Below are 57,671 nucleotides of genomic sequence, written 5' to 3' on the forward strand. Positions count from 1 at the left end.
GTCATTAATACAGAAAAGAACTAAAAGGACTGACAATAGAATTATGGTATTAGTTGGAGCAAGTCACACTGCAATATTGGAAACATTTATCGATGGAAATAAAAATTGGACTGTGAAGGAATTTAAAAGTGTTATGGAAGAATAACTATGGCTAACAAAGTGCGAAAATAATAAAGGTTTTGTGTTTAAATCAGAGTGAAGTGTGCTTTACAAAGTCCGCAAAATTTACAATTTCACGTATCTATTAAATAAAGAAAAAAATGTAAATTTGGCTAAGTGCTTAATCGAAAGTTCAGTCCTTCGAAATCTCTTACTATTCTTACACAAATCGTTGGCAGTAATTAAAAAAAACGAGAAATATGAAAACAATATTTAAAATCGAAAATTTAAAGAGAATTTTATTATCCACATTTTTAGGATATTTAATTGGATTGATTATTTCTTACATCAATCTATTTGGAAGTAGTCAAGATGCACCGTTAATGTGTGCTTTTGGTGCAACTGCAGTTGCTGTTGTGAGTTTGAAAAACAAGAAATTAGATTTACTTTATAAAGGAAAGATAAAATAATGAAAAAAACATTTCTTTTCATAACCCTCTTTCTTATTGGAAACTTTGCTTATTCACAAACAGAAAAGACAGAAAGCAAAACTATTGCTAAGAATTTTGAGGATAATTATAACAAAAACTATTATGAAGCAATATTCATAATGTTTTCATCTGAAATGCAACAAGCACTTCCTATTGATAAAACAATTGAATTTTTAACAGGTTTAAAATCACAAGCAGGAAAAATAACTAACCGAACATTTGTAAAATATGAAAACGGAACTTATGCTTCTTATAAAACAATATTTGAACGTGCCGTTTTTACTCTAAACATATCAATTAATAAGAATTCTAAAATTAATGGTCTATTTGCAAAGCCTTTTAAAAACAGTAATCTTCCTCAAAGTGAACGAAACATAACTGAACTTAAACTTCCATTCAAAAACGAATGGACTGTTGTTTGGGGTGGAGACACAAAAGAATTGAATTATCACATAGAAAGTGAGGCTCAAAAAAATGCTTTTGATATTATTATTAAAGACAAAAAAGGAAAATCTTACAAAACAGACGGAAAAGCAAATGATGATTATTATGCTTTTGGAAAAGAACTGATTGCACCTTGTGATGGAGAAATTGTTTTAGTTGTTAACGGAATAAAAGACAACAAACCAGGAGAATTAAATCCTGTATATATTCCAGGTAATACTGTTATTATTAAAACAGAAAATAATGAATATTTGTTTTTTGCCCATTTCAAGCAAAATTCAATTAAAGTAAAACAAGGGCAAATAATTAAACAAGGAGAACTTTTAGGACTTTGTGGAAATTCTGGAAATTCTTCTGAACCTCATTTACATTTTCATATACAAAATGTAGAAAATATGAATGTTGCAACAGGAGTAAAATGTTACTTTAAAGAAATTTATGTGAATGGAGAACTAAAAAAGGATTATTCACCAATACAAAATGAAAAAATAAAGAACAAATAACTACTGCCAACAAAGTGTATAAATCATTGGGCAATAAGTTATTAATTTAAAGTTAGAGCGTGTAAATAAAGGTAGTAATAAACCGAAAGTGAAGTGCTTTTAAACGCCCAACGCTTCATACACAAACCGTTAGCGAATCTAAAAAATTACCCCAACACAAAACTAATTTTATCAACAAATTCAACTGCAGTAAAAGGTTTAGAAATTACTTCGAGAAAACCTATCTTTTTATATCGTAGTATATCATCTGGAGCTGTATTTGCTGTTAAAGCTAAAAAAGGAATCTCTTTATTCTCTTCCTTAAAGTCACTTTTAAGTTGCACCAATTCTTCTCCAGTAATATTTGGCATGTGAATATCTAGTAAAACAATATCAAAATTTTTTGTTTTAAGCATATTTAAAGCTTCCAAACCATCTTTTACTTGCGTAATAATTACTTCTTCTTTATTTAAGATATGTGCCACAATGGTTTGATTCAGAAAATCATCATCTGCCACTAATATTCTTTTACCAACAAGGCTTTCATTTCTGGGTTTTTCTTCTTTTTTAATTTCATTTTTTTCCTGAAGACTTGCTTTTTGAAAAGGAATTTCAACCGTAAAAATGGTTCCTTTATCTAATTCGCTTTCAACAAAAACAACTCCATTCATAGCATTTAAAAGCCTCTTTACAATAGACAAACCTAAACCTGCACCGCCAAAAACTCTGTTATCACTTTTTTTGTTTTGTTGATATTCATCAAAAATTTTGGAAGCTTGCTCATTTGTCATTCCTATTCCAGAATCGGAAATTATAAAAGCTAGTTTTATTGAATTTTCATCTTCTTGAATCGTTTTTACTTCTAATAAAATCTCTCCTTTTTCTGTAAATTTAAGAGCGTTTGATATTAAATTAGAAAGTATTTGATTGATTCTTACATCATCTCCTAAAATAGTTTTAGGAACATTTTCTGAAACTTTAAAAAGTAATTTTACTTCCTTATTTTTATTTTGAAAACGGTAATTTGCAATACAATTTTTTGCAATTTCCTTAATCTCTATTGGTGAATTTACCAATTCTAATTTACCTGCTTCAATTCTAGATAAATCTAAAATATCATCCACAATTACTTTTAAATTTTTATTAGAAAGCATTAATGATTTTAAATATTCTTTTACAGTATCATTAATTTCTTCTTCAGAAATCATTTCTGAATATCCTAAAATAGAATTTAATGGATTTCTAATTTCATGACTCATCATTGCTAAAAACCGCGACTTTTCTTCGTTTGCTTTGTCAGCAATCTTGCGTAATTCTTCTAATTCTATATTTTTTTCTGCGAGTTCTCTTTTAATGAAGAAAATATCATTTCTATTTTGATTCAATTGATTTACAAACTTGTAAACATTTGTACGGTTATGAATAAGCACAACAACTGCTTCATTTTCTTTGAACAACTCAATATCAACATTATACTCTTTAGAATTTGAAACAATTAACATTCCTTCTAAAAGAAATGATTCTTTTATAGACAATGCTTCTAATGTTCCTTCTAAAAAAGGGCAAGTGTTATAAATAGATTCTTTAAGTGTAAATTCAATTTTAGCAAACCCACCAGCATCTATACTTTTAATATCGCCTAAATAATTAGTCGTTATTTGTATAAAAACATTTTGAATTTTTGCTGGTATCAATAAATTTTATTTTAAAGTTTTTGCGGTTAACTGTAGAAAAGCATCTTCTACATTGTTATTTTCTTTTGCACTAGTAATTAAATCAATATCTACAGAAACTGTTTCTATTACTTGTTTTAATTCACTTTCAGAAAGTAAATCTTTTTTATTACCAACTACAGTAATATTCTGTAAACCAGACAACTCCTTAACCATTTTCAAGTTTTCCTCTATAGTTAAATAAGTTTCTTCTCTACTAACATCAAACACAAACATAGCTGCATTAGCTCCTAAAAAATAGGCTTTTGGAATTTTTTCATTTCCGCTAGTACCGGCAACATCCCAAATCATTAGTTTTATTTGTTGATTATTATAATCAACAACTTTTTTACTAACTCTAACACCAATAGTGCTTATGTAATCTTCAGAAAATTCATTTAAAACAAACCTTCTAATAAGTGAAGTTTTTCCAACTCCGAAATTACCTACTAGCAGTACTTTTTTTGCAATCATACATTATGATTTACGCCTCTATTAATTGTTGTAATATTAATTTATTAAGACGTTCTTCATCAGATAAATAAGAACGATCTCTTAAAATAATTTCGGCTAAATTGTTTATTTTTTCTGATAACTCTTCCTTAAATGTAATATTTAAAACACCAGAACAAGCAATGGCAATATAGATACTTTTAAAATTTTGAATGGAAAGTTGAAAAGTTTCAAACTTAATATCTTCTAAATCTTGTCCTTCTTTAGAAAAGGCATCTTCTACAAAAGACTTTATAGCTGTTAACATACCAGAAACCATATCTTTATCAGCAATATTTCCTCTTGAATAACTACCCGTTAACAAACCAGAATCTTTTTCAATAACAAAAATTTCCTCTATAATTGGTTCAAAAACTTCTTGCAAAACTACATCAGCATCACTTTTTTTACCTTTAAAAAAACGTTTTATTATTTGTTGAATAGAAAATTTTTCTGAAACTGTTTTATTTATACTTTCAGTTAATTTTGTTATTTCACTAAAAATAGCCTTCTTCACCAACTTACCCATAATTGGATATAAGGCTTCTACAACTTCATCTTGAGAATCTCTAATTTGAACTTTAATAGTTTCTGTTATAGTATCTCCAAAATATTCTGGAAAATTTTTACGAAGATCTTTTATTTTTTCATCTACAAGAGGTTCTACTCTTCCAGAGAATTTTTCTTTAAGAATAATCTCATCGCTTAATGCTTTAAACTTATCCCTATCATCTTCTAACAGAAGTTCTCTAAGCAGCTCAAAACGATTGTCTTTTTTGTTATCTGCTGTTGGTTTTTTCATCTATTCTTGCAACATCTGCGCAATTTTTTCTAAAGCTTTTCCTAATTTTCTTCTATCTGTTTTTTCATCATCTAAATCAGCCAATTTCTTATCTAAATCATCATTTAAATCTTGAAATTTATGCTCCATTAAACTTTCTAAATCTGCTAATTTATTTTCTAAATTAGCTACTGATTCGGATAAATTCTTTTCATTTAGTTCCTTAAGGGATTTAATTTTGCTATAAACATCATCAAATTCAGTATTGTATTGTTGAATATTTTCACCAAAGATTAAGTCTCTAACCGCTGCAATTCTACTATCTACTTCTTGAATTACTTCTGGAGCTTTACTTTTTTCTGACTTTTTTTCCATGTATTCTTATTCTTATTTGATTTTTATAATGAGAAATATAGGTTAAACAATTTGGCCTAAAAACCAAATATACAAGGCTATATTAACAAATATACATTAAAAAACAGTTTCTAAAAATCTAAACTTCAATTTTTAAACCGTCATAAGCTAAATAGACATTTTTAGGAAGCATTTTTGAAACCTCTTCATGAAACCCTAGCTTATGACTTATATGTGTAAAATAAGTTTTTTTAGGTTTCAATTCTTCAACAAAATCCAATGCTTCTTGCAAATTAAAATGTGTAGGATGTTCTTCAACCCTTAAAGCATTTACAATTAAAATATCTAGATTTTTTAATTTCTCTTTCTCCTCTGTTTCAATACTTTTTACATCTGTTAAATAAGCTACATTTTTAATTCTATAACCAGTAACGGGTAAATTACCATGTAAAACTTCAATCGGTATTATTTTAACTTCATCTATTAAAAATGGAATTTTATCAATTAAATTAGGAATAACACTTGGTGCTCCTGGGTATCTATTTTCTTTTGAAAAAATATATTGAAAACGCTGTTCTAAACTATTTAATGTTTTTTTATTTAAATAAATAGGCATTTCTCCTATTTGGTAACAAAAAGGGCGTAAATCATCTAAACCAGCAGTATGATCTGAGTGTTCATGCGTAAATAAAACTCCATTTATGGCTTGCACATTCTCTCGTAACATTTGCTGTCTAAAGTCTGGGCCACAATCTATGACATAAGTAAAATCATTCCAAGAAATTAAAATAGAAGAACGTAAACGCTTATCTTTTAAATCTTTAGACAAACAAACGAGATCGTTACTAGCAATCATTGGAATACCTTGTGAAGTTCCTGTTCCTAAAAAAGTAATCTTTAACTGTTTCTTATGAATATTCATTGAAACAAAAATAAGATAAAAATTGACTGATAGCAGTCTATTTTAGTACATTTGTTAATATCTAACAAAAATAAATTATGGCAATTTCTTTAAGAGGAGATCAAGAAATAAGTAGTGTATCAACTACAAAAAGCAAAGCATTAAGGATTAATTTAAATTCAGACATCTACGGAACATTTGCAGAAATTGGTGCAGGGCAAGAAACTGCTCGTAATTTTTTTAGATCTGGAGCTGCTTCTGGTACAATTGCAAAAGCAATGAGTGCTTATGATAAAGATTTTTCTGATGCTATTTATGGTATTGAAAAAGACAAACGCTATGTAACACAACCACGTTTACAGAGAATGTTAGGGCATGAAATTGATTTAATGGAAGATCGTTTAAGTAGACAAAAACATCCTGATAAATTATTTTTTAGCTATGCGAATACAGTTACAACAATAGATTTTGCAAGAAAATTTAAAGGTCATGGTTGGGTAGGTATCCGTTTTCAATTAGATCCTTTAGAAGGTTATAATGAAATTATTTTGCATTTACGTTTTAAAGAAACAGATGCACGTTTACAACAAGAAACTTTAGGTGTTTTAGGTGTAAATTTAATTTACGGTGCATTTTATTTGAATGATAACCCTAAAGAATTGGTAAAATCTTTTTATGATAATTTGAATAATGACCAGTTAGAAGTTGATATGGTTAATTTCTCTGGACCACGTTTTATGTACGTAGACAATCGTTTAATGAGTCTACAGTTGCTTAAAAATGGAATGACAAATGCTGTTATGTTTGGACCTGATGGAAATAACTTATTACCAGCCCAAGTATTATATAAAAAGAACATATTAGCTTTAAGAGGTAGTTTTAGACCTGTTACAAAAGTAAATATGGATATGTATGAAAAGTCTAAAAGACTCTTTTTATCAGAAAATAAAGTTAAAGAAGAAAACACGCAAGTTATCTTCGAAATTACATTAAGCAACCTTACTGCCGAAGGAAAAATTAACGAAAGAGATTTTTTAGATAGAGCTGAATTGTTATGTTCTCTCGGACAAAACGTAATGATAACAAGCTTTCAACAATACTTTAAATTGGTTGAGTATTTTAGTGAATTTACCAAAGAAAGAATGGGTCTTGCAATGGGAGTTTACAATCTTATTCAGATTTTTGATGAAAAATACTACCGTAATTTAAGTGGTGGAGTTCTAGAAGCTTTTGGTAAATTATTCTACAGAGATTTAAAAGTCTATATGTATCCTTATCACGATCAAGCTTCAGATGAATATATTACAAGCGAAAATTTAAAAGTACATCCTAGAATGAAGGAATTGTACAAATATTTTAGAAACAACGGTAAACTGATAAATATTGATGATTTTGATAAAGAAATTTTAGATATTTTTTCAAGAAAAGTTCTAAAAATGATTATGGATGGCGAAGAAGGTTGGGAAGATATGTTGCCTGAAGGAATTGCAGATATCATTAAACAAAAAAGATTATTTGGGTATTCTAGATCTAGGGTGAAAAATAAATAACACTTAATTAAACCTTTGCAAAAAAATGTTGTCTTATTTAAAAATGTATAGTTGAAGGACGAAATCATTTTAATAGAACAACTAATAAATGTTCAAACCAGAGAAAAAGCGTTTAGAGAATTAATTTCTCTCTACAAAGAACGTTTGTATTGGCATGTTCGTAAAATTGTGATTTCTCATGATGACGCAGACGATGTACTTCAAAATACGTTTATAAAAATTTTTAAAAACATTGATAAATTCAACCAAAAAAGCAAGTTGTTTTCTTGGATGTATAGAATTGCGACTAATGAGTCTATTACATTTATAAATAAAAGAGCTAAAAAAAGGAATGTAGATATTTCTGATTATCAACAAGAAATAGCTTCTAAATTAACAAGCGATGATTTTTTTACAGGTGATGAAATTCAGTTTATTTTACAAAAAGCAATTGCAACTTTGCCACAGAAACAGCAGTTAGTTTTTAACATGAAATACTTTGATGAATTAAAATATAACGAGATTTCAGAAATACTTAAAATTTCTGTTGGAGCTTTAAAAGCCTCTTACTTTCATGCAGTTAAGAAAATAGAAAACTATATAAAAAAAGAAACAAATTAAACCTTTTTAATTAAAAGAGGTCTAAAGTAGATATGGAAACAAACATAAAAAATAGTGAGAATTATTTAAACTCGGTTTCAAAAAAGAAATCTGGTTTTAATGCACCAGAGAATTATTTTTCTGATGTAGAAGATCGTTTTTCTAGTTTTTTATATGAAGATAAAATTCCAAAAAATATCACTTTTAAAACTCCTGATGCATATTTTGATAATTTAGAAAACACTGTTTTAAATAAAGCTTTAACAACAGAAAAAGAAGTTAAGGTAATTTCTCTAAAACAAAGAATTCTTAAACTTACCCCTCTTGCAGCAGCAGCTTGTATAGTATTCTTTTTAGGTTTAAATTCTTATGTTTTTAATGACACTGAAGATATTACTTTTGAAAGTTTAGCAGATAATGAAATTGAAAACTGGATGAACAACAACATCAGTTTAATAAGTGAAAATGATCTTGCAATAACCTATTCTGAATTAGAATTTGACGAGTCTGATATGACCCCAAATTCAATTTCTAGTGATGAATTAGAAGATTATTTAAGTAATGATGGAAACATATCATTAATTTTAGAAAATAATTAAAATGAAAAAAATAACACTTTTATTCAGTTTTTTGTTTTTGACAAGCTTTTTTATGAGCTCACAAAAAATAGAAAAAAAACAGAGAAGAAACGAAAAAATTAAAATTTTAAAAATAGCGTTCTTAACAGAAGAATTAAACTTAACATCTAAAGAAGCTCAAGAATTTTGGCCTATTTATAATAAATATGATAAAAAGTTACATCTTCTAGAAAGGCTAGAAAAATACAAGCTAGTCTCAAAAATAAGAAAAGCAGGTGGTGTAGACTCAATTTCTGAACAAGAAGCAAAATCAATAATGCTAAAAATTAAAAAAATTGATGGAGAAGTTTATAAAACAAAGCTAGAACTTGATACAAAATTGACAAATATTCTTACCTATAAGAAGCTTTTAAAATTTAAAACTGCAGAAAAGAAATTTGTAAGAAACTTAATGAGAAAATATAAAAGAAAAAAAGGAAAATAATATTTTATATAAAAAAAAGGAAGCTAAATGCTTCCTTTTTTTTTCACTCAACTAATGCCATACAAGAATATAACTCTGGTTTGTTGGCAGTAAACTGCTTTAACCAAATCGTTAATTCTTTTATTTCATAAGGTAAGAGTCTACTTAAAGATTTTTCTAATTCTTTGCAAAACAACTCCGAATTAAAACTCACTTTTTGGAGCACAGTTTTAGTGTACTCAAACATTGCTCTAGCCATTTTTAAAAAATTTAACTTATTGATATAACGTAAACAATATTGTTTTATTATACAGAATCAAATTTAATAAAAAAACCATCATCTAAATAGATGATGGTCTTAAAGTTTTGTTTAAAAAATGTTAATTAAAGACTATTAATCTTTTCTACTAACGCTTTTGCTTTTGTTTCTAATTCTCCATTAAGAGATTTAAAGTGTGCTTTTTTATTTTCAACACCTTTTGCATTTACTTTTGCTACTAAAGTATCAAAAGTTTCAATAGCTTCATCTATGATTGCGTCTCCTTTTTTAGATTCGTTTTTTAAAATTGAAACATCTAATGCATATTCGATAACATCACCTAATACGTAATTGATATCTTTTTTTAAGTTTTTTATACTTGCCATAATCTTATTTGTTTAAAAGTGCAAATTTAGGGTATTTATTTAAAAGAGCGTTAAAACTTCTTTTATATTTAAAACAGTATTATAATTTGTTTTAGATTCTTCTTCTTTTGAAACTTCTTCATGTACCCAAGTTGTATGAAAAGGAACATGAATTGCGGAAGCACCTATTTTAATTAAGGGTAAAACGTCTGATTTTAAAGAATTACCAATCATTAATAATTCTGATGAATTTATATCTAAATGATTAATTAACTTTTTATAATCTTTCTCTTTTTTATCACTCATTACTTCTACATGGTGGAAGTATTTAAGCAAATTAGACCTTTCTAACTTTCTTTCTTGATCTAATAAATCGCCTTTTGTGGCAACTATCAATTTATATTTTCTTTGTAGATTTTGTAAGATTTCTTCTACTCCATCTACTAATTCAATTGGCTTTTCTAACATTTCTTTACCAATATTTAAAATAGCTTCAATCGTTTTTTGAGAAATTTGATAATTAGACAATTCTAACGCACATTCTATCATAGAAAGAATGAAGCCTTTAATTCCGTATCCGTAAAATTTTAAGTTCTCTATTTCTTTTTTTAAAAGTTCTTGATCTATTTTATTCTCGGTTTCATATTTAGAAAGTAGTTTTGCAAACTCATGTTCTGCTTCTCTAAAATAGGTTTCGTTTACCCACAAAGTATCATCAGCATCAAAAGCAATTACCTTTATGTTTTTATAATTTTTGATAATCTATAAATTTAAAAATTGTTTTGCTTTTTCTAAATCTTCAGGAGTATCTATACCAACAGCTTCAACATCTGTTTCTACCATTTTTATTTTTTTACCAATTTCTTGATATCTAATAGCTTCAATTTTTTCAGCGGCTTCTAAAGGTGTCATTGGTGTATTATAAAAGTCGATTAAAGCTTGTTTTCTAAAAGCGTAAACTCCTTTGTGCTTATAGTATTTTACTTCAATATCTTTATCTCTATGATATGGAATTACACTTCTAGAAAAGTAAATTGCTAAATTATCTATATCCGTAATAACCTTAACATTATTAAGGTTTTCAATATCCTCTTGGTTTGTTATTTGTACTTTTAAAGAAGCTAAATCAATTTCATTTTTAATATCATTTTTAAAAACGTCTATTAATTTAGAAAGTGAAACGGCATCTATAAATGGCTCATCACCTTGAACGTTTATAACAATATCTGCATCAATATTTTCTACTGCTTCAGCAATTCTATCGGAACCACATTCGTGTTCTTTTATACTCATTATCGCTTTTCCATCTGCATTTGTAATTGTACTAAATATTACATCAGAATCTGTAACAACATACACTTCATCAAACAAATTAGTCTGTAAAGCCGCTTGGTAAGTTCTTAAAATAACTGGCTTTCCTCCAAGATCTTTCATTAATTTCCCTGGAAAACGAGAAGCACTATAACGAGCGGGAATCATTGCAATTATTTTCATAAAATTACTTTATATAAATTTCTAATAATTCAGATTTTTTCTTCGGATGAATTGAAATCTCTTTAACGCAAGCAGGAACTAAAATTGTTTCTCCTTTTCGCAATTTTTCAGTTTGATTTTCAAATTGAACTTCTACATTCCCCTCAACACACATATAAACAACAAAACTATCTTTATTAGAATTATTTACTAAAATAGTTTCATTTATAGGTATAATATTTGTTGTAAAATAAGGGCAAGAAACAATTTCTGAAGAAGTATTTTCAATTGTATTATAAGATGTCTTATAAGACTCTTTTGCAGAATAATCTATAGCTTCAATTGCTTCTTTTGTATGTAAATCTCTAAAGGTTCCGTCTGGGTTTGGTCTGTCCCAATCATAAATTCTATATGTAATATCTGACGTTTGTTGAATTTCTGCCAGCAAAACTCCTGCCCCTATTGCATGTATAGTTCCTGTTGGAATAAAGTACGTATCTCCTTTTTTTATTTCTTCCGCATTTAGAATACTTAAAAGAGATTTGTTTTCTAAATGGTATAAATATTCTTCTTTGTTAGAGTTCTTTTTAAAACCTACTATTAAATTAGAAAACTTATCTGCTTGCATTATGTACCACATTTCTGTTTTACCAAAAGAGTTGTGGCGTTTTTTTGCTAAACTATCATCTGGGTGTAATTGAATACTCAATGCTTTTTTTGCATCAATAAACTTTATTAAAAGCGGGAAATTTTCTCCAAATTGATCGTAAACATTTTTTCCTACTAATTCAGATTTATATTTACTTATTAATTGTTTTAAATTCCTTCCTTTTAATTCTCCGTTAGAAACTACAGAAATAGATTCATTAACGTCAGAAATTTCCCAGCTTTCTCCAATATCTGTTTTATTAGAATCTTTATGAAGCAATGTCATTAATTTTTCACCGCCCCAGATTTTTTCTATAAGAATTGGTTTGAATTTTAATAATTGATTTATTTTCATAATATCTTTTACTCTCCTGAATAACGTACAAAATTCCTTCTTGTTTCATATAAAGTTACTTCTATTTCTAAATGAGCCGGAATATGAGGTCGCAATTTGTTGTATATAATTATTGAAATATTTTCTGCTGTAGGGTTTAAATTTTTAAATTCAACTACTTCAATATTTAAGTTTTTATGATCAAATGGTTCTTCAACCTCTTTTTTGATTAATTCTCTTAACAAGCCTAAATCATACACAAAACCAGTTGTAGCATCTACTTCACCAAATAAAGCTACAATCATTTCATAATTATGACCGTGATAATTAGGGTTACTGCATTTACCAAATACTTCTGCATTTTTTTCATCAGACCAATCTGAATTAAATAATCTGTGCGCCGCATTAAAATGAGCTCTTCTGTATACTTTTACTTTAGGCATTTGTTAATTTTTCAAAAGATTTATCAAAAATAATTTTAAACCATTCTGTGTAAGTTTCTGGTTGATTTTCAATATCAACCTTTACTTCTTCTAAAGACATCCATTTACAGGCTGCTACTTCGTCTTCATTAATACTTGGTAACTCATCAAATTCACCAATTAAAACATGATCTAATTCATGTTCCGTTAATCCGTTATCAAATGGTGCTTTATAAATAAAATGGAAAACTTCTTTTAGCTCTGTTGTAAACCCCATTTCCTCATGTAACCTTCTTTTACCAGCTTCAACATTACTTTCTCCGTCTCTTTGATGGGAACAACAAGTATTTGTCCACAATAAAGGCGAATGATATTTATGAGCAGCTCTTTGTTGCAGCATTAATTCTCCTTTTTCATTAAAAACAAACACAGAAAATGCTCTGTGTAAAACCGCTTTTTCATGCGCTTCCATTTTGGGCATTAAACCAATTTGGTTATCATTTTCATCAACTAAAACAACTTGTTCTTCCATATCCACAAATGTAAGAAAATCAATATTTAAAAAAATCATAAAATCATAAGACTTCTCTATTATTATATTTTGATGATTTATATTTACATTTTAAAATAATCATTATTGATGAAAATTTACTACAAGATATTACTGCTTTTAATTTTAACAACTTTATATCAATGTAAAGAAGAAAAAAAAGCAGCTAAAAATTCTTTAAATTTTGACAATAAAAAGGAATTAAAAAAAGTTGAAAAAGTAATTAGACCCTGGGACAGTTTACACAAAGATAATGTAGAAGTTTTTTTTACAGAATACGGAAAACAGCACAAGGAGAATAAAGTACTCATAAAAACAAAATTTGGGAATATTAAAATTCGTTTATATGATGATGTTCCTATTCACAGAGCAAACTTTATCTTTTTAACCAAAATAGAATACTTTAATACAACTGAAATCTATAGAGTTGCAAAAAACTTTGTAATACAAGGTGGTAATTCCGATGAAACCTACACTCGAAAACAAAGAAGATTGTATGGTAATTATCTTATAAAGCCTGAGTTCAAAAATAATAGGAAGCACAAATACGGTGCTTTAGCTGCTGCTAGACAGTGGGAAAAAAATCCTAATAAATTATCAAGTCCGTTTGAATTCTATATGGTTCATAATAGAAATGGAGCACATCATTTAAATAATGAACATACTGTTTTTGGTGAAGTAATTTCTGGATTTAATACTATGGATAAAATATCTAAAGTAAAAGTTGGTGTAGATGAATGGCCGGTTGAAGATATTACAATGACCATTGAAATTATAGATTAATCATTTTTTTTTAGAAAATTAGATATATTTTATTGGTTTTTTAGACATCAATTTTCAGTATAAAAATTAATGAATAAAACGTATCTTTGCACCTCAAAATTTGTAGATGAGTTTTTTAAAAGAAATAGCACGTAGAAGAACATTTGGTATCATATCGCATCCAGATGCAGGTAAAACTACATTAACAGAAAAATTACTACTTTTTGGTGGTGCAATTCAAGAAGCCGGTGCTGTAAAAAATAATAAAATAAAGAAAGGTGCAACTTCCGATTTTATGGAAATTGAGCGTCAGCGTGGAATTTCTGTTGCTACTTCAGTTTTAGCTTTTATTTACAAAGACAAGAAAATAAATATTTTAGATACGCCAGGTCACAAGGATTTTGCTGAAGATACTTTTAGAACTTTAACTGCTGTAGATAGTGTTATTGTTGTAATTGATGTTGCAAAAGGTGTAGAACCACAAACTGAAAAGTTAGTTGAAGTTTGTAGAATGAGAAGCATACCAATGTTGGTTTTTATCAATAAATTAGATAGAGAAGGAAAAGATGCTTTTGATTTATTAGATGAAGTTGAACAAAAATTAGGTTTACGCGTTACACCAATGAGTTTCCCTATTGGAATGGGTTATGATTTTAAAGGTATTTACAATATTTGGGAAAAGAAATTAAATCTTTTTTCTGGTGATAATAAGACCTCAATTTCTGAAGGAGTTCAGTTTGATGATTTATCTAATCCTGAATTAGATAAAATAATTGGTAATAAAGCCGCTGAAACTTTACGTGAAGAAATAGAATTAATTAGCGAAGTTTACCCAGATTTTAATAGAGACGAATATTTAGAAGGAAATCTGCAACCCGTATTTTTTGGTTCTGCATTAAATAATTTTGGAGTAAAAGAATTGTTAGATGCATTTATTGAAATTGCACCTTCTCCTCAACCAAAAAAAGCAGAAGAGCGTTTAGTAGATTCAAAAGAAGAAAAGTTAACAGGTTTTGTGTTTAAAATTCATGCAAATATGGACCCTAAACATAGAGATAGATTAGCATTTATAAAAATTGTATCAGGAACTTTTAAACGAAATGCTCCTTATTTACATGTTAGAAATGGCAAGAAAGTGAAATTTTCTAGTCCGAATGCATTTTTTGCGGAGAAAAAAGAAATCGTAGATATTTCATATCCAGGCGATATTGTAGGTATACATGATACAGGAAATTTTAAAATTGGAGATACTTTAACTGAAGGTGAACAATTGAATTTCAAAGGGATTCCGAGTTTTTCTCCAGAACATTTTAGATATGTAAACAATGCCGATCCAATGAAATCTAAACAACTGTATAAAGGTTTAGATCAATTAATGGATGAAGGAGTTGCACAACTATTTGTTTTAGAAATGAACGGAAGACGCGTTATTGGAACCGTTGGAGCGCTTCAATATGAAGTAATTCAATACCGTTTAGAACATGAATATGGTGCAAAATGTACGTACGAAAACTTAAGTGTTCATAAAGCTTGTTGGGTAGAACCAGAAAACCCAAAAAGCGAAGAATTTAAAGAGTTTAAACGTGTTAAACAACGTTATTTAGCAAAAGATAAACAAGGTCAATTAGTGTTTTTAGCAGATTCTTCTTTTACAATTCAAATGACACAAAGTAAATATCCTACCGTAAAATTACATTTTACGAGTGAATTCAAAAAATAAAACAAAAATAATACTATGAGAAAAATACTTTTTTTAGTTTTTACATTATCTTGTTTTCAAGCTTTTTCACAGTCTAAAAATTTATCAAATTTAAAAGGTAAAGAATTACATAATAGTATTAGAGTAAATTATATTTTGGTTCATCAACCAGATGAACAAGTAAGTTATAGTCTTAAACCAACAATGGGTTTTGTTGGAGTAAACTACAACATTCCAATAAATGATTGGCTCTATACTGGTGCTGGTTTTCATACAGCTGTAACAGGAGATCAAGGTGGTTTATTTACTTTAGGAGTCAATTTAGGTGTAAATACTCAAATCTATAAAAACTTATATTTTGATGCAAATATCCATTTTGGTGGTGGTGGTGGTTACAGAAGTTTAGTCAATGGTGGCGGAATTATTTACCCAAATGCAGGATTACAATACAAGAAAAATGGCTACTCTTTTGGTGTACAATATGGATATGTTAACTTTTTTACAGGAATTCAAAAAAACGATAATGTTTCCTTTTTTGTTGAAATACCGACAACTTTAAGAACCGTTTCTTATGCAGATGCACAAGAAAAATTTATTGTAGACAGTACTTCTAAAGATGAGTTTTGGCAGAAACCAGCTGTAAAAAGCGTACAACAAATGACTTTTGATTATTTCTTTCCTTTTGGTGATTCTAGAACAGATGCAAGTACAACACCAAAATACAAAGCTATAGATCACACCTTATCTGTTTTAGGTTTTGAATATCAACGTTACTTAACAAACAACACTTTTATTTATGCGCATGTAGATGCTATGTACGCTGGTTTAACTGCTGGTTTTATGGATTTATTTTTAGGAGTTGGTAAGAACTTTGTAGAAACTAGATATGTAAACTTATTTGGTAAATTTGGTCTTGGAGCTGCTGGTGGAAGAATCTATCCAGAAAATGGACTAACAATATACCCAAATATAGGAGCAGATGTTAAAATTACAAAGAAATTTGGAGTAAGCGCTCATGGTGGTTATCATAGATCTATTGGCGGTACTTTTGAAGCATATACTGCTGGTTTTAGTTTAAAGTATTATGGTTTAAGTGGCGGAACAAAAGACCCTTTTTCTGATGAAAAAATAACAGAAATTAAAACTCAAGGTGTACAAATAGTTGTGGAAAATCAATCATATTTTGATGTTGCTAAATTTGGAATTCCTGCTAGTGACTTGCAGTTAATTGCTCTAAAAGCTCAATATGATTTGAATCACAGGTTTTATGTAGCGGCTGAAGCTTCTTTTGCTTATCTAGGGAAATCTGGTGGTTATGCACATGGTATCTTTGGCTTGGGTATTAAATCTAATAAATTTTTAAATGATAATTTTTCTACATTTTTAGAATTATCTGGTGGTGTTGCTGGTGGTGGGCGTGTAGATTCTGGTGAAGGTGTGTTATTAAGACCAACAATTGGTATAAATTATCATGTAAACAATGATCTTTCGTTTCATATTGCTGGCGGACAAATGTGGTCCCCTTTTGGAAACGTAAATTCATCAAATATCAATATTGGACTTACCTATGCTTTTTCAATTTTAAATTCAAAAAAATAATTTATTCTGAATTTGTTTTCAGTAACAATAAATAATAAGAATGTCAGTTCGAGTGCAGTCGATAACTAATAAATAATTAAAACATCTCGACTGCGCTCGAGGAGACAATAAAGTAAAATTAAATAATATGAATAACGGAATCTATGCAAAATTCATTACCCCAAAAGGTGAGATTTTAGTAAAATTAGAAAATGAAAAAGCACCAGGAACAGTTGGTAACTTTATCGCTTTAGCGGAAGGAAATTTAGAGAACTCGGCAAAAGATCAAGGAACTCCTTATTATGATGGATTAAAATTCCACAGAGTAATTCCTGAATTTATGGTTCAAGGTGGTTGCCCACAAGGAACAGGAACAGGAAACCCTGGTTATAAGTTTGATGATGAATTTCACCCAGATTTAAAACATGATGCTCCAGGAAAATTAGCAATGGCCAATTCAGGTCCAGCAACTAACGGTAGTCAGTTTTATATTACCCACGTTCCTACTCCATGGTTAGATGGTAAACATACCGTATTTGGTACAGTTATCGATAGCCAAGATGTTGTTGATGCAGTTGCACAAGGAGATGATATGAAAGTGGAAATCATTAGAGTTGGTGCAGAAGCAGAAGCTTTTAATGCTATTGAAGCGTTTAGAACTTTTGAAGGATCTAGAGAAAAGCGTGAAGCTGATGAAATAGCAAAACAAAAAGAATTATTAGATTCTGTTGCCGCTGGTTATGATGAAACTAAAAGTGGTTTACGTTACCAAATTTTACAAAAAGGTGATGGAAAACAAGCAACTAAAGGCGCTGGTGTTTCTGTACATTATAAAGGGCAGTTATTAGACGGTACTGTTTTTGACTCTTCTTATAAAAGAAAACAACCAATCGATTTTAATGTTGGTGTTGGTCAAGTTATTGCTGGTTGGGATGAAGGAATTCAGTTATTACAAGTGGGTGATAAAGCTCGTTTTGTAATCCCTTCTAATTTAGGTTATGGTTCTGCGGGTGCTGGAGGTGTAATTCCACCAGATGCAACACTTATTTTTGATGTTGAATTAATGGATGTAAAATAATTTACATAAAATATTATTATTTTATAAAAAGCTCTTGAAATTCAAGAGCTTTTTTTTGTTCTTTATTTTAATAACAAATAATTTTAGTGTTTTACTTTATAGTTAAGGGTGATTTTCCTGATATAATTATTTCATATTAATAATACTTTTGAATTAAATTAAAAATAATAACTATGAAAACACTTTTACTAAAAAATCAGTTACTATTATTCTTTATTTTCATTTCATTAGCTTCTTTAAGTCAGAATGTAAATATTCCTGACCCTGAATTCAAACAAGCTTTAATTAGTTATTCTCCTAGAATAGACACTAATTTTGATGGACAAATTTCCGTCCAAGAAGCACAAGCTATAACAGTTTTAAACATTTCTAACCATCATAGAGATGAACAAATGATGCCAGACCCAAATGATCCATTTAATGGTGGAAGCATTTTTATTTTTGAAGGTATATATGACTTTACAGGAATAGAAGCATTTACAAACTTAACCTCATTAAATTGTTCAGATAACGATTTAACCAGTTTGGATGTATCAGCTCTTACCCAATTAACAAGTTTAAATTGTTCTAGTAACATAAATTACATGGGACATCCTGGAGGGTTAACATCTCTAATATTACCAAACGCAGGTACTTTAACACAAGTTAATTCATCTAACAATCACTTGACATCAATAAATTTATCTGCAAATACATCATTAACAGATATCAATTTTTCAGGCAATAATATTAATAATTTAATTCTTCCAAACACAAACAGTTTAACAACTTTAAATGTAGCTTATAACCAAATAAGTAATTTAAACACTTCAACTTACACTTCAATTTCAAGTATAATTTGTAATAATAACGGCTTAACAAGTTTAACATTACCAAACACAACCACTTTAACTACATTAAAATGTTATCAAAATCAACTAACCAATTTAGACCTAACTCAAAACTCTGGAATAACTTGGTTAGATTGTAGAAATAATTCTTTATCATATCTAATTTTAACACAAAATATTGCAATCACTACTCTAAATTGTAATAGTAATTTATTAACTAATTTAGATTTAAATTCAAACACAGCTTTAACAACAGTTTCATGTAGCAATAACCAAATTTCAACTTTAGATGTTAGTTTTCAAACTAATTTGAATAAATTATATTGTAACAATAACCAATTAACAAATTTGAATATAAAGAATGGAAATAATTCTTCGATTACATCAAATTGGTTTGATGCTAGAAATAATCCTAATTTAAATCTAATTTGTGTTGATGATATTGCTCAAGCAAATTCTACTTTTACAAGAAAAGATACTCAATCTTATTATTCAGATATTTGTTCATTTATTCCTACTAATTCAAACACAATTACAGGAACTGTATCATTTGATCTTGATGCAAATGGTTGTGATATTTTAGATAGAAAATCAATAAATACAAAACTCACCAATACAAGTACAAATACTTCTAATGTTACATTTACAGGTAATAATGGGCAGTATTTATTATATACTCAAGAGGCTAATAATACGTTAGATATCTTTTCAAACTTCCCTAGTTTCTTTACCGTTACACCAACAACTCAAAATGTAAACTTTACGGGTTCTGGTGCAACACAAGTTGTTGATTTCTGTATAACTGCAAATACACAGGTGGATGATGTTAAAGTTAGTATTTTACCTATTACAGAGTCTAGACCCGGATTTCAAACTACTGTTAGAATATTTTATGAAAATGTAGGTTCAACAATACTAAGTGGAGATATTAATCTATCTTTTGATGATTTAAAGGAAATTTTCATTGGTGCTTCAGAAACAGTGGTAACACAAACTATAAATTCATTAAGCTGGAATTACACCAACTTATATCCGTTCGAAAAGAATTTTATTGATGTTACTTTTGAAATCAACAGACCTACAGATCCAACAAACCCAGTAAACAACGGAGATGTATTAACTTATAACTGTACAATAAACCCAACAACTGGCGATGCAAATTCTACCGATAATACTGTTATTTATAATGATATAACTATTGGTTCTTATGACCCAAATGATATTATTGCACTAGAAGGAAATTTCATCAATGAAAATCAAGTTTCAGATTTTCTAAATTATAGAATACGTTTTCAAAATACAGGAACTGCATCTGCTATTAACATTGTTGTAAAAAATGAACTAGATGCAGATTTAGATTGGGATAGTTTTCAGCCAATTACAGCAAGCCATAATTATAGAATTTCTGTAACAGATGATAATAAAGTAGATTTTATTTTTGAAAACATTCATTTAGCAGATAGTACTTCTAATGAACTAGGAAGTCATGGTTGGATTTATTATAAAATTAAACCAAAAAGTACTTTTGCTATTGGTGATGTTATAGAAAACACAGCTAATATTTATTTTGATTACAATCCTCCTGTAATTACAAATACATATACCACTCAAATTGAAGAACCAATAATACCTGAAATTCCAGATTTAAGAGTAAAAGTATATCCAAATCCTACAAAACGATTTGCAAATATTAAAGTGAATCTAAAAGGTAAACTAGTTGTTTTAAATAAATACGGAGTACGAGTATTAAAACATCGATTAAAGAAAGGAGTAAATACTTTTGACTTTGGTTGGTTAAGAAAAGGAAGGTACTTCTTAAAAATAAAATCTAAAAAACAAGTTATTCATAAAAAACTAATTATAAAGAAAAGAGGAAAAGGACATGGTCATGGAAATGGACATCATGGAAACAAACACGGAAGACATTGTAATCACGATAATGATTAACAAAAAAAAGGAAGCTAAATAGCTTCCTTTTTTTTTATATTAAGAATACATTTTTTCTCGTAATTCTTTAATTTTCGGGTCAGACAAATAATCGTCAAAAGTAGAATGTCTATCAATAACTCCTTTTGGAGTTAATTCTATAATTCTATTGGCAACAGTATTTGCAAACTCATGATCATGAGTAGTAAACAAAATAGTTCCATTAAAGTTGATTAATGAATTATTTAAAGATTGAATTGATTCTAAATCCAAGTGATTTGTAGGTTCATCTAAAACTAAAACATTTCCTCTTTTCATCATCATTCTAGACAACATACAACGTACTTTTTCTCCTCCAGACAAAACATTACTTTTCTTTAAAGCTTCTTCACCAGAGAAAATCATTTTTCCTAAAAACCCTCTTAAGAAAACTTCTTCACGTTCTTCTTCTGTTTGTGCGTATTGTCTTAACCAATCTACTAAATTTAATTCTCCATCTTGGAAAAAACTTGAATTATCTAACGGCAAATATGATTGTGTTGTTGTAACTCCCCAATCGAATTCTCCAGTATCCGCTTTTTCATTTTCAGTAATAATTTGATAAAAAGCTGTTACTGCTCTAGAGTTTTTAGAAATTACAGCAACTTTATCACCTTTATTTAAGTTGATGTGTACTTTATCAAATAATTTCTCTCCTTCAAACTCTTTGCTTAATTTATCAATATTTAAAATCTGATCTCCTGCTTCTCTATCACTTTTATAAATAATTGCTGGATAACGTCTACTAGAGGGCTTAATCTCATCAACATTTAATTTCTCGATCATTTTTTTACGAGAAGTTGCTTGTTTAGATTTTGCCATGTTTGCAGAAAAACGACGAATAAATTCTTCCAATTCCTTCTTTTTCTCTTCTGCTTTTTTATTTTGTTGTGCTCTTTGTCTTGTTGCTAATTGGCTAGATTCATACCAAAAAGTATAATTACCAGAATAATGATTTATTTTACTATAATCAATATCAGAAATATGTGTACAAACTGCATCTAAAAAGTGTCTATCATGAGAAACTACAATAACACAATTATCAAAATTTGCAATAAAGTTTTCTAACCAAGCAATAGTTTCAAAATCTAAATCATTGGTAGGTTCATCCATTATTAAAACATCAGGGTTTCCAAAAAGTGCTTGTGCGATTAATACACGTACTTTTTGTTTACCATCTAAATCTTTCATTAATGTATAATGTATGTCTTCAGAAATCCCTAAATTAGATAACATAATAGCAGCATCAGAATCTGCATTCCAACCATTCATTTCTTCAAAAATTATTTGAAGCTCACCAATTTTCTCTGCGTTTTCATCAGTATAATCAGCATATAAATCATCTATTTGCTTTTTTATTTTAAACAGTTCTTTGTTACCCATTATAACTGTTTCTAATACAGGATATTCATCAAAAGCATAATGATCTTGTGTAAGAACAGACATTCTTTTCCCTTTCTCTAAATGAACTTGTCCAGAAGTTGGTTCTTGAACACCTGAAATGATTTTTAAAAATGTGGATTTCCCGGCACCATTGGCTCCAATAATTCCATAACAGTTTCCTGTTTGAAATTTGGTATTTACATCATCAAACAAAATTCGTTTTCCGAATTGCACAGATAAGTTAGAAACTGATAACATACTATAGTTTTTAAATTTTGTGCAAAAGTACGAATTTGATTTTTCTTTTTAATAGTGATTGCAAACCGTTTTAAAGAAAAAACATTAAAACTTTAAGCAATAATTTAGAACTTATTTAACAACGAATTAACAAGAGAAACTACATCTAATACTTAAATTTGTAAAAAAGCTACATTGAGTCCTTAAAACTATATGATAAAAAAATTACTCATTTACACACTATTTTTAACGTTAACTCTTTTTGTTGGCTGTACTTCAAATGAAGAAAATTCAACTTATTTTGGTGGTAAAATTATAAACCCAAAATCTAATTTTGTTACGTTACATTCTATGGAGAAAATAGTAGACACACTATTTTTAGATAAGAATAATAAATTTATAGGTAAGTTAGAGAATTTTAATGAAGGTTTGTATTATTTTATTCACGGTAATGAGAATCAATACATTTATTTAGAACCTTTAGATAGTTTAATGCTTCGTTTAAATACTTGGGATTTTGATGAATCTTTGGTTTTTGCAGGTAAAGGCTCCAAAAGAAATAATGTTTTAATTGATTGTTTTTTAGAAGAAGAAAAGGATTACAAAACAAATTATAAATTCAACAAGCTAGAACCTAAAGAATTTAAAAGGAAGACAGATTCTTTGATTCAATTAAAAATAGATTCCTATAATAATTATATTGAAAACAATCCAGAAGAAACTTTTGGTTTTAAAAGCTTGTTAAAAGTCGCACTTACATATCCTATTTATTCAAGAATAGAAAGGTACCCAATTGTATATACTAAATATTCGAAAACAAAAGAATTTCCTAAAACGGATACTGATTTCTATAATTATAGAAAAGAAATTACCATTAACAAAGATTCTTTAATGTATTACAGTGCATATTCTCAATATGTAAAAAACTATTTATATAACATCACTTATTCGCTAGGATACAAACCAATGACAAATGAGTATTCAACCAACTTTACAAATGATTTATTAAAAACAATAGATGCTACAGTTTGTACTCCAGAATCAAAAAATGCATTCTTAAAACAAACCGTTATTGGCCATTTTTATAGAAGATCTACATGTAATATAGATGAAAAAGTCTTTAATACATTTTTTGATTTAAGTGCTAATAAGAAGGATTTAAAACAAGTAAGATTATTACTTAATGATAGTAAGTACTTGAAAAAAGATACAAAAATTCCAAATTTTACTTTGATAGATTTTACAAATGGCAATCATTCTATAAGTAAAATTATAAAAAACAAAAAATCTTGTTTATTCTTTTGGAATCCAGAATATTTTTCTAAAAACTACATTTCATCAAGAGTTAAATATTTATCTGAAAAGTTTCCAGAAATTCAGTTTTTACAATTAAAATTTGGTTATGACTCTTTAGATAGAATAGATAATTTAGATATTAAAAATCAATTTTTTATTGACACAAAAAGTGAAGCAAATAATTTTTTAACAAGTAAAATGCCAAGAACTATTCTTGTTAGTAAAAAAGGGATCATAAAAAATAGTTTTGCTTCTATTTCTTCAAAGAATATTATTTTTCAACTTAAAGAATTAAGTGAAAAGTAATAGTCAACATTACTCTTTCCATTTATTTAATTTACTGTACCTTTGCACGGTTTTATTTTTGAGGTTACTCAATAAAAAATCAAGTCGAAATTTATAATTTGATTTGCAGGTGGGCGTTCTGTGAATCTACAAAAATCACAGTATGTCAACATTTTTAGAACTAGGTCTTAAAGAACCTATCAACAGAGCATTAACAGATTTAGGATATGAAAAACCAACTGTTATTCAAGAAAAAGCAATTCCACAAATTATTTCTTCAACAGACGATTTAAAAGCATTTGCACAAACAGGTACAGGTAAAACTGCTGCTTTTAGCTTACCAATATTAGAGCTTTTAGATGAGAATAATGGTAATGTACAAGCTATTATTTTATCTCCAACAAGAGAACTAGCAGTTCAAATTGGTAATAATATTAAAGACTTTTGTAAATATTTACCAAGTATTAAAGTAACTACAGTTTATGGTGGTTCTAGTATGGAAGATCAAATTAGATCTTTAAAAAGAGGTTCGCAAATTGTTGTTGGAACTCCTGGTAGAACAGTCGATTTAATAAAAAGAAGAGCTTTAAAATTAGGAAACGTTCAATGGTTAGTTTTAGATGAAGCTGATGAAATGTTGAACATGGGTTTTAAAGACGAATTAGATAAAGTTTTAGAAGCAACACCAGAAACAAAACAAACGTTATTGTTTTCTGCAACTTTTCCTAGAGAAGTTGAAGCAATTGCTAGAAACTATATGACTAAACCAGTAGAAATTACTTCTGGTGAAAAGAATGCAGGTTCAGAAAACGTAACGCATGAATATTATTCTGTTACTGAAAGAACGCGTTACCCAGCTTTAAAGAGAATAGCAGATTTAAATCCTGATATTTACGCAATTATCTTTTGTAGAACTCGTAGAGAGACACAAGAAGTTGCAGACAACTTAATTAGAGATGGTTATAATGCTGATTGTTTGCACGGAGATTTATCTCAAGGGCAAAGAGATTCTGTGATGGGTAAATTCAGAAAAAAAACAATTAAAATATTAGTTGCAACAGATGTTGCCGCTCGTGGATTAGACGTTACTGAATTAACGCACGTATTAAATCATAAATTACCGGATCAAATAGAAAACTATACACATAGAAGTGGTAGAACTGGTAGAGCTGGTAACAAGGGTATTTCTTGTGTTTTAGTAAACGGAAAAGAAAAAGGAAAGTTAAGACAGATAGAAAGAATTATTAAGAAGAAATTTATAGAAGGTAAAGTGCCTTCTGGTAAAGAAATTCTACAAAATCAATTAGTTAACTTAATCGATAAGGTTCAAAATACGGAAGTAAATGAATCTGAAATGGCAGAATTCTTACCTACTATTTTCGAGAAATTAGAATCTTTAGATAGAGAAGAATTAATTAAAAAGTTTGTTTCTTTAGAATTTAATACCATGTTAAAGTATTATGAAAACTCTAAAGATTTAAACGATCTATCTTCTAGAGAAAATTCTAGAGCTAGAGCTATTGATGAGAACATGACTCGTTTTTTTATTAATATTGGTAGAAAAGACAACTTAAATCCAGGAAAACTAATTGGGTTAATTAACGAACAAAATATTGGTGACAAAGTAGAAATAGGTTCTATAGATATTTTAGATACTTTTTCTTTCTTTGAAATTGATAAAAATTTCGAAGACAAAACATTAGAAGCATTTGCAGCTAATCAACCAGATTTTGATGGACGTTCTGTTAATATAGAAATTACAAAGAAAGAACGTTCTGGTGGCGGAAGAAGAGGTGGTGGTGGAAGAAAACCATTTGGAGGTAAGAAAGAAGGTGGTTTTGGAAGACGTAGAAGTTCTGAAGGTTCTTCTAGAGGTGGAGATTCTAGTAGAGGAAGATCAGACAGACGTTCTTCTGATAGACCAGACAGATCAAACAGAAGCTCTGGTGGAGATAGAAGGTCTTCTGGTGGATTCGGAAGAAAACGTAAAGAAAGTTAGATTTCTTTAAATATATAAAAAAAAGCTCAAACATTTATTTGAGCTTTTTTTTATGTTTTAAACTTCTGTTTTAAAACACGATTTATAAATATCTTCATAAACAGGTAAAATATTTTCTAAAGAAAAACGTTTTGTTTGCTCTTTTGCATTTTGTTTAAAACACGCTAAAGTTACATCGTCTTTTAAAATTGAAATTGCATTTTTTGCCATATCAGAAACATCTCCTAAATCACTTAAGTAACCAGTTTCTCCGTGAATATTCACTTCTGGTAAACCACCAGTATTTGTAGATATTACAGCAGTACCTGCTGCCATTGCTTCTAAAGCTGCTAAACCAAAACTTTCTGTTTGAGATGGTAATAAAAACAGATCTGTATAGCATAATATTTTTGCAACTTCTGTGCTATTTCCTAAAAAGAAAACATCTTCAGAGATTTTTAATTCTTTTACTAATTTTTCTGCTTTTGCTCTTTCTGGCCCTTCACCAATCATTAATAGTTTTGAAGGAATTTCTTTATTTACTTCATAAAAAACTTTAACCACATCTTCAACTCTTTTAACAGGTCTAAAATTACTTACGTGTGTTAAAATTTTTTCGTTTGGTTTTGCAATTGCAATTCTATTACATTCTTCATCACCAGCAGCTGCATATTTTTCTACATCGATAAAATTATAGACAACTTTAATATCTTTTCTAATATTAAAAAGTTTGTTTGTAGTTTCTTTTAAATTATTAGAAACCGCAGTAACAACATCAGAATTATTTATACTAAATTCTACAGCCGTTTTATACGTTGGATGACTACCAACTAAAGTTATATCTGTTCCATGAAGTGTAGTAACAACTCTTACGTCTAAACCTTTTTCTTTTAACATTTGTTTTGCCATATATGCTGCATAAGCATGCGGAATTGCATAATGAACATGTAAAACCTCCAACTCATGTTTTCTTACTACTTCTACCATTTTACTTGATAAAGCTAACTCATAAGGTTGATATTGAAATAAGGGATATTCCTCTAAAATTACTTGGTGAAAATGTAAATTATGGGAAATAAAATCTAATCTAACTGGTTGATTGTATGTAATAAAATGCACTTCATGACCTTTATCAGCCAAAGCCATTCCTAATTCTGTTGCTACTACTCCACTTCCACCAAACGTTGGATAACAAACAATTCCTATTTTCATATAATTATTGAAAGATTAAATGATTTTAAATTAAAAGATTAACAAATATGAATCTTTAGTTGTAAATATACCTTTATTCTTACACTTGAAATCTAAATAAAAACATAAAAAAAGCCTACAATTTAAATTGTAGGCTTGTATAATAAGGTACTAAAATAAGTTCAGTATTAATAATCTCCTAAAGTTACAGGATTTTGAGATAAAGCATTTTCTAACTGGGTATCACTTGGTGCTTTACCATGCCATGCATGTGTATGCATCATAAAATCTACACCATTCCCCATTTCTGTATGTAATAAAATACAAACTGGTTTTCCTTTTCCTGTTAATGATTTAGCTTCTGCTAGACCTGCTAAAATAGCTTCAACATCATTTCCTTTTTTAACATCTAAAACAGTCCAATCAAAAGCTTCAAATTTTGCTTTTAAACTTCCCATTGCTAAAACTTCATCAGTCGTACCGTCAATTTGTTTTTCATTCAAATCAATTGTACAAATAATGTTATCCACTTTTTTTGCAGATGCATACATAATTGCCTCCCAGTTTTGACCTTCTTGCAATTCTCCATCACCATGTAAAGTATATATGATTTTATCGTCTCCATTTAATTTTTTAGCTTGTGCAGCTCCTAAACCAACAGACATTCCTTGACCTAAAGAACCAGAAGCAATTCTTACTCCAGGTAAACCTTCGTGTGTTGTTGGGTGTCCTTGTAAACGAGAATCTAATAATCTAAAAGTATTTAATTCTTCTACTGGAAAAAACCCACTATGAGCCAAAACACTATAAAAAACAGGAGAAATATGTCCGTTTGATAAAAAGAATAAATCTTCATTTTTACCATCCATTGTAAAGTCTGTAGAATACTCCATTACCTCTTGATATAAACAAGTAATAAATTCAGCACAACCTAAAGACCCTCCTGGATGCCCAGAATTTACTTTGTGTACCATTCTTAATATATCTCTTCGAACTTGTTGTGTAAAATCTTGTAATTGCTGTGTTGTTGGCATTTTGTTATTTTAATTTGATAACAAAAGTAATTTTTTTAAAAGCAATTAACAAGATTATTTATGAGCAATAAACCGGGTTATTAACAATTAAAGATAGATTTCAATAAAAAGTATATTATTAAGCTTGAAAACTTATGTTTTTTGCTTCTTTTTCTTTGCTGCAGGAAATAGGACGTTATTCAAAATTAAACGATAACCTGGTGAAGTTGGATGTAAATCTAATTCCGTTTTTGGGTCACCAACTCTGTGTGTATAATCTTCTGGATCATGACCTCCATAAAAAGTAAACATTCCTTTTCCTTTGGTTCCATGAATATAACGCGCCTCTCTATTTGTTCTATTTTCACCTAAAACCAAAACATTTGTTTTTACGGTATTTCTATCAAAAGAAGTTGTTTGCCCCATAAAACCTTTCACTAAAGTTGTATGATTTTGTGTTAACATTGTTGGTACTGGATCCCATTTTGCAGAAAACTCTACCAAAGAAAAGTAATCTGACGTTTTGGGTATTTTACGTTTCCTTGTCATATCTATTGTAGAAAACTCATATGTAGTTGGACTTCTAACTAAATTGAAATTTTTAAAAGCAAATGTTTTATTATAATTTATTTTAGTTTGATAATTTTGTTCTGAAGCATCACCATCAAACATTGCTTCTGCAATATCTACCCCTTCAGCAGAAAGTGCAATATCGAAACTATCTGTTGCTGAACACATGGCAAACATAAAGCCACCACCAACTACATAATCTCTAATTTTTTTAGCAACTGCTAATTTCTCTTCAGACACTTTATCATAACCAAGTTCTGTAGCCAATTTTTCTGCTCGTTGTTTTCCTTCAATATACCATGGAACTGTTCTAAATGAACCATAAAATTTACCGTATTGACCAGTAAAATCTTCATGATGTAAATGCAACCATTCATATATTAGCAGTTTATCTTCCAAAACATCTTTGTCGTAAATTACATCAAAAGGAATTTCTGCATAGGTTAAAACCATCGTTACAGCATCATCCCAAGGCATTTTATCTTTTGGAGAATACACCGCAATTTTTGGGGCTTTTTCTAAAGTTACTGCATCTTGATTCGAAGACGGAGCTGCAATTTCTTGTAATATTAATTGCGATCTTGCATCTGAAATCACTTGATAAGAAACTCCACGAATTTTACATTCGTTTTCTACAATTTTGTTATTTTCAATTAAAAAAGCGCCTCCATCATAGTTTAACAACCATTTCGATTTTAAACCCACTTCTAAAGAGTAAAATACAATTCCGTATGCTTTTAAGTGATTTTTCTGATTATCATTACTCATTGGCACATAAATAAAAGATGCCCAGATTGAGTTAGAAATGAATAGAAATGCTAGAATTGCTAAGAGTTTTTTCATATCAAAAACTAAAATACACAATTACTTAATAGCAATTGTGTATTTCTAAAATTTTATAAATTCTTTAGTATTTAAAAAGGAACATCATCACCAAAAGCATCTTTTGGATCAATTCCAGCTTGACCTGCAAAAGGATCTTCAGGGAAATCTGCATTCATAGAAGATTGAAATTCTGAACTAAAACCTTCTTCTAAATCAGAGAATTTTGCTAAATGACCTGTAAATTTCAAACGAATATTATCCAAACCACCATTTCTGTGTTTTGCAACAATAAATTCTCCTTGTCCTTCACACGGTGTGTGTTCATCATCATCCCATTCTGTCATTCCGTAGTATTCTGGTCTAAAAATAAACGATACAATATCTGCATCTTGCTCAATTGCACCAGATTCACGTAAATCAGACAGTAAAGGTCTTTTAGATCCACCACGCGTTTCTACCGCACGAGATAATTGAGAAAGTGCAATTACTGGCACTTCTAATTCTTTTGCTAATGCTTTTAAGTTTCTAGAAATCATAGAGATTTCTTGTTCACGATTTCCTCCTGCTTTTCCACCAGCAGTCATTAATTGTAAATAATCAATTACAATAATTTTAACTCCATGTTGCGATACTAATCTTCGTGCTTTTGCACGTAAATCGAAAACAGAAAGAGACGGCGTATCATCAATAAAAATAGGCGCATCAGATAATTTCTTAACCTTTACATTTAATTGTTCCCATTCATGTGGCTCTAGATTTCCTTTTCTTAATTTTTCTGAAGTTAAACCTGTTTCCGAAGAAATCATACGTGTAATTAACTGAACAGAAGACATCTCTAAAGAGAATACTGCAACACCATGATTAAAATCGATTGCCATATTTTTTGCCATCGAAATTACAAATGCCGTTTTTCCCATACCAGGACGTGCAGCTATAATAACTAAATCAGACGGTTGCCAACCAGAAGTTAATGCATCTAATTTAGTAAAACCTGTTTCTAAACCAGACATTCCTTCAGAATTACCAATTTCTTGAATCTTCGCTAATGCTTGTTTTACAAGTGAACCTGCAGCCTCAGAACTTTTCTTTAAGTTTCCTTGGGTAACTTCAAAAAGTTTTGCCTCGGCATCATCTAATAACTCAAAAACATCTGTACTTTCATCATACGCATTTTCTATAATTTCTGATGAAATTGATATTAATTTACGTTGAATGTATTTCTGTAAAATAATTCTTGCATGGAACTCGATATGCGCAGAAGAGGCTACTTTTTGGGTTAAACGAATTAAAGCAAAATCTCCACCAACAAACTCTAACTTTCCATTCTTTTTTAATAAATTGGATACCGTTAAAAGGTCAATAGGTTCAGAATTTTGAAACAGTTGATAAATTGCAGCATAAATTTCTTGGTGCTTTTGATCATAAAAAGCGTCTGAACTTAAAACATCAATTACATCATCAATTCCTTTTTTATCAATCATCATTGCACCCAACACAGCTTCCTCTAACTCTACTGCCTGTGGCGGAATCTTCCCTTTCTCAAGGCTAATTAATCTTGATTTATCTATCTTTTTACCAGCTACGGGTGTCGTTTTTTCCATCTCTACAAATGTACTTTTTTAGGTTGAATGCTTTTTCTAAATTCCAACTTTAATTTGTAAACATTTATTGTAAACTAAATTGTTATTATCTTGTTAATAACCAGTCAACTTCCAAAATGAAATGTTATTTTTACAAAGATGAAATGGAATAAAAGACATACTATTTTAGCAATACTATTGCCAGTTCAAATGCTATTAATGCAAATTGTTGCAAAAAACCCTGCTTTTATTGAGCATTATTATTCAAACGGAATTTATCCAACCATTTCTTCTTTTTTTAGAATCATTCTTGGTTGGATTCCTTTTTCTGTTGGGGATTTGTTACTCGCTTTTGGTTTGTTTGTTTTTCTTCGTTTTTTATACAGGTTGATAAAAACAAAATTTAGAAATTTTATATCTAAAATTGTTCACTTAATCGCCATCTTTTCTGTCATTTATTTTTGCTTTTATCTTTTCTGGGGATTAAATTATTACCGAGAACCTTTGGCAAAAAACTTAAACTATCAGCAACAAAAATATACTACAGAACAACTTAAAAATGTTACAAAACATATTATTAAAAAACTGAATTATTATCAATTTGAAATCACACAAAATGATACTTTAAAAGTTGAAAATCAATATCAACAAAAGAAAATGTACAAAATGGCAGTTTCTGGTTATACTAATTTATCCGAAGATTTTCCACAATTAAAATATCAATATAGATCTGTAAAAAGTTCTTTAATGAGCTTACTACAAACGTATAATAGTACTGCTGGTTATTTAAATCCGTTAACTGGTGAAGCTCAAGTAAATGATAAAGTTCCTAAAACAAGCTACCCAACAACGGTTTGTCATGAAATGGCACATCAAATAGGTTTTGCAGCAGAAAATGAAGCTAATTTTGTTGGCTTTTTAGCCGCTAATTATAATGAAGATATTTATTTTAAATACGCAAGTTATAGAATGGCTTTTGGTTATTGTATTTCTGAAATGAGAAAACGTGATAAGGAATTGTCCAAAGAACTTTGGCGAACTGTAAACAAAGGAATTTCTAAAGACTTTAATGCTAGTTATAAATTTTGGCAAGCATATAAAAACCCTTTTGAGCCGCTAGTAAAAAAAGGTTATAATGCATATTTAAAAGCCAACAAACAAGATAAAGGAATTGAATCTTATAATTATGTGGTTGATTTATTTATCACTTATTTTGAAACTTCCAAAGAAATTTAAGTTTCTTAAATTTATGTTAAATTAACTTCTTTTAACATTTTACAAATTGGTTCTAATTAAATTTAGACCAATTAACTCAAATAACGAATCAAACTTATGAGAAAACTACTCTTATTTTGCTTGTTTTTGTTGTCAATTCCCTTGCATTCGCAAGATTATTTTCCAACAAATACTGGAGTAAAAACTACTAAAAACACAATGGTTGCTCTTAAAAACGCCACTATTTATGTAACTCCACAAAAAATTATTAAAAAAGGAACTTTACTTATTAAAGACGGTAAAGTTGTTTCAATCGGTAGATCTGTAAAAATTCCATCAGGAACAAAAGCAATTGATTTACAAGGAAAAACAATTTACCCCTCTTTTATTGATATGTATTCTGATTTTGGAATTGCGAAACCGAAAAAAGCTTCTTCAAATAGCAGAGCACCACAATATGATGCTGGTAGAACTGGTTTTTATTGGAATGATCATATTAGACCAGAAACCGAAGCAGGAGATTCTTTTAAATTCGACAGTAAAAAAGCTACCGATTTATTAAAAGCTGGTTTTGGTGTAGTAAATACACATCTTAATGATGGAATTGTAAGTGGAAATGGAATGTTGGTTGCACTAAACTCTAATTCTTCTGACGCTTATAGAATTTTAGATAACAAATCTGCACAATACTTATCATTCAATAAAAGTGCTTTATCTCGTCAATCTTACCCAACTTCAAGAATGGGTACAATGGCATTATTGCGTCAAATGTATTTAGATGCAAAATGGTATGCAGACGGAAATGTAAAAAATAAAGATGCTTCTTTAGAAGCTTTGAATAGCAATAAAAACTTACTTCAAATTTTTGATGGAGGAAATGTTTTAGATGTTTTAAGAGCAGATAAAGTTGGAGACGAATTCGGAATTCAATACACAATTCTTGGTGGTGGAGATGAATTTGAAAGAATTAATGATATCAAAAAAACAAATGCAAGCTTAATTATACCAATTAATTTTAGAGTTGCTTACGATGTTAGCAACCCTACAATTGCAAAAAACATTGCGTTAAGTGATATGCGTAAATGGAATCAAGAACCTTCTAATTTAAGTGTTCTAGATAAAAACGGAATCAATTTTGCCCTAACAACGCATAGTTTAAAAAAAGTTAGTTCTTTTCATTCAAACTTACAGAAAGCTATAAAATATGGTTTTAGTAAAGAAAAAGCATTAGAAGCTTTAACTACAAAACCAGCAGAAATGTTAGGTAAAACTAATATTGGAAATTTAAATGAAGGTAGTTATGCTAACTTTATTATTACTTCTGGCGATGTTTTTGACGCAAAAACTACCATTTATGAAAATTGGGTTCAAGGTGATAAAAATGTCATTAATGATATGAACATCAGAAATCTTGAAGGTGATTATATGTTGCGTGTTAATGATAAAAATTATTTACTTTCTATTTCTGGTAAAGGAGCTAAACAAAAAGGTTCATTAAAAATGGGAGATAAAAAAGTGAAGTCTAAATTTTCTTTTAAAGATGATTGGGTTCATTTAACCATTAATGAAGATGCTGGTTTTACAAGATTAACAGGACAAGTAATTAATGCTTCTAATGTTATGCAAGGAACAGCTTTTGATGAAGCAGGAACTGAAACTAATTGGTCTGCTTCTAAACAAGTTAGAAAAGGAGATAAAAAGAAAAAAGAAGATAAAAAGAAGGAAGATGCGTTAACAATTTTACCAATTAGTTATCCGAATCTTGGTTATGGAAATTATACAGTTCCGCAACAAGAAACAATTTTAATTAAAAACGCAACCGTTTGGACGAGTGAAGAAAACGGAATTTTGAAAAATACGGATGTGCTTTTAAAAGATGGGAAAATTTCTCAAATAGGAAAAAACTTAAAAGCTAGAGGTGCAAAAGTAATAGATGGAACTGGTAAAACATTAACTGCCGGAATTGTAGATGAACACTCACACATTGCAACTTCTGCCGTAAATGAAGCAGGACATAATTCAACAGCAGAAGTAACTATAGAAGATGTTATTAACCCAAATGATATGAACATCTACAGAAATTTAGCTGGTGGTGTAACTTCTATTCAAATTTTACATGGTTCTGCAAATCCTATTGGTGGTCGTTCTGCAATTATCAAACTTAAATGGGGAGAAAATGCGGCAGGAATGCTTTATAAAAATTCTCCTAAATATATAAAATTTGCTTTAGGTGAAAATGTAAAACAATCTAATTGGGGTGCAAATAATAACATCCGTTTTCCGCAAACTAGAATGGGAACTGAACAAGTTTACATCGATTATTTTCAAAGAGCTAAAGAATATAATGCTTTAAAGAAAAGTGGAAAACCTTTTAGAAAAGATATGGAGTTAGAAACTTTAGCAGAAATTTTAAATAAAGAACGCTTTATTTCTTGTCATTCTTATGTTCAATCAGAAATTAATATGTTAATGAAAGTTGCAGAGAAATTCGACTTTAATATTAATACGTTTACACATATTTTAGAAGGATATAAAGTAGCTGATAAAATGAAAGAACACGGTGTTGGTGCTTCTACTTTCTCTGATTGGTGGGCTTATAAATATGAAGTTTTAGATGCAATACCTTACAACGCTGCAATTATGGCAAACCAAGGAATAACAGTTGCTATAAATTCTGATGATAGAGAAATGTCTAGAAGATTGAATCAAGAAGCCGCAAAAACCATAAAGTATGGCGGAATGTCTGAATTAGAAGCATGGAAAATGGTTACGATTAATCCTGCTAAATTATTACATTTAGATAGTAGAACAGGTTCTATAAAAGAAGGGAAAGATGCAGACGTTGTTTTATGGAACACAAATCCTTTATCAATTTATGCGAAAGCAGAAAAAACAATTATAGATGGTACTATTTATTTTGATATTGAAGCTGATTTAGAAAAAAGAAAAGCAATTAAATCTGAAAAAAGTAGGTTGTTAAAAATGATGCTTAATGAAAAAATGAACGGTGGTAAAACACAAATGCCTACCAAAAAACGTAACCAAAACTTTCACTGTGATTCAGAATAAGAACTTAAAAACAAACAAAATGAAAAATAAATTTATATATAGTTTGCTATGTTTCTTATTCATTTTAGGAAACATTACTGCACAACAAACACCCGCGCCAAAACAAACAACCGCTTTTTCTATTGAAGGCGCAACTGCACATTTAGGAAACGGAGAAGTGATTAAAAACTCACTCATTATGTTTGCTGATGGAAAAATAAGTTTTGTTGGTAGTGCAATGATGAAAATTGCAAGACAAGGAACGGTAATTAACGCAAAAGGGAAACATATTTACCCTGGTTTTATAGCTGCAAATGCATCTTTAGGGTTGGTAGAAATAGATGCTGTAAGAGCTACTGATGATGAAGATGAAGTAGGTTCTATGTTACCGCACATTGGTAGTTTAATTGCTTATAATGCAGAAAGTAAAGTAGTTGAATCTATGAGACCAAACGGCGTTTTAATGGGACAAATTACACCGCGTGGAGGAACCATTTCTGGAACTTCTTCTGTGATGCAATTTGATGCTTGGAACTGGGAAGATGCTGCCATCAAAAAAAATGATGCAATACACATGAATTGGCCAGGAAGTTTAACTCGTGGACGTTGGTGGTTAGGAGAAGATCCTGCATTAAAAGAAGATAAAAAATACATTGAAAATATTACTAAAATAACTGATTTTTTCGGTGATGCTAAAAGGTATTTAGCAAGTAATTCAACCACAAAAAACTTACCTTTTGAAGCTACAAAAGGGTTGTTTAATGGTTCTCAAAAATTATTTCTTCATATTAATGGCGAAAGAGAAATTACAGATGCTGTTTCTAAAATGAAAGCATTAGGTATTAATAATTTGGTTTTAGTACATGCAAATGGGGCAGAAAATGTTGCTGATTTATTGGTGAAAAATAATATTCCTGTAGTAATCGAAAGGTCTCACAGAATTCCTAATGGAGAAGATGATGATTATGATTTATCTTACAGAAATGCTAAAATTCTTATTGATAAAGGTATTACAGTTGGTTTAGGAATGGAAGGGCAAATGGAAAGAATGAATACAAGAAACTTACCTTTTTATGCTGGAACCTATGCCGCTTACGGAGTTGGTAAAGAGGAAGCTTTAAAAATGATTACTTCTAACAATGCAAAAATTTTAGGTATAGATAATCTTGTAGGAACTATAGAAGTTGGTAAAGATGCTACACTATTTATTTCTGAAGGTGATGCTTTAGATATGAGAGGAAATATTCTAACTGATGCTTTTATACAAGGTCGAAAAATTAGTTTAAAAACCCACCAAACTAAACTTTGGAAACGTTACTCCAACAAATACAAAACTAAATAAACCAAAAAGGCTCGCAAATTGCGAGCCTTTTTCAATCAAAACAGTTAACAATAATTTTATTAGAACCTTACTTTTCCTTTTTCATAGTGTATTATTTTATTTTCTCAATTTTAATAACATAGAAAGCTATAAAGGTTCTTTATTAGTGTTATACAAATATTGTTTTTATTTTTATAAATTCCTATACCTACAAATAGGTATATTTGTATTTAATGAAAGAAATTATTAGTATACAAAATAAGTATGTAAAAGACTTGCTAAAGTTGCAAGAAAAATCTCGTGAACGAAAAAAACAAGGTTTATTTATTATTGAAGGAAAACGTGAGATTTCTTTAGCAATAACAGCCGATTATGAATTTGACACAATACTATATTTCGAAGATTTAATTGATGAACAAGAAGTACTACATCTTTTTAATTCGAACATAAATAGAATTAAAATATCTAAAGAAGTTTATCAAAAATTAGCCTATAGAAATTCTACAGAAGGTGTTATTGCAGTTACAAAAAGCAAAGATTTCTCTCTAAATAGCATTCATTTAAAAAATGAAAAACCTTTAATTTTAATTGCAGAAGGAATAGAAAAACCTGGGAATATTGGTGCTTTATTAAGAACTGCTGATGCTGCAAATGTTGATGCTGTTTTTATCGCAAATCCTAAAAGTGATTTGTACAATTCTAATATAATTAGATCTAGTGTTGGTTGTGTTTTTACAAACCAAATCGCGGTTGGAACTTCAGAAGAAATTATTAAGTTTCTTCAAGAAAAAAACATTTATATTTATGCTGCTACATTGCAAAATTCTAATGAGTATCACAAAGTAAATTATACAGAAAGTTCTGCAATTGTTGTAGGTACAGAAGCCACAGGTTTAACTGAAGTTTGGAGAGATAAAGCAACACAAAATATAAACATACCTATGCAAGGAAAGATAGACTCTATGAATGTATCAGTTGCCGCAGCCATAGTTTTATTTGAGGCAAAAAGACAAAGAGGGTTTTAAATTATTAAGCATGAAAATATTAGGAATTGACATAGGAGGAACAGGTATAAAAGCTGCAATAGTAGATACTTTAACTGGTGAACTATTAACAGAAAGGCATAGAATACCAACTCCAAAACCTGCTAAACCAAAAGCAGTTGCAAAAGTTATTAAAGAAATAGTAACACATTTTGATTGGAAAGGGCCCGTAGGTTGCTGTTTTCCAACAATTATTGTTGATGGTCAGTGTAAACACACTGGTAACATGGGGGAAAGTTGGATGAACTTAAAGGTTGATGCACTTTTTAAAAAAGAATGTGAAGAAAACACTTTTTACGTTAGTAATGATGCAGATTTAGCAGGCTTAGCTGAAATAAATTTTGGTGCAGGAAAAGGTGTAAAAGGTAAAGTTTTTGTAATTACTTTTGGTACAGGAATTGGCTCTGGGCTTTTTTATAATGGTCAATTAATTCCAAATGTTGAATTAGGACATATTTACCATACAAATGGAGAAATTATTGAAAGATATGCAGCAGATTCAGTAAGAAAAAGAGAAAGTTTATCGCTTAAAGAATGGGCAAAAAGAGTAGATGCTTATTTAAAACATGTTAAAATTTTACACACTCCTTCAATGTATATTTTGGGTGGTGGAATTAGCAAAAAATTTGATAAGTTTAAAGAGCATTTGACTGTAGATGTTCCAGTAGAAGCTGCCAAATTTAAAAACAATGCTGGTATTATTGGTGCAGCAATTTATGCAAGTAAAAAGAGTAAGTAATGGATATTATCAACCCAAACGAAATCGGTGTAAAAATATCTACTTTAATATCTGAATCTAAAGAGAAATTTTATGCAGTCACTCCATATATTAATATTTTTTATTGGAAAAAAATCGTAATTAGTTTACAAAAAGCAAAAGAAAGAGGAGTAAAAATTAAATTTTTTTATAGGGAAATAAAAGATAAAGATTTATCTTTTTTAAATGAATTAGGAGTTGAATTATATAAAATTGAAGGATTACATACTAAACTATATATAAATGAAAAAGCTATTATAGTAAGCAGTATGAATTTAATTGAAAGTTCTGATTTATACTCAATTGATTTTGCCTTACACATTCATCAAAAAGAGAATTATTCAAAAATTTATGAATACTATAGTAATTATATTAATCAAAATAAAAGCTCTGTTTTAAAGAAAAAATATACAATAAAAGATGCTTTTTCTAGTGAAGAAAGTAATAATCTAAAAAGTGGAGATTTAGTACACCATAATAGGTTTGGTTTAGGGGAAATAAAAGAAAAAGAAGGTGATGGTCCAAATACTAAAATAATTATAAAGTTTGATTTAGGTACAAAAAAACTATTATTACAATTTTGTAATTTAAAGAAAATTAGTTTTGATTAAATAAAATCAATTTTCTAAACTTCATAATAAAATCACAACGTTAAAATTATATTAAATAAAATAATTTATTGAAACTTTTCTAAGGCTCTATAGTCTATATGATATAGTTTCTAAATAAAATAGAAACACAACTGGTTGGTTAGTTGTTGCCCAATATAGCTTTCTGCTTTTATTGGGCATTTTTTTTAAAGCTGAAAAGGGTAATTCATATAAAATGAATTACCCTTTAATATAATCAACCATTAACAAATTGAATAGTAGATTTTATCTTTTCAGTTAACTATCTAGTTACAGTACCTTCTAAAATTGCTTTTGGTCCTGCTCCCATAGAAATTACAGTATGATTCATAGCACTTGCAGGAACCTTGTGTGCTAAAGGTTTTAAAGTAAAAGGTGCCGGGCTATTATCTGGACTTGGCTCAACAGAAATTACAACTGTAGCTCCTTTTAAATCTGTAGGAAAATTAACTCCTGCAGCAGAACCCACTAAATAATCTTCTCCTGGATAACCTGGACCATTTCCTGTTGTTCCTTTATACGGAGACGTTGCTGCATTATCATCTGCTCCGGTTGGAGTTGTAAAAGTTCCTGTACTTACTGGTGTTCCGTTTAAAACAACCCAACCTTCATATTTCCATCCTGTAGTTAAAGTTGGTAAACCTAAACCTGCAACTGCTGGTGGTGCGTTAGTATTATCTAAAAACCAAACTCCACTTGCCTCATTAGTACTATCTGCATCTGTTGGTGTTGCTAAAATATATTTTCCCCAAGAAGCTCCTAATGTTTTAATATTTCCACTTGAGTCAACTACAATATTGTCTGAATTTACACTTGCAGAATTTCCAATGAAACCTCCTGCTAAAATTTTTGTTGCTGCTGGTGCAGGATCAGAATCTACAGCAGGTTCAATTGATAATACAAACTTTGTTGCACTTTCTAAATCATTAATACCTACTGTATAGGTTTGTGGAAAAGTGACACTTGTAAAAGTTCCTGTACTTACTGGAGCCCCATTTACTATTAGCCATCCTTCGTATACGAAGTCTGCTCCTAATTCTTCTAAACCAATTAAGTTTACTGTTAAATTACCTGTTGTTGGTTCGTTGTCGGTATCATTACATGCTACAAAAAATGCAGTCAATGCAAAAACCATTGCTAAATTTAAAACTTTTTTCATCTTATTAAATATTTATTGTTAATGTTGATGACAAAGTTACTGGCTTAAATAATCATGAAATGTTAGCCAGCGAACACTTATGCAATATTTTGAAGTAATCTTATTTCTTTTCTATTAAAGTTGATGACATTCTCCTCTTTTAACTCGTTCATTAGTACATTTAAGTTAGATCTAGAAGTACCAATTAATGACGCAATGTCTTTTTGTGTATATGGGTGAACAATTACTTTATCTCCCGTTTTTTCACAATCATAACCATATTCTTCACACAATTCTTTTGCAAATTCTAAAAAACGAGTTCTAGTATCTTTAAATAAAATTAACTGTAATCTCCTTTCTAATTTTTTAAACCTGATACCTAAAAATTTATAAATTTTTAAACTAAACGTTTTGTTCTCTCGCATTAAATCATGCATTGTATCAACACCAATAGGGCAAATTGAGGTTGAAGCATCTAAAGATTGTGCAAATTCATTTCTAGTTTCTTCTCCTAAAATAGCTTTTTCACCAAACAATTCTCCTTTAGTTAAAATTGCATTTACAACTTCTTCACCTTCTTCTGTGTAGTATCCAATTTTTACTTTTCCTTTTTGAATTAAAAAAATTTTATTGGCTGCATCTTCTGCAAAGTAGATATAATCACTTTTTTTGTACATATCAAAAGAATGACATTTTTGATATTCCTTAAACTTATGAGGACAAAGAAGATTAAATAAGTTTACATTATCGAAAAACCAGATATTTTTCATAATTATTTGTTTTAATTGGATGTTATAATAGTCCAAAATAAGAGCAAACACTTACAAAAAAACTCCTGAATTTCTTCAGGAGCTTTAAATTCTATTCTAAAAAATATTAGCTAAGCGTTTTCTTTTTTAATTAAATTTAAAGCAGAACCTTCATTATACCAGTCAATTTGACTTTGATTATAAGTATGATTTGCAACAATTACATCTTTAGAACCACCTGCATGAACAACTTCTATTTTTAAAGGTTTCCCTGGCGAAAATTCATTCATATCAATAAAATTAAAAGTATCATCTTCTTGAATTAAATCATAATCTGCTTCATTTGAAAAAATTAAACCTAACATTCCTTGTTTCTTTAAGTTCGTTTCATGAATTCTAGCAAAAGATTTTACTAAAACAGCAACAACACCTAAATGTCTGGGTTCCATTGCAGCGTGTTCTCTAGATGAACCTTCACCATAATTATGATCTCCAACAACAATTGTTTTTATTCCAGCAGCTTTGTAAGCTCTTGCTGTATCTGGTACTCCACCAAATTTACCCGTTAATTGATTCTTAACAAAGTTTGTTTTTTTACCATAAGCATTTACAGCACCAATTAAACAATTGTTAGAAATATTATCTAAATGACCTCTGTAACGTAACCAAGGTCCAGCCATAGAAATATGATCTGTTGTACATTTACCAAATGCTTTTATTAATAATTTTGCGCCAGAAATATCATTACCAATTGGTGTAAAAGGTTCTAACAATTGTAATCTTTCTGAAGTTTCATTTACAGAGATTTTTACATGACTTCCATCGTCTTCTGGTGCTAAAAAACCATCATCTTTAACTTCAAAACCTTTTGGTGGTAATTCCCATCCTGTTGGTTCATCTAATAGTACTTCTTCTCCGTTTTCGTTAATTAATTTATCCTTCATCGGATTAAAGTCTAAACGCCCCGAAATGGCTATTGCTGCCACTAATTCTGGTGAAGCAACAAAAGCATGTGTATTTGGGTTACCATCTGCACGCTTTGCAAAGTTTCTATTAAATGAATGAATTATAGAATTCTTTGGTGCATTTTTTGGGTCATCATAACGAGCCCATTGACCAATACAAGGCCCACAAGCATTTGTAAATATTTTAGCATCAAGTTTTTCGAATATCCCTAAAATACCATCTCTATCTGCTGTATATCTTACTTTTTCAGAGCCTGGATTAATTCCTAATTCAGATTTCATTTTTAAACCTTTATCCAACGCTTGTTGCGCAATTGAAGAAGCTCTAGATAAATCTTCATAAGAAGAATTTGTACAAGAACCTATTAAACCCCATTCAACTTTTAAAGGCCAATCATTAGCATTCGCTGCTTTTGTCATATCTAAACCAGCTTCTGTAGATAAATCTGGTGTAAAGGGTCCGTTTAATAACGGTCCTAATTTTGATAGATCAATTTCTATAACTTGATCGAAATATTGTTCCGGATTTGCATATACTTCAGCATCACCAGTTAAATAATCTTTTACTTCATTTGCAGCATCAGCAACATCATTTCTATCTGTAGCTCGTAAATAACGTTCCATAGATTCATCATAACCAAAAGTAGAAGTTGTTGCTCCTATTTCTGCTCCCATATTACAAATGGTTCCTTTCCCTGTACAAGACATAGAAATTGCTCCTGGTCCAAAATATTCTACAATTGCTCCGGTTCCACCTTTTGCTGAAACAATACCAGCAACTTTTAAAATAACATCTTTTGGAGCTGTCCAACCTGATAATTTACCCGTTAATTTTACACCAATCAATTTTGGAAACTTTAATTCCCAAGCCATTCCTGCCATTACGTCTACTGCATCTGCACCACCTACTCCAATTGCCACCATACCTAAACCACCAGCATTTACTGTATGAGAATCTGTACCAATCATCATTCCTCCTGGAAATGCATAATTTTCTAAAACTACTTGATGAATAATTCCTGCTCCCGGTTTCCAAAACCCTAATCCATATTTATTAGACACTGATTCTAAAAAATTAAAAACCTCATTACTTGTATTTAGTGCAGATTGTAAATCTGAACTTGCTCCATTTTTAGCCTGAATTAAATGATCACAATGCGTAGTTGTTGGAACCGCAACTTTACTTTTACCAGCCTGCATAAATTGCAATAATGCCATTTGAGCAGTTGCATCTTGTAATGCAATTCTATCTGGTGCAAAATCTACATAATCTTTTCCCCTAGTAAAAGCTGTTGTTGCTTTTCCATCCCAAAGGTGATTGTATAAAATTTTCTCTGAAAGTGTTAATGGTTTACCAACAACTTCTCGAGCTGAATCAACTCGTTCCACCATTTGGCTGTAAACTTTCTTAATCATATCAATGTCGAATGCCATACTGTTTTGTTTTAAATTTTATTCCTCCAATATACAAAATACAACGTGGCTTTAAAAACTGTAATGATACTATAGATTTATTATGAAATAACTTTTTTATATAGTATCAATATTTCAAATTATGGCAATAAAAAAAGCCTGAATTTTAAATCCAGGCTTTAAGTAGTATGAAATAATGTTTTATTTACCTAACTAATTGTTTTGTAGAAGGCTTAAACTTCGTTAAAACAATACCTTCAACAGCAGCTTGATATTCCTCTAAAGTTGGAGTTCTACCTAAAATAGTTGATAAAACTACTACTGGAGTAGATGAAAGTAAAGATTCTCCTTTTTTCTCATCAGTGTCTCTAACAACTCTTCCTTGGAATAAACGCGTTGAAGTAGCCATTACTGTATCTCCTGCTTCAGCTTTTTCTTGGTTCCCCATACATAAACTACAACCTGGACGCTCAAGATATAACATATTCTCATATTTAGTCCTAGCGGCAGCTTTAGGAGCATTATCATCAAATTCGAAACCTGAATATCTTACTAAAACTTCCCAATCTCCTTCTGCTTTCAATTCATCAACAATATTATAGGTTGGAGGCGCAACAACTAAAGGTGCTTTAAACACTACTTTACCATGTTGAGTTTCAATATTCTTTAACATTTGAGCAAGAATTTTCATATCCCCTTTATGAACCATACAAGATCCTACGAAACCTAAATCAACTTTCTTAATTCCTCCGTAAAAAGATAATGGTTGAATATTATCGTGCGTATAACGCTTTGATACATCTTCATTATTTACATCTGGATCTGCAATCATTGGTTCAACAATCTTATCTAAATCGACAACAACTTCAGCAAAATATTTAGCATCTGCATCTGGTTTTAAAGCAGATTTAATACCTGTTTTAATTTCTGTGATACGATTATTAGCTTTATCAACTAACCCTTTAAAATCTTGTTTCGCATTATCCATTCCCTTATCAATCATGATTTGGATACGATCTCTTGAGATTTCTAATGATTCAATTAATGTTTCATCTTCTGAAATACAGATAGAGGCTTTCGCTTTCATTTCAGCTGTCCAATCTGTAAATGTAAATGCTTGGTCAGAAGTTAATGTACCAATATGTACTTCGATAATTTTTCCTTGGAATACATTATCTCCACCAAATTGGTTTAACATCTGCTCTTGCGTAGCATGAACAACATCACGGAAATCCATATAAGATTTCATTTGTCCTTTAAAAGTAACTTTTACAGATTCTGGAATTGGCATTGTTGCCTCACCTGTAGCTAATGCTAATGCTACTGTTCCTGAATCGGCTCCAAAGGCAACACCTTTAGCCATACGCGTGTGTGAATCTCCACCTATAATTACATCCCAATCGTCAACTGCAATATCATTTAAAACTTTATGAATAACATCTGTCATTGCATGATATTTCCCTTCTGGGTCACGTGCAGTAACTAATCCGAAGTCATTCATAAACTTCATTAATCTTGGTATGTTAGCTTTAGACTTATCGTCCCAAACTGAAGCCGTATGACATCCTGATTGATAACCAGCATCAACAATAGGAGAAATAACCGTTGCAGCCATCATCTCTAATTCTTGAGACGTCATTAAACCTGTAGTATCTTGAGATCCTACAATGTTTACCTCTACTCTAACATTTGAACCTGCGTGTAATGTTTTTCCTGGCGTAGTTCCAACTGCATTTTTATTAAATATTTTTTCAACTGCAGTTAACCCTTGTCCTTCAATAGAAACTTCTTTTGAGGGAGCATATACTTGTGGCACCTCAATACCTAATAAACTTGCTGCAAAAGCTTGTAATTTCTTACCAAAAACAACAGCATAAGAGCCTCCTGCTTTAATAAACTCCATTTTTGGCGGTGTTAAAGCAGTTGAGATATCCTTTAATTCTTTATCTCCGTTATATAATTTCTTTGTTTTTGTATTTATAGTCAAAACGGTACCTGTAGCTACAGAGTACTCTTCTACTAAAATTGCATCTCCTTCTGCGTCTACTATAGTATTTCCTTCTGCGTCTTTTTGTTTTACCCAGTTTTTTAAATCTATACCTATTCCTCCTGTTACCCCAACAGTTGTTAAGAAAATTGGAGCAATACCATTTGTACCAGCAATAACTGGAGCAAAATTAATAAAGGGAACATATTTACTAAAAGGAATACCAGTCCATAACGCTACGTTGTTTACACCAGACATTCTAGAAGACCCAACTCCCATTGTTCCTTTATCTGCAATTAACATCACACGCTTATTTGGGTGTTGAGCTTTTAGAGCTAATAATTCATTTTGCGTATCTTTATTATGCTCAAACATACACTGACCGTGTAATTCACGATCTGATCTTGAATGCGCATCAGCACCTGGAGATAATAAATCTGTAGAAATATCACCGATACCAGCTACAAAAGTAACAATCTCGATTTCTTCATCAATCTCTGGCAATTTTGTAAAGAATTCTGCTTGAGAATAACTTTCAATTAATTCTCTAGCAATAGCATTACCAACTTTATAAGCATTTTCTAATTGCTCTGTATCTGCCTCGTATAAGAAAACTTGTGTTTTTAATACTTTCGCAGCGGCATTAGCTAAAGCAGCATCATTACCTAAAGCTAAATCTAACAATACCTCTACAGAAGGTCCACCTTTCATGTGTGATAATTGTTCGAAAGCAAAAGTTGGTGTAATTTCTTTAACTAATGAGTCATCTAAAATGATTTCCTTTAAAAACTTTGCCTTTACACCAGCAGCACTGGTAGTTCCTGGTAAAACATTATAGGTGAAAAAGTTAAGAGATTCTTCTCTATACTCATTATTTACGTCTTTAATTTGCGTTATTATTTTACTTAATAATTCAGCACCATCAATTGGCTGTGGATGCAATCCTTGGCCTTTACGTACTTCTATCTGCTTAAGGTAATCTTTATAAATGCTCATGAAAAAAATCTTTAGTTACAATTTGTCTTTAACGTGTTATTATTAAGAGACATTACTGTATTTTTTTGTTAATTATTTAGTAAGACAAATTTACATTTTTTATATTATAATTAAAAGATAAATAATAGATTGCTCTAATTATTGAATAAAAAAAAGTTATTTGGCAAAACGTTGGATTTAAATCAAAAAATAAGAAGTATTTTATGATTTAATTAAAAATATCATAAAATTATATAAAAAAGCAGACTAATAAGCCGAATCCTGTCCCTTTAAAAGGTTCTTATCATTTATCTAGTTCTAAAATTACTCTTAGAATCAATCTGCCTACCCTTTAGAATCGAACGAGTCGCTCTCAAGTTCTAATATACATGGCATTGCACCGCATAGAGTTTACCTGGTTTCACTACAGCCGAACTGTACTTTCTTTCTGTTGCACTTGTCCTCAACTCTCGTTGGACGGATGTTATCCGGTATGCTACTCTTAGGTGTCCGGACTTTCCTACTTGTATAACACAAGTCGATAAGATAAGTCTGCTTCTTTTATATAATTTGTAAAAATACAATCTTTATTCATAAAAAAACCCACTCATAAATGAGTGGGAAAAATTGCTATGAAAAAGAAAAAGTGTGATTGGTAAACCAATCACACTGCAAATATATGTTAAAAATTAATAGAAAAAACATTTATGATAAAATAAATACTTTTTTTTTATTTTATTAAGAGAACATATCTTTTACTTTTTCAAAAAATGATTTATCTGACTTGTTTGGGTTTGGCATAAAATTATCATTATCAGACATTTTATCAAAGAATTGTTTTTGCTCTTTATTTAATTCTTGTGGAGTCCAAACATTGATGTGAATTAAAAAATCACCTGTCCCATAACGTTCTATACTAGGTAAACCTTTACCTTTTAATCTTAAAATTTTTCCAGATTGTGTACCTGCATCAATTTTAATCTTCACTTTTCCAGTTACAGTTTCTACTTCTTTACTAATACCTAAAACTGCTTCAGAAAAATTAACATATAAATCATAATGAATGTTGGTTCCTTCTCTTTTTAAAGTTTCATGAGGAATTTCTTCAATTAAAACTAATAAATCTCCCGAAATAGAATTCTTCCCTGGAGCATCATTTCCTTTTCCCCCCACTTTTAATTGCACACCTTCAGTAACTCCTGCAGGAATATTTATAGAAACTGTTTCTTCTTCTACAACTAAACCTTGTGCATCTGCACCACTAGGTTTTTTGTCTATCATTTGTCCTGCTCCTTGACAACTAGAGCAAGTAACTGCTTGTTGCATTCTACCTAAAATAGTATTGGTTACACGCATTTGCTGTCCTTGTCCATTACATGAAGAACATGTTTTATAGGTAACTCCTTGAGCTTGTTTTTTACGACGAACTTTTACTTTCTTTTCTATACCTCTCGCTATTTCCTCTAAAGTAAGTTTAACACGAATTCGCATATTACTCCCTTTAACTCTAGCTTGACGTTGGCCTCCGCCTCCGCCAAAACCACCAAAGCCGCCGCCGCCGCCGAAAATATCGCCAAACTGACTGAATATGTCATCCATATTCATACCGCCGCTGCCAAATCCACCGCCACCGCCGCCTTGAGGTCCATCAAAAGCAGCATGACCGTATTGATCATAACGTGCTTTCTTGTTTTCATCACTTAAAACTTCATAAGCTTCTGCAGCCTTTTTAAAGTTTTCTTCAGCAGTTGTATCATCTGGATTTTTATCTGGATGATATTTAATTGCCATTTTTCTATAACCTTTCTTAATTTCTGCTTGTGATGCAGATTTTGAAAGACCTAATATTTCGTAAAAATCTTGTTTTGCCATTGTTTTTAGTTTGCGGTATTCAATTACAGTTTTCAGGTACTTACTGTTAACTGTTACTAATACTTTTTTAGTTTACAATTTAGTTGTATATACTGCCAACTGTCACTGGAAACTGAACACTTCTCTTACTGTCCGATAACCACTTTTGGGTAACGAATAATTTTATCTCCTAACTTGTAACCTTTTTCTACACAGTCAATTACTTTTCCTTTTAAATCTTCTGTTGGAGCAGGGATTTGTGTAATTGCTTCATGAATTTCAGCATCAAAAACATCACCAGCATTTGTTTCTACTTTTGATAAGCCTTTTAATTCCAGGGTGTTATAGAATTTGTTATAAATTAATAAAACACCTTTTCTTAATTCTTCTGCTTCTTTATCGTCTTCTATATGTGTCAGAGCGCGCTCAAAATCATCAATAATTGGCAGTAAAGATGTCATTAATTCTTGTCCTGCGGTTTTAAATAATTCTATTCTTTCTCTAGATGTTCTTTTTTTATAATTTTCGAACTCTGCAAATAAGCGTAAAAACTTGTCTTTTTCTGCTTGAAGTAATTCTTCTGTTGTAGGTTCTTCTTTCACAACTTCTACCTCAACTTCTTGATTTTCTTCAATTTGAACCGTTTCTTGTTCATTTTTAAGTTCTTCTTCTTGTATATTATCTTTCTTACTCATTTCTTTCCTAATCGTTAAATTGTCTACAACTTATTGGCAAAAATGTTGCCAACAAAAAAATAGTGTCAAACTGACACTATTTTTTACTTTTTTATATTTTAACATGAGACCAATTCTCGCCAGACTTTATTCTATGGATTTGCATATCAGAAACTCCAAAACGTTTGGCAATCATAGTTATTCTTGTTCTTTTATTACGAAGCTGCCTTTTAATTATTTTTACTTTGCCTTCTGTAAGTTTATAATTGGTTTTTTTATTTCTTTTAGACTCTATAAATACAGGGTTTTTAAATTGATGTAATTCTTTTTCTCTTTTTGTAGCCCATTTTATGTTCTCTAAACTATTATCTTTTTTATCATAATTTAGATGTAAAACATAAATTTGATCTTCATTTTCTTTTTCTAAAAAATGTTGAGCTATTAATTTATGAATATATCTACCAGTGGTTTTGCCGTTTTCTTTTTGTTTTACAGAAATAGAACCGTAACCATTGATAAAACTTTCTTTTTTTAAGAATTCATTATTTTCATTTTTATAGTTTATTATTCTACCATAGTTTGAAATTTTAAATTTTTCTTTATCTGAAATTTTTTCATCAAACTGAATATCTTTCCATTCTTCATTCATTAAATTTCGTATCATACTATAAAAGTTAAATTATTAATCTAACCTTTTCATAAACATCTTTTTTTTTACTTAAAACCTTACTTAAATCCTTAATTTTCAATACGTTCAATTTTAGCTCCAATAGATTTTAAACGAGCCTCAATGTTTTCATAACCTCTATCAATTTGTTCAATATTATTTATTATTGATGTTCCTTTTGCTGATAAAGCCGCAATTAATAATGAAATTCCTGCTCTAATATCTGGCGAAGTCATTTTTGTAGCTTTTAATGAGCTTTCAAAATTCATACCAATTACAGTTGCTCTGTGTGGGTCGCACAAAATAACTTTTGCGCCCATATCAATTAATTTATCTACAAAAAACAAACGGCTTTCAAACATTTTTTGATGGATTAAAATGGTTCCTTTAGCTTGTGTAGCAATTACCAAAACAATGCTTAATAAATCTGGTGTAAAACCAGGCCAAGGTGCATCTGCAACTGTTAAAACTGAACCATCTATATAATTTTGAATCTCATAAGATTTTTGTTCTGGGATGTAAATATCATCTCCTCTTTTTTCTAGTTGTATTCCGAGTTTTCTAAACACATTTGGAATTTGCCCCAAGTTTTTCCAAGAAACATTTTTTATAGTTAATTCTGAACGTGTCATTACTGCAACACCAATCCAAGAACCAATTTCAATCATGTCTGGTAACACTGTATGACCACATCCTCCTAAAGAATCTACACCTTCTATAATTAATAAATTAGAACCTACACCAGATATTTTTGCTCCCATAGAATTCAACATTTTACTTAATTGTTGAATATACGGCTCGCAAGCGGCATTGTAAATTTTAGTGGTTCCTTTCGCTAAAACGGAAGCCATTATAATATTTGCTGTTCCGGTAACAGAGGCTTCATCTAACAACATTTCTACACCTGTTAAACCATTTGGAGCTTCTACACCATAGAAATATTCTTCTTTATTGTAACGAAATTTTGCTCCTAATCTGATAAAACCTTCAAAATGCGTATCTAAACGTCTTCTACCAATCTTATCTCCTCCAGGTCTTGGAATATACCCTCTACCAAAACGAGCTAATAATGGGCCAACGATCATAATTGAACCACGCAAAGAACTTCCATCTCTTTTAAAATCTGAAGATTCTAAATAATCTAAATTGATTTCATCTGCTTGAAATGAATATGAATTTCTACTTAATTTTTCAACTTTTACACCTAATTCACCAAGAATAAAAATTAATTTATTTACATCAATAATATCAGGAACATTATTTACAATTACTTTTTCTGGCGTTAATAAAACGGCACAAAGTATTTGTAAAACTTCATTTTTAGCTCCTTGTGGAGTAATCGTTCCTTTTAATTTATGCCCTCCTTCAATTTTAAATGATGCCATATATTAATATCTTTTTCTATTTTTATTTTGGTTGCTGTGTTGTGGTTTCTTATGATTTGTTTTAGAATTATTTTGTCCTTGAGAATTTCTTTTTCTCAATAAGTTCTTACTTTCAGAAAGTGCTTCTTCAGTTTCTCTTAAATCAATTTTTCCGTCAGACAAATCGAATAAATGCTTAAATATTACGGCATCATCAACCGTGTCTTTATTCCAATTTAAATAACATTTTTTCATGTGATTTGCAATCGTAAAAACTAAAGCTTCTTTTTTATCTCCATCTTCCCAACTCAAAGCAATGTCTATCATTGTTTGAATATTGTTACCGTAATAACGATATCTAGATGCTGATTTTGGATATGCTAAACCCTCTGGTTTTTCTTGCAACTCTTCTTTAGACGGCTGTGGATAAGGAGATTCTACATCTAACTTAAAATCTGCCATGATATACAATTGATCCCAAAGTTTGTGTTTAAAGTCTGGAACATCTCGTAAATGTGGTTGTAAATTACCCATTACATCTACAATTGCTTTTGCCATTTTATCTCGTTCTTCTTTAGTTTCTAAAGCTAAACAATGGTCTACTAATTTTTGAATATGTCTGCCGTATTCTGGTATAATCATTAACGGTCTTTCTGAATTGTATTCTAAATCGAATGTCATCTATATATTTTTGAAGTTTCTTGATAAACTCAAGAATTGTACTCTATTCTACTGAAGTTATTTAACGTTGCAAAATAGTAATTTATTTTTAGTTCTATGAATGATTTTTAACCAATCACTTTTAATTTAGCAAATTGAAGCAATAATTTCTTTCTCCCAACAGTACCAAACTTAATTTCTGCTTTTTTATTTGGCCCATTTCCTTCTAATGCAATTACCTCTCCACTACCAAACCGATTATGTTCAACGATATTACCGACTACAATATTACCATCAAATAAATTAGTTTTTGAAGTTGCTTGCGATACTTTTTTAAGGTTTTTTGGAATGACTATTTCCTTCTTTTTCACCAAATCGCGTTCCATTTTTTTACGCTGAATTGGTTTTTGAAAACGAATTACTTTTGGTACATCGTCAAAAATACTTTTATCTATAAATTTATTCATAGATGGGCTTAAAGTTTTTGGAGTAATATAATGTAAATATTGATCGTCTATTTCCTCTAAAAATCTACTTGGTTCTGCATCGACCAATTTCCCCCATCGATAACGGGTTTGCGCATATGTTAAATATGCTACTTTTTCTGCTCTAGTTAAAGCTACATAAAATAATCTGCGTTCCTCTTCTAATTCGCTTCTTGTATTCATACTCATGGCAGAAGGAAATAAATTTTCCTCTAAGCCAACAACGTAGACATACATATATTCCAATCCTTTAGATTGGTGAATTGTCATTAATGAAACACTTGGTTTGTCATCATCTTTTTTGGCATCAAAATCTGTAGCCAACGCAACGTCTTCTAAAAACGTGGTTAAAGAAGTGTCTTCTCCTTCTTCAATTTTATCAGTAATAAAATCTTTAATTCCGTTTAAAAGTTCTTGTACATTCTCTACTTTACTTACCGCTTCTGGTGTTCCGTCTTTTTCTAAATCTTTAATTAATAATGTCTTTTTTACAACCGTTTCTGCAATTTCAAATGCGTTTTTGGTTTGCGCTTCTATTTGCAAACTCTGCATCATATTCATAAAATTCTGCAACTTATTTTTAGTACCAGAATTGATCTTTAAATCGATTTTATCAATATATTTTATAATATCGAAAATTGATTTTTTATAATGATTTGCAGCTATCGTTAACTTATCTATAGTTGTTGCACCAATACCACGAGCTGGATAATTGATAATTCTTTTTAAAGCTTCTTCATCATTTGGGTTGATTAAAATACGTAAATAAGACAAAATATCTTTAATCTCTTTTCTTTGATAAAAAGAAATTCCACCATAGATTTTATACTCTATTCCTTTTTTTCTTAATGCATCTTCAATGGCTCTTGATTGCGAATTTGTTCTATATAAAACACAAAAACTATCTGCACTTAATTGATGGTTCATTTGGTTCTCCCAAATAGATTGCGCTACAAAACGCCCTTCTTCTCCATCGGAAATGGTACGCATTACATTTATTGCATCTCCTGCATCATTAGACGTCCAAACTTCTTTATCTAATTTGGTTTTATTTCTTGCTATTACAGAGTTTGCTGCATTTACAATATTACTTGTAGAGCGATAGTTTTGTTCTAACTTAAATGTTTTTACATCCGGATAATCTTTCTGAAAATTTAATATATTCTGAATATTTGCACCACGGAAACTATAAATACTCTGGCTATCATCACCAACCACACAAATATTACCAAATTTATCTGCTAATGCTTTTACAATTAAATATTGAGAGTGATTTGTATCTTGATACTCATCAACCATAATATATCTAAAACGGTCTTGATATTTTGCCAAAGATTCTGGAAAACGAACTAATAATTCGTTGGTTCTCAATAACAAATCATCAAAGTCCATTGCGCCAGCTTTAAAACACCTATCTACATAAGCTCTATAAATATTACCTACTTCTGGTCTGCTTGCATGTAAATCTGCTTCTTGTAAATCTGGATTGTTAAAATATGCTTTTACTGTAATTAAACTGTTTTTAAAAGACGAAATTCTGTTTAAAATCTGTTTTGATTTATATTGTTCTTTATTTAAATTCTTCTCTTTAATTATTGCAGATATTAAACGAACTGAATCTTGAGAATCATAAATTGTAAAATTGGTTGGAAAACCTAATTTATCTGCTTCTGAACGTAAAATTCTTGCAAAAACCGAATGAAAAGTTCCCATCCATAAGTTCTTTGCTTCACTTGCACCAACAACTCCAGCAATTCTAGCTTTCATTTCTTTGGCGGCTTTATTGGTAAATGTGAGCGATAAAATGTTAAAGGAATCTACGCCTTGTTTCATTAAATGCGCAATTCTATAAGTTAACACACGTGTTTTACCAGAGCCAGCACCCGCAATAATAATCATGGGTCCGTCTTTTTGTAAGACAGCTTGTCTTTGGGCTTCGTTTAAAGAATCTAAATATGTATTCAATAGTTTTTGTTGAAAGAGTTTGAAAGTGTGAATTTAGCCAAACTATTCGTTTATTTAAAAGAAGATTGACTGTTTTTATCCACAAGTTATTCATTTAATATTCGCCTTAAAACCCGAATATTAAATTATTCGGGCTATAACCCAAATATCAATGAATTCGTCTTAAAACCCGAATAATTTGTTTTTCAGCAACTAATAAAGTATTTTTACTAAAAATTACAGCATGACAAGTATTCTTACTGGCGATATTATAAACTCACGAAAAATTTCTACAAATGTATGGCTGCCATTATTAACATCAGCTTTTAATACTATTGGAGAAACACCAAGAACTTGGGAAATATATAGAGGAGATAGTTTTCAAATTGAAATTAATACAGAAGATGCATTACTATTTGCTATAAAGTTAAAAGCTTTATTAAAAAAAACTAAAAATTTAGATGTAAGAATTGCTATAGGAATAGGAGTTAAAAACGATATCTATAAAAATATTACTGTAGGAAGTGGAGAAGCTTTTATAAACAGTGGAGAAGCTTTTGATGTTTTATTAAAAAAACAAAATTTAGCATTTATTACTCCATGGAAAGATTTTAATAGATTAATAAACATCTCTTTAGCATTAGCTTTATTGATAATGGATAATTGGACAATAAATTCGGCAACTTTTGCAGAAAAATATTTGAATAACCCAAAAACTACACAAAAAGTAATTGCTAAAGAATTAAGTATTTCTGAAAGTAGCGCAAGTGAACGTAGGAAAAGAGCTGGTTTGGATGAAATTTTACAACTAGAGAAACTTTATAGAGAATTAATTCAACAAAAAACACAAATCTAAATATGTTATTATTTTTAAAATTCTTGTTGGCACATATTTTGGGAGATTTTGTTTTTCAACCAGAGAACTGGATAAAAGAGAAAGAAGAAAAGAAAGTGAAATCTTTAAAATTATACTTTCATATTACCGTTCATGCAATTTTGTTGCTAGTTATTCTCCTATTTAATTTACAGGAATATTGGCTTGGTTTTTTATTGATTATAATTTCTCATTATCTTATTGATGTACTAAAACTCTATCTTCAAAAGAAAAAAACAAAACGAACTTGGTTTTTTATAGATCAACTTCTACATGTTTTAATGTTACTTTTTGCAACTTCTTTATATGCTGACTTTTCATTTTCGTTGGAAAGTATTATCACAGACAAAGTTCTTTTGCTATTTATTTTTATTCTTTTAGTCAGCTTTGTCTCTGCAATTATTATCAAAATAATTATTACACAATGGAATCCTGAAAGCAAAAAAGAAAACGACGATTCTCTTGCAAAAGCAGGACGCTATATTGGCATATTAGAACGCTTATTTGTTTTCATTTTTGTGATAACAAATCACTGGGAAGCAATTGGCTTTTTATTGGCTGCAAAATCCGTTTTTAGATTCGGAGATTTAACTTCTTCAAAGGACAGAAAACTAACCGAATATATTTTAATTGGTACTTTATTAAGTTTTGGCCTTGCCATATTTTTAGGAGTTCTATATTTGTATGTATTAAATTTACTATAATTAAATGGAAGACAGATTAATAGAAAGCATTGGATATATTTTACCAGCGGTTGTAACCGGTTTTGTTGCTTATTATATGTTTAATGGATTTATAAAACAACAAGATTCTGATAAGAAATTAGCCTTTTTAGCTCAAAAAAAGAAAGACTCTTTACCAATAAGATTACAAGCTTATGAACGAATGTTATTATTTTGTGAGCGTATTAATCCTGTAAAAATGTTGGTTAGAATAAAACCAATTTCAGAAAACACAAATGAATATTTACAACTACTAATTGCAAGTATAGAACAAGAGTTTGAGCATAATTTAGTACAGCAAATCTATATTTCTAATGATTCTTGGACAGCTATTGTTGCTGCTAAAAATGCAATTATTAATAAATTAAAACAAGTTGAAGAGACGGTTAATTCAGCTAATGAATTAAGAGAAACTGTTTTAATTGATTATTCAAAAAAACTACCTCCAACTGAAACCGCAATTGCTTTTATAAAAAGTGAAGTTAAAAAAATTATATAATAAAAAAGACCATCTAAAATAGATGGTCTTTTTCCTTTTTATTAATAGCAACGCTCCCTATTAAAACTGTAATCTTACACCTACTTTAAAATTTTTACCTCTTGTAGAAAAACCTAAAATATCATCGTAATCTTCGTTTAATAAGTTTGTAACGGCACCAAATAAAATTACTGTTTCATCTAATAGTTTATAGTTAGCAGCAAAGTCTAAAACTTGGTAGCTAGATAAAATAACATCCTCACCAGCTGTCCCAAAAGATCCATATCTATCAAAAATTGTTCTCTCTCCAACATTTCTGTAGGTTAAGTTAAAAAATGTATTTTTTATAGCTGTAAAATCTACACCTGCAACAATTTTACTTGCTGGAATGTAATCGTTAAAATCTTCAAATTTATCTTTATCTATATGTGTATATGAAGCATTAACTGTTAAATAATCTGTTGGAATTATTGACGTGTTAACTTCAAAACCATTTGCTTCAGAAGAACCATTAGCATATTTAAAAGTAGAACTACTATAAATAATAGCGTCTTCTTCTTTTCTATTAAAATATACTGCGTCTAATTTTAACCAATCTTGGTAACTAGCATCAAAACCAAATTCAAAAGTTTTATTAGATTCTGGGTTTAAATCAAGATTACCAGAAAAACCATCATATAATTGATACAAACTTGGTGCAATAAAAGCTGTACTGTATGAAGTTAATAATTTAACAGAAACATTTTCGTCTTTTAAAAGTGAATACGCAAGGTCTCCATCATACACAAAATGATTTCCATATACATTATGTACGTTTAATCTACCACTAACATTTACGCTTAAACCGTAATCAGAAATATATACTAAACTCGCATACGGATCTAAAGTATTAAAATTTGCAATTCCTTTCTCTATCATTCCAAAAGGTGTAACATTATTATTACTATGTATTTGATAATTTACACCTGTAATTAATTGAATATTCACTTTTTTAAATTCATATTTATTTACCAAATCTAAATTTACACTTCTACCAACAAATTCATAACTATCTAAAGTTCCTGCCCAAGAATTGTATTGACTTAATTCTCTCTCTACAACATTTGCAGAAGCTAATAAATAAGCTTGTCCGTTTTTGTAATTAAAGGTTGGTTTAAACCCAACTCTAAATTGTTCTTGGTTTCCTGTATTTACATCGCTATCTGAAAATGCACCTCCATCAAAATCATATTCAAACTCATCATAATTTAAAAACGTTTCTACAGAAATTTTATCATTAACTTTATAACCTAACTTCACTAAAGCATTTTTGCTATAAAACTTATCGTTTTCAAATTCAGTATTTGTTTTATTTTTTGCAGAAGACATACCATCTACACCCGTTAAACTAAAAGAACCTAAAAAATTAAGTTTTCCTAACGTACCATTTAAAGTTACATTCTGGTTTTTATCAGACAAACCACTT

Annotated in this window: 51 protein-coding genes and 1 other RNA gene (1 of these 52 running past the window's edge); 23 read left to right on the forward strand and 29 right to left on the reverse strand. The window is 29.8% G+C overall.

Translation table 11 applies throughout. The annotated features are described in order from the left end of the window. Positions 1–7 precede the first annotated feature (7 nt). The 3 genes from V3V28_RS14630 (at position 8) to V3V28_RS00725 (ending at position 1,537) form a co-directional block, all read left to right on the forward strand. Positions 8–145, forward strand: coding sequence for a DUF5694 domain-containing protein (locus tag V3V28_RS14630; RefSeq protein WP_442957509.1), 138 nt, complete (start codon positions 8–10; stop codon positions 143–145). A gap of 214 nt (positions 146–359) precedes the next feature. Further along, complete coding sequence (locus V3V28_RS00720; protein WP_331363101.1) at positions 360–569, forward strand: hypothetical protein; 210 nt, start codon at positions 360–362, stop codon at positions 567–569. Further along, positions 569–1,537 carry a peptidoglycan DD-metalloendopeptidase family protein gene (locus V3V28_RS00725; protein ID WP_331363102.1) on the forward strand — a complete coding sequence of 323 codons (969 nt, stop codon included), beginning with the start codon at positions 569–571 and terminating at the stop codon, positions 1,535–1,537. The genes V3V28_RS00720 and V3V28_RS00725 overlap by 1 nt, the downstream gene beginning before the upstream one ends. Positions 1,538–1,683: 146 nt before the next feature. Here V3V28_RS00725 and V3V28_RS00730 read toward each other — a convergent pair whose 3' ends face one another. The 5 genes from V3V28_RS00730 to V3V28_RS00750 form a co-directional block, all read right to left on the reverse strand. Next, on the reverse strand, positions 1,684–3,210 hold the full coding sequence (locus V3V28_RS00730; protein ID WP_331363103.1) for an ATP-binding response regulator: 1,527 nt from the start codon (positions 3,208–3,210) through the stop codon (positions 1,684–1,686). A gap of 6 nt (positions 3,211–3,216) precedes the next feature. Then, positions 3,217–3,702: a Rab family GTPase gene (locus V3V28_RS00735; RefSeq protein ID WP_331363104.1), complete on the reverse strand. Its 486-nt coding sequence runs from the start codon at positions 3,700–3,702 to the stop codon at positions 3,217–3,219. Between the two features lie 10 nt (positions 3,703–3,712). After that, positions 3,713–4,522: a cell envelope biogenesis protein OmpA gene (locus V3V28_RS00740; RefSeq protein WP_331363105.1), complete on the reverse strand. Its 810-nt coding sequence runs from the start codon at positions 4,520–4,522 to the stop codon at positions 3,713–3,715. Next, on the reverse strand, positions 4,523–4,876 hold the full coding sequence (locus V3V28_RS00745) for a hypothetical protein (protein ID WP_331363106.1): 354 nt from the start codon (positions 4,874–4,876) through the stop codon (positions 4,523–4,525). A 118-nt stretch (positions 4,877–4,994) separates the two neighbouring features. After that, positions 4,995–5,777: an MBL fold metallo-hydrolase gene (locus tag V3V28_RS00750; RefSeq protein WP_331363107.1), complete on the reverse strand. Its 783-nt coding sequence runs from the start codon at positions 5,775–5,777 to the stop codon at positions 4,995–4,997. A 77-nt stretch (positions 5,778–5,854) separates the two neighbouring features. Here V3V28_RS00750 and V3V28_RS00755 point away from each other — a divergent pair, with 77 nt between their 5' ends. The 4 genes from V3V28_RS00755 to V3V28_RS00770 are packed head-to-tail and all read left to right on the forward strand — an operon-like array spanning position 5,855 to position 8,947. After that, positions 5,855–7,306, forward strand: a complete 1,452-nt coding sequence (locus V3V28_RS00755; protein ID WP_331363108.1) for a TonB-dependent receptor — start codon at positions 5,855–5,857, stop codon at positions 7,304–7,306. A 51-nt stretch (positions 7,307–7,357) separates the two neighbouring features. Then, positions 7,358–7,906 (forward strand): RNA polymerase sigma factor, encoded by a 549-nt coding sequence (locus V3V28_RS00760; RefSeq protein ID WP_331363109.1) that lies wholly within the window; start codon positions 7,358–7,360, stop codon positions 7,904–7,906. Positions 7,907–7,938: 32 nt separating this feature from the next. Next, positions 7,939–8,484, forward strand: a complete 546-nt coding sequence (locus V3V28_RS00765; protein ID WP_331363110.1) for a hypothetical protein — start codon at positions 7,939–7,941, stop codon at positions 8,482–8,484. A gap of 52 nt (positions 8,485–8,536) precedes the next feature. Beyond that, the gene (locus V3V28_RS00770; RefSeq protein WP_331363111.1) at positions 8,537–8,947 is read left to right on the forward strand and encodes a sensor of ECF-type sigma factor; all 411 of its coding nucleotides are present in this window, start codon (positions 8,537–8,539) and stop codon (positions 8,945–8,947) included. Positions 8,948–8,990: 43 nt separating this feature from the next. Here the strand turns inward: V3V28_RS00770 and V3V28_RS00775 are convergent, their stop codons facing one another. From V3V28_RS00775 to idi, 7 genes are all read right to left on the reverse strand, one after another. Beyond that, on the reverse strand, positions 8,991–9,185 hold the full coding sequence (locus tag V3V28_RS00775; RefSeq protein WP_331363112.1) for a hypothetical protein: 195 nt from the start codon (positions 9,183–9,185) through the stop codon (positions 8,991–8,993). Between the two features lie 125 nt (positions 9,186–9,310). Beyond that, positions 9,311–9,571, reverse strand: coding sequence for a hypothetical protein (locus tag V3V28_RS00780; protein WP_331363113.1), 261 nt, complete (start codon positions 9,569–9,571; stop codon positions 9,311–9,313). A 39-nt stretch (positions 9,572–9,610) separates the two neighbouring features. Beyond that, positions 9,611–10,312: an HAD family hydrolase gene (locus V3V28_RS00785; RefSeq protein ID WP_331363153.1), complete on the reverse strand. Its 702-nt coding sequence runs from the start codon at positions 10,310–10,312 to the stop codon at positions 9,611–9,613. Beyond that, positions 10,313–11,044, reverse strand: a complete 732-nt coding sequence (gene kdsB, locus V3V28_RS00790) for a 3-deoxy-manno-octulosonate cytidylyltransferase (RefSeq protein WP_331363114.1) — start codon at positions 11,042–11,044, stop codon at positions 10,313–10,315. A 4-nt stretch (positions 11,045–11,048) separates the two neighbouring features. Next, a complete protein-coding gene (locus tag V3V28_RS00795; protein ID WP_331363115.1) occupies positions 11,049–12,026 on the reverse strand; it encodes a type I phosphomannose isomerase catalytic subunit in 978 nt (325 codons plus the stop codon). A gap of 8 nt (positions 12,027–12,034) precedes the next feature. Beyond that, the gene (locus V3V28_RS00800) at positions 12,035–12,448 is read right to left on the reverse strand and encodes a 6-pyruvoyl trahydropterin synthase family protein (protein ID WP_331363116.1); all 414 of its coding nucleotides are present in this window, start codon (positions 12,446–12,448) and stop codon (positions 12,035–12,037) included. Continuing rightward, entirely contained in the window at positions 12,441–12,959 is a 519-nt protein-coding gene (idi, locus tag V3V28_RS00805; RefSeq protein ID WP_331363117.1) for an isopentenyl-diphosphate Delta-isomerase, read from the reverse strand. The genes V3V28_RS00800 and idi overlap by 8 nt, the downstream gene beginning before the upstream one ends. A gap of 108 nt (positions 12,960–13,067) precedes the next feature. Between idi and V3V28_RS00810 the strand changes: the two genes are divergently transcribed. The 5 genes from V3V28_RS00810 (at position 13,068) to V3V28_RS00830 (ending at position 20,871) form a co-directional block, all read left to right on the forward strand. Then, the gene (locus V3V28_RS00810; protein WP_331363118.1) at positions 13,068–13,760 is read left to right on the forward strand and encodes a peptidylprolyl isomerase; all 693 of its coding nucleotides are present in this window, start codon (positions 13,068–13,070) and stop codon (positions 13,758–13,760) included. A gap of 106 nt (positions 13,761–13,866) precedes the next feature. Beyond that, complete coding sequence (locus V3V28_RS00815) at positions 13,867–15,459, forward strand: peptide chain release factor 3 (RefSeq protein ID WP_331363119.1); 1,593 nt, start codon at positions 13,867–13,869, stop codon at positions 15,457–15,459. Between the two features lie 15 nt (positions 15,460–15,474). Further along, the gene (locus tag V3V28_RS00820) at positions 15,475–17,037 is read left to right on the forward strand and encodes a hypothetical protein (RefSeq protein ID WP_331363120.1); all 1,563 of its coding nucleotides are present in this window, start codon (positions 15,475–15,477) and stop codon (positions 17,035–17,037) included. 127 nt (positions 17,038–17,164) lie between these two features. After that, entirely contained in the window at positions 17,165–18,094 is a 930-nt protein-coding gene (locus tag V3V28_RS00825) for a peptidylprolyl isomerase (RefSeq protein ID WP_331363121.1), read from the forward strand. 173 nt (positions 18,095–18,267) lie between these two features. Continuing rightward, positions 18,268–20,871, forward strand: a complete 2,604-nt coding sequence (locus tag V3V28_RS00830; RefSeq protein WP_331363122.1) for a DUF7619 domain-containing protein — start codon at positions 18,268–18,270, stop codon at positions 20,869–20,871. 39 nt (positions 20,872–20,910) lie between these two features. Here the strand turns inward: V3V28_RS00830 and V3V28_RS00835 are convergent, their stop codons facing one another. Beyond that, positions 20,911–22,530, reverse strand: a complete 1,620-nt coding sequence (locus V3V28_RS00835; protein ID WP_331363123.1) for an ABC-F family ATP-binding cassette domain-containing protein — start codon at positions 22,528–22,530, stop codon at positions 20,911–20,913. A 192-nt stretch (positions 22,531–22,722) separates the two neighbouring features. Between V3V28_RS00835 and V3V28_RS00840 the strand changes: the two genes are divergently transcribed. Together V3V28_RS00840 and V3V28_RS00845 are read left to right on the forward strand one after the other, a co-directional pair. Further along, the gene (locus tag V3V28_RS00840) at positions 22,723–24,111 is read left to right on the forward strand and encodes a hypothetical protein (protein WP_331363124.1); all 1,389 of its coding nucleotides are present in this window, start codon (positions 22,723–22,725) and stop codon (positions 24,109–24,111) included. A 142-nt stretch (positions 24,112–24,253) separates the two neighbouring features. Beyond that, entirely contained in the window at positions 24,254–26,089 is a 1,836-nt protein-coding gene (locus tag V3V28_RS00845; protein WP_331363125.1) for a DEAD/DEAH box helicase, read from the forward strand. A gap of 57 nt (positions 26,090–26,146) precedes the next feature. Here the strand turns inward: V3V28_RS00845 and bshA are convergent, their stop codons facing one another. The 4 genes from bshA to dnaB all read right to left on the reverse strand — a co-directional run bounded on the left by bshA (position 26,147) and on the right by dnaB (position 31,268). Beyond that, on the reverse strand, positions 26,147–27,280 hold the full coding sequence (bshA, locus tag V3V28_RS00850) for an N-acetyl-alpha-D-glucosaminyl L-malate synthase BshA (RefSeq protein ID WP_331363126.1): 1,134 nt from the start codon (positions 27,278–27,280) through the stop codon (positions 26,147–26,149). 167 nt (positions 27,281–27,447) lie between these two features. After that, entirely contained in the window at positions 27,448–28,293 is an 846-nt protein-coding gene (locus tag V3V28_RS00855) for a transketolase (protein WP_331363127.1), read from the reverse strand. Between the two features lie 132 nt (positions 28,294–28,425). Beyond that, positions 28,426–29,610 carry an asparagine synthetase B gene (locus tag V3V28_RS00860; RefSeq protein ID WP_442957510.1) on the reverse strand — a complete coding sequence of 395 codons (1,185 nt, stop codon included), beginning with the start codon at positions 29,608–29,610 and terminating at the stop codon, positions 28,426–28,428. A 146-nt stretch (positions 29,611–29,756) separates the two neighbouring features. Continuing rightward, positions 29,757–31,268, reverse strand: coding sequence for a replicative DNA helicase (gene dnaB, locus V3V28_RS00865; protein ID WP_331363129.1), 1,512 nt, complete (start codon positions 31,266–31,268; stop codon positions 29,757–29,759). Between the two features lie 138 nt (positions 31,269–31,406). Here dnaB and V3V28_RS00870 point away from each other — a divergent pair, with 138 nt between their 5' ends. The 6 genes from V3V28_RS00870 to V3V28_RS00895 all read left to right on the forward strand — a co-directional run bounded on the left by V3V28_RS00870 (position 31,407) and on the right by V3V28_RS00895 (position 39,242). Further along, complete coding sequence (locus tag V3V28_RS00870; RefSeq protein WP_331363130.1) at positions 31,407–32,483, forward strand: DUF3810 domain-containing protein; 1,077 nt, start codon at positions 31,407–31,409, stop codon at positions 32,481–32,483. Positions 32,484–32,579: 96 nt separating this feature from the next. Further along, positions 32,580–35,531 carry an amidohydrolase family protein gene (locus V3V28_RS00875; protein ID WP_331363131.1) on the forward strand — a complete coding sequence of 984 codons (2,952 nt, stop codon included), beginning with the start codon at positions 32,580–32,582 and terminating at the stop codon, positions 35,529–35,531. Positions 35,532–35,550: 19 nt separating this feature from the next. Next, on the forward strand, positions 35,551–36,852 hold the full coding sequence (locus V3V28_RS00880) for an amidohydrolase family protein (RefSeq protein WP_331363132.1): 1,302 nt from the start codon (positions 35,551–35,553) through the stop codon (positions 36,850–36,852). Between the two features lie 212 nt (positions 36,853–37,064). Further along, the gene (locus V3V28_RS00885) at positions 37,065–37,856 is read left to right on the forward strand and encodes a TrmH family RNA methyltransferase (protein ID WP_331363133.1); all 792 of its coding nucleotides are present in this window, start codon (positions 37,065–37,067) and stop codon (positions 37,854–37,856) included. A 10-nt stretch (positions 37,857–37,866) separates the two neighbouring features. Continuing rightward, positions 37,867–38,613 (forward strand): polyphosphate--glucose phosphotransferase, encoded by a 747-nt coding sequence (gene ppgK / locus V3V28_RS00890; protein ID WP_331363134.1) that lies wholly within the window; start codon positions 37,867–37,869, stop codon positions 38,611–38,613. Continuing rightward, positions 38,613–39,242, forward strand: a complete 630-nt coding sequence (locus tag V3V28_RS00895) for a phospholipase D-like domain-containing protein (RefSeq protein ID WP_331363135.1) — start codon at positions 38,613–38,615, stop codon at positions 39,240–39,242. The genes ppgK and V3V28_RS00895 overlap by 1 nt, the downstream gene beginning before the upstream one ends. A 280-nt stretch (positions 39,243–39,522) precedes the next feature. Here the strand turns inward: V3V28_RS00895 and V3V28_RS00900 are convergent, their stop codons facing one another. The 11 genes from V3V28_RS00900 to V3V28_RS00950 all read right to left on the reverse strand — a co-directional run bounded on the left by V3V28_RS00900 (position 39,523) and on the right by V3V28_RS00950 (position 54,153). Beyond that, positions 39,523–40,419: an anti-sigma factor gene (locus tag V3V28_RS00900; RefSeq protein ID WP_331363136.1), complete on the reverse strand. Its 897-nt coding sequence runs from the start codon at positions 40,417–40,419 to the stop codon at positions 39,523–39,525. Between the two features lie 77 nt (positions 40,420–40,496). Beyond that, a complete protein-coding gene (locus V3V28_RS00905; RefSeq protein ID WP_331363137.1) occupies positions 40,497–41,168 on the reverse strand; it encodes a Crp/Fnr family transcriptional regulator in 672 nt (223 codons plus the stop codon). 110 nt (positions 41,169–41,278) lie between these two features. Then, on the reverse strand, positions 41,279–43,546 hold the full coding sequence (locus V3V28_RS00910; RefSeq protein ID WP_331363138.1) for an aconitate hydratase: 2,268 nt from the start codon (positions 43,544–43,546) through the stop codon (positions 41,279–41,281). A 184-nt stretch (positions 43,547–43,730) separates the two neighbouring features. Then, positions 43,731–46,508 (reverse strand): bifunctional aconitate hydratase 2/2-methylisocitrate dehydratase, encoded by a 2,778-nt coding sequence (locus V3V28_RS00915; protein WP_331363139.1) that lies wholly within the window; start codon positions 46,506–46,508, stop codon positions 43,731–43,733. A gap of 234 nt (positions 46,509–46,742) precedes the next feature. After that, positions 46,743–47,046: RNase P RNA component class A (gene rnpB / locus V3V28_RS00920), an RNA gene on the reverse strand. A gap of 179 nt (positions 47,047–47,225) precedes the next feature. Then, positions 47,226–48,359 (reverse strand): molecular chaperone DnaJ, encoded by a 1,134-nt coding sequence (dnaJ, locus tag V3V28_RS00925; RefSeq protein ID WP_331363140.1) that lies wholly within the window; start codon positions 48,357–48,359, stop codon positions 47,226–47,228. A 125-nt stretch (positions 48,360–48,484) separates the two neighbouring features. Beyond that, entirely contained in the window at positions 48,485–49,033 is a 549-nt protein-coding gene (locus tag V3V28_RS00930) for a nucleotide exchange factor GrpE (RefSeq protein ID WP_331363141.1), read from the reverse strand. A 91-nt stretch (positions 49,034–49,124) separates the two neighbouring features. Further along, positions 49,125–49,676, reverse strand: a complete 552-nt coding sequence (locus V3V28_RS00935) for an NUMOD4 domain-containing protein (protein WP_331363142.1) — start codon at positions 49,674–49,676, stop codon at positions 49,125–49,127. Between the two features lie 74 nt (positions 49,677–49,750). Then, positions 49,751–51,064 (reverse strand): UDP-N-acetylglucosamine 1-carboxyvinyltransferase, encoded by a 1,314-nt coding sequence (murA, locus tag V3V28_RS00940; protein WP_331363143.1) that lies wholly within the window; start codon positions 51,062–51,064, stop codon positions 49,751–49,753. 3 nt (positions 51,065–51,067) lie between these two features. Beyond that, positions 51,068–51,724, reverse strand: coding sequence for a DUF4290 domain-containing protein (locus tag V3V28_RS00945; protein WP_331363144.1), 657 nt, complete (start codon positions 51,722–51,724; stop codon positions 51,068–51,070). Positions 51,725–51,831: 107 nt separating this feature from the next. Continuing rightward, on the reverse strand, positions 51,832–54,153 hold the full coding sequence (locus tag V3V28_RS00950; protein WP_331363145.1) for an ATP-dependent helicase: 2,322 nt from the start codon (positions 54,151–54,153) through the stop codon (positions 51,832–51,834). A gap of 223 nt (positions 54,154–54,376) precedes the next feature. Here V3V28_RS00950 and V3V28_RS00955 point away from each other — a divergent pair, with 223 nt between their 5' ends. Genes V3V28_RS00955 through V3V28_RS00965 form a run of 3 tightly spaced genes read left to right on the forward strand, consistent with a single transcriptional unit; the run spans position 54,377 to position 56,227 of the window. Beyond that, positions 54,377–54,988, forward strand: a complete 612-nt coding sequence (locus tag V3V28_RS00955) for a SatD family protein (protein ID WP_331363146.1) — start codon at positions 54,377–54,379, stop codon at positions 54,986–54,988. A gap of 2 nt (positions 54,989–54,990) precedes the next feature. After that, positions 54,991–55,710, forward strand: a complete 720-nt coding sequence (locus V3V28_RS00960; protein ID WP_331363147.1) for a DUF3307 domain-containing protein — start codon at positions 54,991–54,993, stop codon at positions 55,708–55,710. A 4-nt stretch (positions 55,711–55,714) separates the two neighbouring features. Continuing rightward, positions 55,715–56,227: a DUF7935 family protein gene (locus tag V3V28_RS00965; RefSeq protein ID WP_331363148.1), complete on the forward strand. Its 513-nt coding sequence runs from the start codon at positions 55,715–55,717 to the stop codon at positions 56,225–56,227. Positions 56,228–56,287: 60 nt separating this feature from the next. On the opposite strand, the gene V3V28_RS00970 is transcribed toward V3V28_RS00965, so the two are convergent. Continuing rightward, positions 56,288–57,671, reverse strand: the 3' portion of a protein-coding gene (locus V3V28_RS00970) for a TonB-dependent receptor plug domain-containing protein (protein ID WP_331363149.1). 566 nt of this gene lie beyond the right edge of the window; only the last 1,384 of its 1,950 coding nucleotides appear in the window; its start codon lies beyond the right edge, outside the window; it ends in the stop codon at positions 56,288–56,290.

The sequence above is a fragment of the Polaribacter sp. genome (assembly GCF_036480315.1).
Lineage (GTDB): Bacteria > Bacteroidota > Bacteroidia > Flavobacteriales > Flavobacteriaceae > Polaribacter.

What these genes read in the sequence shown, in the direction of transcription:
- dnaJ (WP_331363140.1), bottom strand. Translation starts at nt 48,359, where the DNA reads ATGGCAAAACAAGATTTTTACGAAATATTAGGTCTTTCAAAATCTGCA.
- V3V28_RS00895 (WP_331363135.1), top strand. Translation starts at nt 38,613, where the DNA reads ATGGATATTATCAACCCAAACGAAATCGGTGTAAAAATATCTACTTTA.
- V3V28_RS00855 (WP_331363127.1), bottom strand. Translation starts at nt 28,293, where the DNA reads ATGCCAACAACACAGCAATTACAAGATTTTACACAACAAGTTCGAAGA.
- V3V28_RS00800 (WP_331363116.1), bottom strand. Translation starts at nt 12,448, where the DNA reads ATGCCTAAAGTAAAAGTATACAGAAGAGCTCATTTTAATGCGGCGCAC.
- V3V28_RS00810 (WP_331363118.1), top strand. Translation starts at nt 13,068, where the DNA reads ATGAAAATTTACTACAAGATATTACTGCTTTTAATTTTAACAACTTTA.
- V3V28_RS00820 (WP_331363120.1), top strand. Translation starts at nt 15,475, where the DNA reads ATGAGAAAAATACTTTTTTTAGTTTTTACATTATCTTGTTTTCAAGCT.
- V3V28_RS00725 (WP_331363102.1), top strand. Translation starts at nt 569, where the DNA reads ATGAAAAAAACATTTCTTTTCATAACCCTCTTTCTTATTGGAAACTTT.
- dnaB (WP_331363129.1), bottom strand. Translation starts at nt 31,268, where the DNA reads ATGGAAAAAACGACACCCGTAGCTGGTAAAAAGATAGATAAATCAAGA.
- V3V28_RS00720 (WP_331363101.1), top strand. Translation starts at nt 360, where the DNA reads ATGAAAACAATATTTAAAATCGAAAATTTAAAGAGAATTTTATTATCC.
- V3V28_RS00830 (WP_331363122.1), top strand. Translation starts at nt 18,268, where the DNA reads ATGAAAACACTTTTACTAAAAAATCAGTTACTATTATTCTTTATTTTC.
- ppgK (WP_331363134.1), top strand. Translation starts at nt 37,867, where the DNA reads ATGAAAATATTAGGAATTGACATAGGAGGAACAGGTATAAAAGCTGCA.
- V3V28_RS00845 (WP_331363125.1), top strand. Translation starts at nt 24,254, where the DNA reads ATGTCAACATTTTTAGAACTAGGTCTTAAAGAACCTATCAACAGAGCA.
- idi (WP_331363117.1), bottom strand. Translation starts at nt 12,959, where the DNA reads ATGGAAGAACAAGTTGTTTTAGTTGATGAAAATGATAACCAAATTGGT.
- V3V28_RS00885 (WP_331363133.1), top strand. Translation starts at nt 37,065, where the DNA reads ATGAAAGAAATTATTAGTATACAAAATAAGTATGTAAAAGACTTGCTA.
- V3V28_RS00795 (WP_331363115.1), bottom strand. Translation starts at nt 12,026, where the DNA reads ATGAAAATAAATCAATTATTAAAATTCAAACCAATTCTTATAGAAAAA.
- V3V28_RS00945 (WP_331363144.1), bottom strand. Translation starts at nt 51,724, where the DNA reads ATGACATTCGATTTAGAATACAATTCAGAAAGACCGTTAATGATTATA.
- V3V28_RS00910 (WP_331363138.1), bottom strand. Translation starts at nt 43,546, where the DNA reads ATGGCATTCGACATTGATATGATTAAGAAAGTTTACAGCCAAATGGTG.
- V3V28_RS00875 (WP_331363131.1), top strand. Translation starts at nt 32,580, where the DNA reads ATGAGAAAACTACTCTTATTTTGCTTGTTTTTGTTGTCAATTCCCTTG.
- V3V28_RS00955 (WP_331363146.1), top strand. Translation starts at nt 54,377, where the DNA reads ATGACAAGTATTCTTACTGGCGATATTATAAACTCACGAAAAATTTCT.
- bshA (WP_331363126.1), bottom strand. Translation starts at nt 27,280, where the DNA reads ATGAAAATAGGAATTGTTTGTTATCCAACGTTTGGTGGAAGTGGAGTA.
- V3V28_RS00765 (WP_331363110.1), top strand. Translation starts at nt 7,939, where the DNA reads ATGGAAACAAACATAAAAAATAGTGAGAATTATTTAAACTCGGTTTCA.
- V3V28_RS00960 (WP_331363147.1), top strand. Translation starts at nt 54,991, where the DNA reads ATGTTATTATTTTTAAAATTCTTGTTGGCACATATTTTGGGAGATTTT.
- V3V28_RS00840 (WP_331363124.1), top strand. Translation starts at nt 22,723, where the DNA reads ATGATAAAAAAATTACTCATTTACACACTATTTTTAACGTTAACTCTT.
- V3V28_RS00770 (WP_331363111.1), top strand. Translation starts at nt 8,537, where the DNA reads ATGAGCTCACAAAAAATAGAAAAAAAACAGAGAAGAAACGAAAAAATT.
- V3V28_RS00965 (WP_331363148.1), top strand. Translation starts at nt 55,715, where the DNA reads ATGGAAGACAGATTAATAGAAAGCATTGGATATATTTTACCAGCGGTT.
- V3V28_RS00935 (WP_331363142.1), bottom strand. Translation starts at nt 49,676, where the DNA reads ATGATACGAAATTTAATGAATGAAGAATGGAAAGATATTCAGTTTGAT.
- V3V28_RS00735 (WP_331363104.1), bottom strand. Translation starts at nt 3,702, where the DNA reads ATGATTGCAAAAAAAGTACTGCTAGTAGGTAATTTCGGAGTTGGAAAA.
- V3V28_RS00870 (WP_331363130.1), top strand. Translation starts at nt 31,407, where the DNA reads ATGAAATGGAATAAAAGACATACTATTTTAGCAATACTATTGCCAGTT.
- V3V28_RS00860 (WP_442957510.1), bottom strand. Translation starts at nt 29,610, where the DNA reads ATGAGTAATGATAATCAGAAAAATCACTTAAAAGCATACGGAATTGTA.
- V3V28_RS00815 (WP_331363119.1), top strand. Translation starts at nt 13,867, where the DNA reads ATGAGTTTTTTAAAAGAAATAGCACGTAGAAGAACATTTGGTATCATA.
- V3V28_RS00880 (WP_331363132.1), top strand. Translation starts at nt 35,551, where the DNA reads ATGAAAAATAAATTTATATATAGTTTGCTATGTTTCTTATTCATTTTA.
- V3V28_RS00915 (WP_331363139.1), bottom strand. Translation starts at nt 46,508, where the DNA reads ATGAGCATTTATAAAGATTACCTTAAGCAGATAGAAGTACGTAAAGGC.
- V3V28_RS00835 (WP_331363123.1), bottom strand. Translation starts at nt 22,530, where the DNA reads ATGTTATCAGTTTCTAACTTATCTGTGCAATTCGGAAAACGAATTTTG.
- V3V28_RS00740 (WP_331363105.1), bottom strand. Translation starts at nt 4,522, where the DNA reads ATGAAAAAACCAACAGCAGATAACAAAAAAGACAATCGTTTTGAGCTG.
- V3V28_RS00930 (WP_331363141.1), bottom strand. Translation starts at nt 49,033, where the DNA reads ATGAGTAAGAAAGATAATATACAAGAAGAAGAACTTAAAAATGAACAA.
- V3V28_RS00900 (WP_331363136.1), bottom strand. Translation starts at nt 40,419, where the DNA reads ATGAAAAAAGTTTTAAATTTAGCAATGGTTTTTGCATTGACTGCATTT.
- V3V28_RS00745 (WP_331363106.1), bottom strand. Translation starts at nt 4,876, where the DNA reads ATGGAAAAAAAGTCAGAAAAAAGTAAAGCTCCAGAAGTAATTCAAGAA.
- V3V28_RS00775 (WP_331363112.1), bottom strand. Translation starts at nt 9,185, where the DNA reads ATGGCTAGAGCAATGTTTGAGTACACTAAAACTGTGCTCCAAAAAGTG.
- murA (WP_331363143.1), bottom strand. Translation starts at nt 51,064, where the DNA reads ATGGCATCATTTAAAATTGAAGGAGGGCATAAATTAAAAGGAACGATT.
- V3V28_RS00780 (WP_331363113.1), bottom strand. Translation starts at nt 9,571, where the DNA reads ATGGCAAGTATAAAAAACTTAAAAAAAGATATCAATTACGTATTAGGT.
- kdsB (WP_331363114.1), bottom strand. Translation starts at nt 11,044, where the DNA reads ATGAAAATAATTGCAATGATTCCCGCTCGTTATAGTGCTTCTCGTTTT.
- V3V28_RS00755 (WP_331363108.1), top strand. Translation starts at nt 5,855, where the DNA reads ATGGCAATTTCTTTAAGAGGAGATCAAGAAATAAGTAGTGTATCAACT.
- V3V28_RS00825 (WP_331363121.1), top strand. Translation starts at nt 17,165, where the DNA reads ATGAATAACGGAATCTATGCAAAATTCATTACCCCAAAAGGTGAGATT.
- V3V28_RS00905 (WP_331363137.1), bottom strand. Translation starts at nt 41,168, where the DNA reads ATGAAAAATATCTGGTTTTTCGATAATGTAAACTTATTTAATCTTCTT.
- V3V28_RS00750 (WP_331363107.1), bottom strand. Translation starts at nt 5,777, where the DNA reads ATGAATATTCATAAGAAACAGTTAAAGATTACTTTTTTAGGAACAGGA.